The organism is Streptomyces sp. NPDC001770 (assembly GCF_053596135.1).
Window position 1 is genome coordinate 55,041 of the sequence record NZ_JBSFFN010000020.1, and the last position, 53,674, is coordinate 108,714.

The 53,674-nt window shown below is 72.4% G+C and carries 59 protein-coding genes (1 of these 59 running past the window's edge); 31 read left to right on the forward strand and 28 right to left on the reverse strand.

The genetic code is table 11. From position 1 onward, the window contains the following. Together ACWCSV_RS19250 and mqnP are read left to right on the forward strand one after the other, a co-directional pair. A protein-coding gene (locus ACWCSV_RS19250) for a menaquinone biosynthesis decarboxylase (protein ID WP_451143683.1) crosses the window boundary here: on the forward strand, positions 1-255 show its end. Its footprint begins 1,203 nt before the window's first position; only the last 255 of its 1,458 coding nucleotides appear in the window; its start codon lies off the left edge, out of view; its stop codon occupies positions 253-255. Continuing rightward, complete coding sequence (gene mqnP, locus ACWCSV_RS19255; protein WP_451143685.1) at positions 252-1,169, forward strand: menaquinone biosynthesis prenyltransferase MqnP; 918 nt, start codon at positions 252-254, stop codon at positions 1,167-1,169. The genes ACWCSV_RS19250 and mqnP overlap by 4 nt, the downstream gene beginning before the upstream one ends. Here the strand turns inward: mqnP and ACWCSV_RS19260 are convergent. After that, the gene (locus ACWCSV_RS19260; protein ID WP_451143687.1) at positions 1,159-1,776 is read right to left on the reverse strand and encodes a rhomboid family intramembrane serine protease; all 618 of its coding nucleotides are present in this window, start codon (positions 1,774-1,776) and stop codon (positions 1,159-1,161) included. The genes mqnP and ACWCSV_RS19260 overlap by 11 nt on opposite strands. A 150-nt stretch (positions 1,777-1,926) precedes the next feature. Between ACWCSV_RS19260 and ACWCSV_RS19265 the strand changes: the two genes are divergently transcribed. Further along, positions 1,927-2,595, forward strand: a complete 669-nt coding sequence (locus ACWCSV_RS19265; RefSeq protein ID WP_451143840.1) for a UbiX family flavin prenyltransferase — start codon at positions 1,927-1,929, stop codon at positions 2,593-2,595. Between the two features lie 46 nt (positions 2,596-2,641). Here the strand turns inward: ACWCSV_RS19265 and ACWCSV_RS19270 are convergent, their stop codons facing one another. Then, the gene (locus tag ACWCSV_RS19270) at positions 2,642-2,782 is read right to left on the reverse strand and encodes a hypothetical protein (RefSeq protein WP_451143846.1); all 141 of its coding nucleotides are present in this window, start codon (positions 2,780-2,782) and stop codon (positions 2,642-2,644) included. A 146-nt stretch (positions 2,783-2,928) separates the two neighbouring features. On the opposite strand from ACWCSV_RS19270, the gene ACWCSV_RS19275 reads away from it, so the two are divergent. The 6 genes from ACWCSV_RS19275 (at position 2,929) to ACWCSV_RS19300 (ending at position 8,358) form a co-directional block, all read left to right on the forward strand. After that, positions 2,929-3,384 (forward strand): Lrp/AsnC family transcriptional regulator, encoded by a 456-nt coding sequence (locus tag ACWCSV_RS19275; protein WP_266707593.1) that lies wholly within the window; start codon positions 2,929-2,931, stop codon positions 3,382-3,384. Positions 3,385-3,432: 48 nt separating this feature from the next. Beyond that, positions 3,433-4,596: an aminofutalosine synthase MqnE gene (gene mqnE / locus ACWCSV_RS19280; RefSeq protein WP_451143688.1), complete on the forward strand. Its 1,164-nt coding sequence runs from the start codon at positions 3,433-3,435 to the stop codon at positions 4,594-4,596. A gap of 192 nt (positions 4,597-4,788) precedes the next feature. Then, a complete protein-coding gene (locus ACWCSV_RS19285) occupies positions 4,789-5,313 on the forward strand; it encodes an N-acetyltransferase family protein (protein ID WP_451143690.1) in 525 nt (174 codons plus the stop codon). A gap of 149 nt (positions 5,314-5,462) precedes the next feature. Further along, positions 5,463-5,756 (forward strand): DUF4229 domain-containing protein, encoded by a 294-nt coding sequence (locus ACWCSV_RS19290; protein ID WP_451143692.1) that lies wholly within the window; start codon positions 5,463-5,465, stop codon positions 5,754-5,756. Positions 5,757-6,191: 435 nt separating this feature from the next. Beyond that, positions 6,192-7,541 (forward strand): dicarboxylate/amino acid:cation symporter, encoded by a 1,350-nt coding sequence (locus tag ACWCSV_RS19295; RefSeq protein WP_451143694.1) that lies wholly within the window; start codon positions 6,192-6,194, stop codon positions 7,539-7,541. A gap of 175 nt (positions 7,542-7,716) precedes the next feature. Continuing rightward, positions 7,717-8,358: a TetR/AcrR family transcriptional regulator gene (locus ACWCSV_RS19300; protein ID WP_451143696.1), complete on the forward strand. Its 642-nt coding sequence runs from the start codon at positions 7,717-7,719 to the stop codon at positions 8,356-8,358. A gap of 42 nt (positions 8,359-8,400) precedes the next feature. On the opposite strand, the gene ACWCSV_RS19305 is transcribed toward ACWCSV_RS19300, so the two are convergent. The 3 genes from ACWCSV_RS19305 to ACWCSV_RS19315 form a co-directional block, all read right to left on the reverse strand. Further along, positions 8,401-8,826 carry a nuclear transport factor 2 family protein gene (locus tag ACWCSV_RS19305; protein ID WP_451143698.1) on the reverse strand — a complete coding sequence of 142 codons (426 nt, stop codon included), beginning with the start codon at positions 8,824-8,826 and terminating at the stop codon, positions 8,401-8,403. 63 nt (positions 8,827-8,889) lie between these two features. Next, the gene (locus ACWCSV_RS19310; RefSeq protein ID WP_451143700.1) at positions 8,890-9,756 is read right to left on the reverse strand and encodes a MaoC family dehydratase; all 867 of its coding nucleotides are present in this window, start codon (positions 9,754-9,756) and stop codon (positions 8,890-8,892) included. Between the two features lie 4 nt (positions 9,757-9,760). Next, positions 9,761-11,080 (reverse strand): 3-oxoacyl-ACP reductase, encoded by a 1,320-nt coding sequence (locus ACWCSV_RS19315; RefSeq protein ID WP_451143702.1) that lies wholly within the window; start codon positions 11,078-11,080, stop codon positions 9,761-9,763. 175 nt (positions 11,081-11,255) lie between these two features. Here ACWCSV_RS19315 and ACWCSV_RS19320 point away from each other — a divergent pair, with 175 nt between their 5' ends. Both ACWCSV_RS19320 and ACWCSV_RS19325 read left to right on the forward strand, forming a co-directional pair. Beyond that, entirely contained in the window at positions 11,256-12,518 is a 1,263-nt protein-coding gene (locus ACWCSV_RS19320) for an acetyl-CoA C-acetyltransferase (RefSeq protein ID WP_451143704.1), read from the forward strand. Between the two features lie 59 nt (positions 12,519-12,577). Continuing rightward, positions 12,578-14,515 (forward strand): AMP-dependent synthetase/ligase, encoded by a 1,938-nt coding sequence (locus ACWCSV_RS19325; RefSeq protein ID WP_451143706.1) that lies wholly within the window; start codon positions 12,578-12,580, stop codon positions 14,513-14,515. Positions 14,516-14,545: 30 nt separating this feature from the next. On the opposite strand, the gene ACWCSV_RS19330 is transcribed toward ACWCSV_RS19325, so the two are convergent. From ACWCSV_RS19330 to ACWCSV_RS19340, 3 genes are all read right to left on the reverse strand, one after another. After that, positions 14,546-14,998, reverse strand: coding sequence for a hypothetical protein (locus ACWCSV_RS19330; RefSeq protein ID WP_451143708.1), 453 nt, complete (start codon positions 14,996-14,998; stop codon positions 14,546-14,548). A 34-nt stretch (positions 14,999-15,032) separates the two neighbouring features. Beyond that, the gene (locus ACWCSV_RS19335; RefSeq protein ID WP_451143710.1) at positions 15,033-15,479 is read right to left on the reverse strand and encodes a sel1 repeat family protein; all 447 of its coding nucleotides are present in this window, start codon (positions 15,477-15,479) and stop codon (positions 15,033-15,035) included. A gap of 101 nt (positions 15,480-15,580) precedes the next feature. After that, entirely contained in the window at positions 15,581-16,747 is a 1,167-nt protein-coding gene (locus ACWCSV_RS19340) for an Lrp/AsnC family transcriptional regulator (RefSeq protein ID WP_451143712.1), read from the reverse strand. A 59-nt stretch (positions 16,748-16,806) separates the two neighbouring features. Between ACWCSV_RS19340 and ACWCSV_RS19345 the strand changes: the two genes are divergently transcribed. The 3 genes from ACWCSV_RS19345 to ACWCSV_RS19355 all read left to right on the forward strand — a co-directional run bounded on the left by ACWCSV_RS19345 (position 16,807) and on the right by ACWCSV_RS19355 (position 20,466). Further along, positions 16,807-18,003, forward strand: a complete 1,197-nt coding sequence (locus ACWCSV_RS19345; protein WP_451143714.1) for a M20 metallopeptidase family protein — start codon at positions 16,807-16,809, stop codon at positions 18,001-18,003. A 64-nt stretch (positions 18,004-18,067) separates the two neighbouring features. Beyond that, positions 18,068-19,507 carry an MFS transporter gene (locus tag ACWCSV_RS19350; protein WP_451143716.1) on the forward strand — a complete coding sequence of 480 codons (1,440 nt, stop codon included), beginning with the start codon at positions 18,068-18,070 and terminating at the stop codon, positions 19,505-19,507. Between the two features lie 155 nt (positions 19,508-19,662). Continuing rightward, positions 19,663-20,466: an ALF repeat-containing protein gene (locus tag ACWCSV_RS19355; protein WP_451143718.1), complete on the forward strand. Its 804-nt coding sequence runs from the start codon at positions 19,663-19,665 to the stop codon at positions 20,464-20,466. Positions 20,467-20,563: 97 nt separating this feature from the next. Here the strand turns inward: ACWCSV_RS19355 and ACWCSV_RS19360 are convergent, their stop codons facing one another. After that, the gene (locus ACWCSV_RS19360; protein ID WP_451143720.1) at positions 20,564-21,343 is read right to left on the reverse strand and encodes an HAD family hydrolase; all 780 of its coding nucleotides are present in this window, start codon (positions 21,341-21,343) and stop codon (positions 20,564-20,566) included. 162 nt (positions 21,344-21,505) lie between these two features. Between ACWCSV_RS19360 and ACWCSV_RS19365 the strand changes: the two genes are divergently transcribed. Next, positions 21,506-24,100, forward strand: coding sequence for a bifunctional FO biosynthesis protein CofGH (locus ACWCSV_RS19365; protein WP_451143722.1), 2,595 nt, complete (start codon positions 21,506-21,508; stop codon positions 24,098-24,100). Positions 24,101-24,140: 40 nt separating this feature from the next. On the opposite strand, the gene ACWCSV_RS19370 is transcribed toward ACWCSV_RS19365, so the two are convergent. Beyond that, positions 24,141-24,746 (reverse strand): TetR/AcrR family transcriptional regulator, encoded by a 606-nt coding sequence (locus ACWCSV_RS19370; RefSeq protein WP_451143724.1) that lies wholly within the window; start codon positions 24,744-24,746, stop codon positions 24,141-24,143. A gap of 116 nt (positions 24,747-24,862) precedes the next feature. Here ACWCSV_RS19370 and ACWCSV_RS19375 point away from each other — a divergent pair, with 116 nt between their 5' ends. Continuing rightward, on the forward strand, positions 24,863-25,555 hold the full coding sequence (locus ACWCSV_RS19375; RefSeq protein ID WP_451143726.1) for an SDR family oxidoreductase: 693 nt from the start codon (positions 24,863-24,865) through the stop codon (positions 25,553-25,555). Between the two features lie 87 nt (positions 25,556-25,642). On the opposite strand, the gene ACWCSV_RS19380 is transcribed toward ACWCSV_RS19375, so the two are convergent. Then, on the reverse strand, positions 25,643-26,887 hold the full coding sequence (locus ACWCSV_RS19380) for an aminotransferase-like domain-containing protein (RefSeq protein ID WP_451143728.1): 1,245 nt from the start codon (positions 26,885-26,887) through the stop codon (positions 25,643-25,645). 191 nt (positions 26,888-27,078) lie between these two features. Here ACWCSV_RS19380 and ACWCSV_RS19385 point away from each other — a divergent pair, with 191 nt between their 5' ends. Next, a complete protein-coding gene (locus ACWCSV_RS19385) occupies positions 27,079-27,774 on the forward strand; it encodes a class I SAM-dependent methyltransferase (protein WP_451143730.1) in 696 nt (231 codons plus the stop codon). Positions 27,775-27,867: 93 nt separating this feature from the next. Beyond that, positions 27,868-28,752, forward strand: a complete 885-nt coding sequence (locus ACWCSV_RS19390; protein WP_451143732.1) for a carbon-nitrogen hydrolase family protein — start codon at positions 27,868-27,870, stop codon at positions 28,750-28,752. Positions 28,753-28,795: 43 nt separating this feature from the next. On the opposite strand, the gene ACWCSV_RS19395 is transcribed toward ACWCSV_RS19390, so the two are convergent. Continuing rightward, positions 28,796-30,349 carry an MFS transporter gene (locus ACWCSV_RS19395; RefSeq protein ID WP_451143734.1) on the reverse strand — a complete coding sequence of 518 codons (1,554 nt, stop codon included), beginning with the start codon at positions 30,347-30,349 and terminating at the stop codon, positions 28,796-28,798. 101 nt (positions 30,350-30,450) lie between these two features. Between ACWCSV_RS19395 and ACWCSV_RS19400 the strand changes: the two genes are divergently transcribed. Together ACWCSV_RS19400 and ACWCSV_RS19405 are read left to right on the forward strand one after the other, a co-directional pair. Beyond that, positions 30,451-31,347 (forward strand): helix-turn-helix transcriptional regulator, encoded by an 897-nt coding sequence (locus ACWCSV_RS19400; protein ID WP_451143736.1) that lies wholly within the window; start codon positions 30,451-30,453, stop codon positions 31,345-31,347. Positions 31,348-31,527: 180 nt separating this feature from the next. Further along, a complete protein-coding gene (locus ACWCSV_RS19405) occupies positions 31,528-32,163 on the forward strand; it encodes a LysE family transporter (protein WP_451143738.1) in 636 nt (211 codons plus the stop codon). A 49-nt stretch (positions 32,164-32,212) separates the two neighbouring features. On the opposite strand, the gene ACWCSV_RS19410 is transcribed toward ACWCSV_RS19405, so the two are convergent. Next, complete coding sequence (locus ACWCSV_RS19410) at positions 32,213-32,605, reverse strand: MerR family transcriptional regulator (protein WP_451143741.1); 393 nt, start codon at positions 32,603-32,605, stop codon at positions 32,213-32,215. Positions 32,606-32,665: 60 nt separating this feature from the next. On the opposite strand from ACWCSV_RS19410, the gene ACWCSV_RS19415 reads away from it, so the two are divergent. Then, positions 32,666-33,826 carry an alkene reductase gene (locus ACWCSV_RS19415; RefSeq protein WP_451143743.1) on the forward strand — a complete coding sequence of 387 codons (1,161 nt, stop codon included), beginning with the start codon at positions 32,666-32,668 and terminating at the stop codon, positions 33,824-33,826. A 101-nt stretch (positions 33,827-33,927) separates the two neighbouring features. On the opposite strand, the gene ACWCSV_RS19420 is transcribed toward ACWCSV_RS19415, so the two are convergent. After that, positions 33,928-34,524 carry a nuclear transport factor 2 family protein gene (locus ACWCSV_RS19420; protein WP_451143745.1) on the reverse strand — a complete coding sequence of 199 codons (597 nt, stop codon included), beginning with the start codon at positions 34,522-34,524 and terminating at the stop codon, positions 33,928-33,930. Positions 34,525-34,610: 86 nt separating this feature from the next. Here ACWCSV_RS19420 and ACWCSV_RS19425 point away from each other — a divergent pair, with 86 nt between their 5' ends. Beyond that, complete coding sequence (locus ACWCSV_RS19425) at positions 34,611-35,492, forward strand: LysR substrate-binding domain-containing protein (RefSeq protein ID WP_451143747.1); 882 nt, start codon at positions 34,611-34,613, stop codon at positions 35,490-35,492. A 101-nt stretch (positions 35,493-35,593) separates the two neighbouring features. Continuing rightward, on the forward strand, positions 35,594-36,343 hold the full coding sequence (locus ACWCSV_RS19430) for a hypothetical protein (RefSeq protein ID WP_451143842.1): 750 nt from the start codon (positions 35,594-35,596) through the stop codon (positions 36,341-36,343). Here ACWCSV_RS19430 and ACWCSV_RS19435 read toward each other — a convergent pair. The 4 genes from ACWCSV_RS19435 to ACWCSV_RS19450 form a co-directional block, all read right to left on the reverse strand. After that, positions 36,337-36,852, reverse strand: coding sequence for a DinB family protein (locus ACWCSV_RS19435; RefSeq protein WP_451143749.1), 516 nt, complete (start codon positions 36,850-36,852; stop codon positions 36,337-36,339). The two genes, ACWCSV_RS19430 and ACWCSV_RS19435, sit on opposite strands and share 7 nt — an antisense overlap. A 213-nt stretch (positions 36,853-37,065) precedes the next feature. Next, positions 37,066-37,263, reverse strand: a complete 198-nt coding sequence (locus ACWCSV_RS19440) for a DUF397 domain-containing protein (RefSeq protein ID WP_451143751.1) — start codon at positions 37,261-37,263, stop codon at positions 37,066-37,068. Beyond that, the gene (locus tag ACWCSV_RS19445; RefSeq protein WP_451143753.1) at positions 37,260-37,466 is read right to left on the reverse strand and encodes a DUF397 domain-containing protein; all 207 of its coding nucleotides are present in this window, start codon (positions 37,464-37,466) and stop codon (positions 37,260-37,262) included. Before ACWCSV_RS19445 ends, ACWCSV_RS19440 begins: the two co-directional genes overlap by 4 nt. Next, positions 37,463-38,287: a helix-turn-helix domain-containing protein gene (locus tag ACWCSV_RS19450; protein WP_451143755.1), complete on the reverse strand. Its 825-nt coding sequence runs from the start codon at positions 38,285-38,287 to the stop codon at positions 37,463-37,465. Before ACWCSV_RS19450 ends, ACWCSV_RS19445 begins: the two co-directional genes overlap by 4 nt. Before the next feature lie 151 nt (positions 38,288-38,438). Here ACWCSV_RS19450 and ACWCSV_RS19455 point away from each other — a divergent pair, with 151 nt between their 5' ends. The 3 genes from ACWCSV_RS19455 (at position 38,439) to ACWCSV_RS19465 (ending at position 40,579) form a co-directional block, all read left to right on the forward strand. Then, positions 38,439-38,870, forward strand: a complete 432-nt coding sequence (locus ACWCSV_RS19455; protein WP_451143757.1) for a hypothetical protein — start codon at positions 38,439-38,441, stop codon at positions 38,868-38,870. Between the two features lie 146 nt (positions 38,871-39,016). Continuing rightward, positions 39,017-40,132, forward strand: coding sequence for an ADP-ribosylglycohydrolase family protein (locus ACWCSV_RS19460; RefSeq protein WP_451143759.1), 1,116 nt, complete (start codon positions 39,017-39,019; stop codon positions 40,130-40,132). 156 nt (positions 40,133-40,288) lie between these two features. Beyond that, positions 40,289-40,579 (forward strand): DUF1330 domain-containing protein, encoded by a 291-nt coding sequence (locus ACWCSV_RS19465; RefSeq protein WP_451143761.1) that lies wholly within the window; start codon positions 40,289-40,291, stop codon positions 40,577-40,579. Between the two features lie 33 nt (positions 40,580-40,612). Here the strand turns inward: ACWCSV_RS19465 and ACWCSV_RS19470 are convergent, their stop codons facing one another. From ACWCSV_RS19470 to ACWCSV_RS19480, 3 genes are all read right to left on the reverse strand, one after another. Further along, positions 40,613-41,746, reverse strand: coding sequence for an adenylate/guanylate cyclase domain-containing protein (locus tag ACWCSV_RS19470; RefSeq protein ID WP_451143763.1), 1,134 nt, complete (start codon positions 41,744-41,746; stop codon positions 40,613-40,615). Beyond that, entirely contained in the window at positions 41,743-42,192 is a 450-nt protein-coding gene (locus ACWCSV_RS19475) for a universal stress protein (RefSeq protein ID WP_451143765.1), read from the reverse strand. Before ACWCSV_RS19475 ends, ACWCSV_RS19470 begins: the two co-directional genes overlap by 4 nt. 174 nt (positions 42,193-42,366) lie before the next feature. Further along, complete coding sequence (locus tag ACWCSV_RS19480; protein ID WP_451143767.1) at positions 42,367-42,966, reverse strand: CGNR zinc finger domain-containing protein; 600 nt, start codon at positions 42,964-42,966, stop codon at positions 42,367-42,369. 151 nt (positions 42,967-43,117) lie between these two features. On the opposite strand from ACWCSV_RS19480, the gene ACWCSV_RS19485 reads away from it, so the two are divergent. Together ACWCSV_RS19485 and ACWCSV_RS19490 are read left to right on the forward strand one after the other, a co-directional pair. After that, positions 43,118-43,606 (forward strand): carboxymuconolactone decarboxylase family protein, encoded by a 489-nt coding sequence (locus tag ACWCSV_RS19485; RefSeq protein WP_451143769.1) that lies wholly within the window; start codon positions 43,118-43,120, stop codon positions 43,604-43,606. Between the two features lie 98 nt (positions 43,607-43,704). Beyond that, entirely contained in the window at positions 43,705-44,664 is a 960-nt protein-coding gene (locus ACWCSV_RS19490; protein WP_451143844.1) for a phosphotriesterase family protein, read from the forward strand. 10 nt (positions 44,665-44,674) lie between these two features. Here the strand turns inward: ACWCSV_RS19490 and ACWCSV_RS19495 are convergent, their stop codons facing one another. The 3 genes from ACWCSV_RS19495 to ACWCSV_RS19505 form a co-directional block, all read right to left on the reverse strand. Further along, complete coding sequence (locus ACWCSV_RS19495; protein WP_451143771.1) at positions 44,675-45,139, reverse strand: hypothetical protein; 465 nt, start codon at positions 45,137-45,139, stop codon at positions 44,675-44,677. Between the two features lie 155 nt (positions 45,140-45,294). Beyond that, a complete protein-coding gene (locus ACWCSV_RS19500) occupies positions 45,295-45,609 on the reverse strand; it encodes a DUF2316 family protein (protein WP_451143773.1) in 315 nt (104 codons plus the stop codon). A 42-nt stretch (positions 45,610-45,651) separates the two neighbouring features. Continuing rightward, positions 45,652-46,581: an aldo/keto reductase gene (locus tag ACWCSV_RS19505; protein ID WP_451143775.1), complete on the reverse strand. Its 930-nt coding sequence runs from the start codon at positions 46,579-46,581 to the stop codon at positions 45,652-45,654. An 85-nt stretch (positions 46,582-46,666) separates the two neighbouring features. On the opposite strand from ACWCSV_RS19505, the gene ACWCSV_RS19510 reads away from it, so the two are divergent. Both ACWCSV_RS19510 and ACWCSV_RS19515 read left to right on the forward strand, forming a co-directional pair. After that, positions 46,667-47,320 carry a TetR/AcrR family transcriptional regulator gene (locus ACWCSV_RS19510; protein ID WP_451143777.1) on the forward strand — a complete coding sequence of 218 codons (654 nt, stop codon included), beginning with the start codon at positions 46,667-46,669 and terminating at the stop codon, positions 47,318-47,320. Positions 47,321-47,462: 142 nt separating this feature from the next. After that, positions 47,463-47,681, forward strand: coding sequence for a hypothetical protein (locus ACWCSV_RS19515; protein ID WP_451143779.1), 219 nt, complete (start codon positions 47,463-47,465; stop codon positions 47,679-47,681). Between the two features lie 51 nt (positions 47,682-47,732). Here ACWCSV_RS19515 and ACWCSV_RS19520 read toward each other — a convergent pair whose 3' ends face one another. Further along, positions 47,733-48,440, reverse strand: coding sequence for a TetR/AcrR family transcriptional regulator (locus tag ACWCSV_RS19520; protein WP_451143781.1), 708 nt, complete (start codon positions 48,438-48,440; stop codon positions 47,733-47,735). Positions 48,441-48,649: 209 nt separating this feature from the next. Here ACWCSV_RS19520 and ACWCSV_RS19525 point away from each other — a divergent pair, with 209 nt between their 5' ends. After that, entirely contained in the window at positions 48,650-49,804 is a 1,155-nt protein-coding gene (locus ACWCSV_RS19525) for an FAD-dependent oxidoreductase (protein WP_451143783.1), read from the forward strand. A 112-nt stretch (positions 49,805-49,916) separates the two neighbouring features. Here ACWCSV_RS19525 and ACWCSV_RS19530 read toward each other — a convergent pair whose 3' ends face one another. The 3 genes from ACWCSV_RS19530 to ACWCSV_RS19540 form a co-directional block, all read right to left on the reverse strand. After that, entirely contained in the window at positions 49,917-51,482 is a 1,566-nt protein-coding gene (locus tag ACWCSV_RS19530; protein WP_451143785.1) for a sodium:solute symporter family protein, read from the reverse strand. Between the two features lie 801 nt (positions 51,483-52,283). Next, a complete protein-coding gene (locus ACWCSV_RS19535; protein ID WP_390965373.1) occupies positions 52,284-52,490 on the reverse strand; it encodes a DUF397 domain-containing protein in 207 nt (68 codons plus the stop codon). A 273-nt stretch (positions 52,491-52,763) separates the two neighbouring features. Continuing rightward, positions 52,764-53,621, reverse strand: a complete 858-nt coding sequence (locus ACWCSV_RS19540; protein WP_450772166.1) for a helix-turn-helix domain-containing protein — start codon at positions 53,619-53,621, stop codon at positions 52,764-52,766. Positions 53,622-53,674: the final 53 nt, after the last annotated feature.

The window sequence follows — 53,674 nt, forward strand, 5'->3', positions numbered from 1 at the left end:
GATCTGCACGAAGTGGCCTGGCGGGCGCTCGGCAACACCGACTACGCCCGGGACCTGACCGTCGCCGAGGGGCCGGTCGATCACCTCGACCACGCCTCCTACCAGCAGTTCTGGGGTGGCAAGGCGGGCATCGACGCGACGAGGAAGTGGCCCGAGGAGGGGTACACGCGGGACGGAGGCTGGCCGGAGATGGTCGAGTCCGACCCGGAGACGGCGGCGAAGGTCGACCGCCGCTGGAAGGAATACGGACTGTGACTGCCGCAGACGCAGCGCTGGGCCACGGCCCGGCGCAGCCCAGTAGCAAGGTGAAGGCGTTCCTGCGGCTGGTGATGATCGAGCACTCGGTGTTCGCGCTGCCCTTCGCGTACATCGCCGCGCTGATCGCGATGTTCCAGGTCAGCGAGTCGATCCACTGGGTCGAGCTGCTGCTCGTCACGGTGGCGATGGTGGGCCTGCGGACCTTCGCGATGGCCGCGAACCGGATCATCGACCGGGAGATCGACGCGCGCAATCCGCGCACCGCGACCCGTGAGATCGTCACCGGCGCGGTGTCCGTACGCTCCGCGTGGACGGGCGCCGTGGTCGCGCTGGTCTTCTTCCTCGGCGCCGCGGCGCTCCTGAACCCGCTCTGCCTCGCGCTCGCGCCGATCGCGGTCGTGCCGATGGTGGTCTACCCGTACGGCAAGCGGTTCACGAACTTCCCGCACGCCATCCTCGGCATCGCGCAGGCCATGGGCCCGATCGGTGCCTGGCTCGCGGTGACCGGCAGCTGGTCGTGGGACGCGGTCATCCTCGGGCTCGCCGTCGGCGTCTGGATCGGTGGCTTCGACCTGATCTTCGCCTGCCAGGACGTCCGCGCCGACCGCGCGCACGGCGTGCTCTCGGTTCCCGCCCGCTTCGGCATCCCGGCCGCGCTCTGGGGCGCCCGGGTCTGCCACGCGATCACGACCGGGCTGCTCGTCTGGTTCGGCCTCGCCACCGACGCGGAGCTCTTCTACTGGATCGGCATGGTGATCGTCGCCGTGGCCTTCGTGTACGAGCACCGGGTGGTCCGCCCGCACGACCTGTCCCGCCTCAACCGGGCGTTCTTCTCGGTCAACGGCTTCATCGGCATGGCGCTCTTCGCCTGCACCCTGCTCGACCTGGTGGTGCGCGGCCTCACGCCGTGACACCCGGATACGGGGGGCGGCGCGGCCGGCGGAACAGGAAGGCCGCGCCCACCCCGCCGATCAGCCCGAAGAGATGGGCCTGCCAGCTGATCCCGGAGTCGGTGGGCAGCACGCCCCAGACGATCGAGCCGTAGACGCCCGCGACGAGGACGCCGACCACGACGTCGAGCGCGCGGCGGTCCACGAAGCCCCGGACCAGCAGGTACCCGAAGAGCCCGAAGACCACCCCGGACGCCCCCAGCGTGACCGTGTCCGCCGGGGCGGTCAGCCAGACGCCGACCCCGCTCACCAGCACGGTCGTCGCCACCACGCCGAGGAACCGGCGGACCCCCGCGAGCGCCGCCGTCCAGCCGAGGACCAGCAGGGGGACGGTGTTGGACGCCAGGTGGTCCCAGCTGCCGTGCAGGAAGGCGGCGGGCACGACGTCGCGCAGCTCGGCGGGGTCGCGCGGGCTGATGCCGTACGGGTCCAGGGCGTGGCCGGTCACCACGTCGATGCCCTCCAGCAGCCAGAGCAGCGCGATCCAGCCCACCATCAGGGCCGCTGCCGTCGCGGCCCGGGAGCCGGCTCCCGGGCCCACCGCGGAGCCCGAACGGATGTCGGCCATGGGTTCCTCCTCGTACCGGACGGCCACGGGACGGCCGCTGGGCGGCCACCGGCGGCACGACGGAACAACGCCCAAAACCCCCCGGCCGGTTCCGGGTTCGGCCGGTGCGCGGGGTGCGGCTACTCTCGGCGTGTGGAATCCACGACTTCAGTGAGTCAGCAGCCGCGTCGGCCTTGGATTGTCGGGGTGTCGGGCGCCTCGGGGACCCCGTTCGCCGCTTCGGTGGTGCGCGGGCTGCTCGCCGCCGGTGAGGACGTGGACCTGGTGGTGAGCCGTGCCTCGCGGCTCACGCTGCTGGACGAGACGGGGATCGCCTTCCGCGACGCGCACTGGCGGGACGACCTCGCGAGCTGGCTGGCGCGGGGGGCGGACGGCAAGCCGGACACCTTCGACCCGGACCTCTCCGGGGTGCGCCACTGGCCCGCCGGGGACCTCGCCGCGGGCCCCTCCTCGGGGTCGTACCCGGCGAAGGGGATGCTGATCGTCCCGGCCTCGACGGCCTGCGTGGCCGGGGTCGCGCTCGGGCTGTCGAAGGACCTGCTCCAGCGGGCCGCGAGCGTCACGCTCAAGGAGCGGCGCACCCTCGTCGTCGCCGTACGGGAAACACCCCTGAGCGGCGCGACGCTGAAGCAGATGGTGGCCCTGGACGAGGCGGGGGCCGTGGTCCTTCCCGCCTCCCCGGCGTTCTACGCGGGCGCCACGCACATCCAGGACCTGGTGGACTTCGTCGCGGGGCGGGTGCTGGACGCGGCGGGGGTGCCGCACGGTCTGTACCGCCGGTGGGAGGGGGAACTCGGTGGCGGCTCACGCACCGCCTGAGGCCGGGGCCACCCGGTCGGCGCTTCCCCGGGCGCGGACCGTCGGGTCAGCGCTTCCTGTGACGCGGGGCGCGGCTCTTCGCGACGGGCCGTGCGGCCGCGGGCCGGTCGGCGCGCGAGCGGTTGGCCTGGTCCTGCAGCTCGCGCATGCGGGCGTAGGCCACCTCGAACGGAAGCACGGTGTTCACTCCTGAAGGTTCGGCGGCGTTGCTTCGAAACAGGGTTCGACAGCGCTTCTTGAATATTTCGAAAGATTCGCAGGGTGAAAGCCCTGTTCGCCTTAAATTCTATACATAGACTTGCGATACTGCTGAACAATGGAAGGTTCTGTCATATGGACGCGGTGGACAGGCAGCTCATCCAGGCCCTCCGGGAGAACGGCAGGGCGTCGTACGCCGAGCTGGGCCGGCTCGTCGGCCTCTCCGGCCCCAGCGTCACCGACCGGATCAACCGGCTGGAGTCGGCCGGTGTCATCACCGGCTACCGCGCCACCGTCAACGCGGCGGCGCTCGGCCTCGGCGTCACCGCGCTGATCGGCATCTCGCTCTCCGACGCGGCCGACCACGAGGACGTGGCGCGCCGGCTGCGCGACCTGGAGGAGATCGAGGACGCCTGGTTCATCGCGGGCGACGACTCCTACATGCTCAAGGTGCGCGTCGGCGACGTGGACGGCCTGGAGAAGACGATCCGCCGGCTGAGCGGAACCAAGGGCGTCTCCCGCACCCGGACGACGATCGTGCTCTCCACGAAGTGGGAGAACCGGGTCGGGGAGCTTCCCGAAGAGCGCTAGGCGTACGGTGGGGCGAAGTCTGTTACGGAGAGAAATGGGAGGCGTCTGGTGGACGCGGGACTCAAGCGCGAGCTGGAGGAGAAGGTCCGGGCCGGCGAGCGGCTGAGCCGCGAGGACGGGATCGCTCTCTACGAGTCCGACGACCTCGCCTGGCTCGGTGGGCTGGCCCACGAGGTGCGCACCCGTAAGAACGGTGACGTCGTGCACTTCAACGTCAACCGGCACCTCAACATGACGAACGTGTGCACCGCCTCGTGCGCGTACTGCTCGTTCCAGCGCAAGCCGGGCGAGAAGGACGCGTACACGATGCGCATCGAGGAGGCCGTCCGCCTCGCCAAGGCGATGGAGAACGACAACCTCACCGAGCTGCACATCGTCAACGGGCTCCACCCCACCCTGCCGTGGCGGTACTACCCGCGCTCGCTCAGCGCCCTCAAGGAGGCGCTGCCGAACGTGGCGCTGAAGGCGTTCACGGCGACGGAGATCCACCACTTCGAGACGATCTCCGGCCTCAGCGCCTCCGAGATCCTCGACGAGCTGATCGAAGCCGGTCTGGAGTCGCTGACCGGCGGTGGCGCGGAGATCTTCGACTGGGAGGTCCGTCAGCACATCGTCGACCACAACACCCACTGGGAGGACTGGTCGCGCATCCACCGCCTCGCGCACGAGAAGGGTCTCAAGACCCCGGCGACGATGCTGTACGGGCACATCGAGGAGCCCCGTCACCGCGTCGACCACGTGCTGCGGCTGCGCGAGATGCAGGACGAGACCGGCGGCTTCCAGGTCTTCATCCCGCTGCGCTACCAGCACGACTTCGTGGACATGAAGGACGGCAAGATCCGCAACAGGCTCCAGGCGCGGACCACGATGGCCACCGGCGCCGAGGCGCTGAAGACCTTCGCCGTCTCCCGGCTGCTGTTCGACAACGTGCCGCACGTCAAGGTGTTCTGGGTGATGCACGGTGTGCAGACCGCCCAGCTGGCGCTCCAGCACGGCGCGGACGACATGGACGGCTCGGTCGTCGAGTACAAGATCACGCACGACGCCGACAACTACGGCACGCCGAACAAGCTCGGCCGTGACGATCTGCTGGAGCTCATCCGGGACGCGGGCTTCCAGCCCGTCGAGCGCAACACCCGGTACGAGATCATCCGCGAGTACCCGGGCCCGGACGCCGACCGGCGCGAGACGCCGCAGGCGATGCGGGTCTGACACCACGTGTTCGCCGAGGGGCCCCGGTCGCAGGTACGCCACCTGCGGCCGGGGCCCCTCGGCGTTTCCGGCCCGGCGGCGCCTTCCCCGGCGCGTCCCGGCAGTCCCGGCCGGTCCCGGCCCTTTCCCGGCCTGTCCCGCATGCCGGAAAGCTGGTTGAGGCCATCGAGGTGTAATGGTTAATCTAGCCTCATGCCTCTTACCTTCACCCTGGACCCCGACTTCGGGCCCGAGCTGCGCGACGGTCTCCTCACCCTCTGGACCGACGTCTCCAACGCGGGCGGATCGGTCGGCTTCGTACCGCCGGTCACCACCGAGGACGTACGCCCCGAGCTGCTCAAGCACCTCACCGCGATCGCCGAGGGGCGCACCCGGCTGCTCGTCGGACGGGACGAGGACGGCACGGTCGCGGCGACCGTCTTCCTCACCCTCAACACCCACCGGCTGATGCGCCACTGGCTCTGGCTCTACACGGTGATGGTCCACCCCTCCCACCAGGGCAAGGGGTACGGGCGCGACCTCATGGCGGCGGCGGCCGACGCGGCGCGCACCCTCGACGGCATGGAGTACATCCGGCTCACCTGCCGGGGCGGCACCGGCGTGGACCGCTTCTACGAAAGCTGCGGCTACAAGGAAGTGGGCCGGGTGCCGGGGGCGATCCGGGTCGCCGACGGGGACGACCGGGACGACATCACCATGCTGCTCCCGCTCGCCTGACCGGTCCTGGGTGAGCGTTCCCGCAGTTCAGGCGGGGGCGATCGGGGTGCGCGGGGAGCCGCGGCAACCCCGTGAACCGAACGATTTCGGGGCATGCTTCACTGGTCGGGCAGGATCGCATCACCGTCGTACGTAGAGAGAGGTCAGCCGTGTCCGCTGCCAAGCCGAGCGCAATGATCCGGTACTCCGCGCTGCGACTGTTGATTTTCGTCGCCTGCTTCTTCGTCGCGGGGGTGGCGGTCCACTTCGGTGTGATCCCCTCCGGCGTCGGTGGCTCCAACGTCGTCTGGGTCGTCCTGCTCGGGCTGGTGCTGTCCGCCCCGCTGAGCTACGTCCTGCTGCGCAAGCAGCGCGACGAGATGTCCGTCCAGGTCGTCGAGAAGGTGGACCGCGCCAAGGCCCGCCTGGAGGCGAACCGCGCGCGCGAGGACGCCGTCCAGTAGGACCCGGTTCTCGCCGCCGTGAGACCCGGCACGTAACCTTCGTCACATCCGCGCCCCTCGGGGTGCGTCGCACCTCGGACCCCGGCCCGGAGCAAGTCGCTCCGGAACCGGGGTCTTTGACGTCTTTATCCGCTGCTTACCGGCCATGCTCCGTCGGATGCGCACCCATAGAAAAGCTTTGAGGGCCTCAAAGTCGCGGTGTTAACGTGAACGACATGAAGACAGCAGTGCGAATCCGCTACGCCCCGGGCGTCCCGCTCGTGGCGCGCCTGCACGTCGATCTCTGCCGCTGTACGACCGCGGCCTGTTGTCGTCTCTGATCCGACAGCATGCAGCGGCGCCGCCTCCCGGCGAGGACGCCGCCTCCGTCCCCTTCCCCTTCTCGCGTACGCGTGCCTTCCCATGCGTACGCCGCGTCCTGTCTGGAGTGTGTCCGTGTCCGCGAACTCCGCGTCCACCACGGAGACCACCGAGCCCAAGAGCTCCGGTTTCCGCATACCGAAGGTGCCCTTCTGGGCCCAGATCGTCGCCGGTCTGGTCCTCGGTGTCGTCCTCGGCTGGATCACCCGCTCGTACGACGTCGCGTGGCTCTACACCACGCTCGACAAGGTCGGCCACATCTTCGTCCAGCTGCTGAAGCTGGCCGTCGCGCCGCTCGTCTTCTTCGCGATCCTGGTGTCGATCACCAACCTCCGCAAGGTCAACAACGCGGCCCGGCTCGCCACCCGCACCCTGCTCTGGTTCATGATCACCTCGCTGATCGCGGTGGCCATCGGCCTCGCCATCGGTCTGATCACCAACCCGGGCTCCGGCACCGGCCTCACGCCGAAGGACGGCCTCAAGCCCGAGCACGCCGGCTCCTGGCTGGACTTCCTCACCGGCATCGTCCCGACCGACGTGATCACGCCGTTCACCGAGCTGAACGTCCTCCAGATCGTCTTCATGGCCGCCGTCGCCGGCATCGCCGCGCTGAAGCTCGGCGAGAAGGCCCAGCCGATCCTCACCCTCAGCGAGTCGATCCTGGAGCTGCTCCAGAAGGCCCTGTGGTGGGTCATCCGCCTCGCCCCGCTCGGCACCGTCGGCCTCATCGGCTACGCCATCGCCGACTACGGCTGGGACCTCATCGGCAAGTACGCCACCTTCACCGCCGACGTCTACGTCGGCTGCGCCCTGGTGCTGTTCGGCGTCTACCCGCTGCTCCTCGCCACCGTCGCCAAGGTCAGCCCGATCCAGTTCTTCAAGGGCGCCTGGCCCGCGATCCAGCTGGCGTTCGTCTCCCGCTCCTCGGTGGGCACCATGCCCGTCACCCAGAAGGTCACCGAGCGCCTCGGCGTCCCGAAGGAGTACGCCTCCTTCGCCGTACCGTTCGGCGCCACGACCAAGATGGACGGCTGCGCCGCGATCTACCCGTCGCTGGCCGCGATCTTCATCGCGCAGATCTTCGACGTGCAGCTCGGCGTCGGTGACTACATCCTGATCGCGTTCGTCTCGGTCATCGGCTCGGCCGCGACCGCCGGTCTCACCGGCGCGACGGTCATGCTGACGCTGACCCTCTCGACTCTGGGCCTCCCGCTGGAGGGCGTCGGCCTGCTCATGGCCATCGACCCGATCCTGGACATGATGCGCACCGCCACCAACGTGGCCGGCCAGGCGCTGGTCCCGGTGATCGTCTCGGCCCGCGAGAAGATCCTCGACCTGGGCAAGTACAACTCCGCCTCGGCCTCGCCGGTGGACGAGATCGAGGTCGCCGAGGAGGAGCCCGTCCGGGTTCCCGTCGCCGCCTGATCGCACCGCGTACCGCGCGCCCCGGGGGCGCCCGGGTCCTTCGGGACCTGGGCGCCCCCGCGGCGTTTCCGGTGACGTTTCCGGAGGCTGGGTGCGCCTCCGCGCACCGGGGGCCTTCCGCGCTCCCCGTACCCTTACTCGGGAGTAAGGCAGCGGGGGCGGAAGGAAGTCCGACATGGATGCGGTGAAGAGCAAGCGGATGCCACGCGCCGTGCGTGAGCAGCAGATGATGGACGCGGCGGTACAGATCTTCGGGCAGCGCGGCTACCGCGCGGCCTTGATGGACGAGATCGCGGAGCTCGCCGGCGTGTCGAAGCCGCTGGTCTACCTGTACCTGAACTCCAAGGAGGAGCTCTTCACCGCGTGCATCCGCCGTGAGGCGAAGGCTCTGGTGGACGCCGTCCAGGCGGGGGTGGAGCCGGGGCTGCCCGCCGACCGGCAGCTCTGGGAAGGGCTGCGCGCGTTCTTCCTGCACACCGCGGAGAACCCGGACGGCTGGGCGGTGCTGCACCGCCAGGCGCGGACGCACGGGGAGCCGTTCGCCTCGGAGATCACCACCATGCGGGACGAGATCGTCGCGTTCGTGACCGGGCTCATCGGCGCCGCCGCCCGGGAGGCCCACCACGACCCCGCGCTGCCCGACCGGGACGTGGCCGGGCTCGCGCAGGCGCTGGTGGGGGCCGCCGAGGCGCTGGCAGGCTGGGCCAACGAGACCCCGGGCGTCTCGGCCCGGGAGGCGGCGGCGACGCTGATGAACTTCTCCTGGGCGGGCCTGGAGAACCTCATGAACGGGCGGCCCTGGCAGCCGCCCGTCTGATCCGGCGGCTCCGGCCGGAGCGGGGCCGGTGGGCGGCGGCCCTCAGGGGGTCTCGGGCGCCAGTCCGGCGGCGACCAGGGCCGCGTAGACCGCCTGGCCCAGTGCCTGTACGGCGGACTGGGGGCGCACCATCACGGTGAACTCCTTGATCAGCCCGGCCTCGTCGAAGTGCAGCAGGTCGATGCCGTGGATCTGGGCGCCGTTCACGGTGGCGCGGAAGACCAGGATCTCCGAGGGGGCCTCCTCGCCGTCGGCGCTGGTCTCGGCGGTGCCCTCGTACTGGCCGACGTAGCGGAAGTCCTCGAAGACCTGGAGCAGCACCCCGAGGAGCCCCAGCACCTGGGGCTTCCCGTCGAAGGGGGTGAACTTCACCGGGCTGTAGAGGCGGACGTCGTCGGTGAACAGGGCGTCCAGGCCCGTGAGGTCACCCTTCTCCACGGCGGCGCGGAAGCGTTCGGCGGTCTCCATGGTGCATTCCTCCTGGTGTGCGTGCGGTGCGAGGCGGTGCCGTGCGGGTCGTACCGTACGGGCTCACAGGTCGCGGGTCACCGTGCCGGTGAGGTGGATGCGCGCGCCGTCCGGGCCGCCGCGCAGCTGGAACGTCGTGCCCGAGCCGTCCGCCGCGTACGTCACCGTGCCCGGGAGCAGTACGGGGGCCCGGAACTCCGCCCGCAGGGTACGGATGTGGTCGGCGCCCTCCGCCTCGGCGAGGCAGCGGGCGACGGTCCACATGCCGTGGGCGATGGCCCGCGGGAAGCCGAACAGGCGGGCGGTCAGCGGGTGGAGGTGGATCGGGTTGCGGTCGCCCGAGGCGGCTCCGTACCGCCGGCCCAGGTCGCCGGTGAGACGCCACTCGGCGACGGCGGGCAGGACGGGGGCCTCATGCGTGGCGGCGCCCGCGGACGGCGTGGCGGCGGCTTCGGCCGGCGTGGCGGGGGCGGTCCGTACGGAGTGGCGGGCGAGGTACCCGCTGCGGGACTCCCACACCAGCTCGTCCGCCACTCGGGCCTCCGTCACCACGGTGGCCTCGGTCCCCCGGTGATGCGGCGTCAACGCCTCCGCGTAGACGGTGAGTTGGAGTGGTTCCGCCGGCTGTACGGACCGGTGGGAGGTGATCTCGATCCAGGTGTGGACGAGCCCCAGCACCGGCAGCGGGAACGCGCGTGCCGTCATCAGCCGCATCGCCGGCGGGAAGCCCAGCACGTGCGGATAGGTGAGCGGGAGCGGGCCGCCCGCGGGGAAGTGGCAGATCCGGCGGTAGCGGGCGAGGAGTTCGGCCGGTGCGGGGATCGCGGGGCCGGTGACGCGGGTGGCCGGGAGTGCGGCGCCGGGGCGCCCGGGCCGTTTCAGCGGTGAGGTCAACGCGCCGCGCAGAAGCGAGAGTTCGAGGCCTGGCATCGGCTCACGCTCCCAGCAGGCTCTGGCCGCAGACGCGTACCACCTGGCCGTTGACGGCGGTGGAGGCGGGCTGGGCGAACCATGCGGTGGTCTCGGCCACGTCCACCGGAAGTCCGCCCTGGGAGAGGGAGTTCATGCGGCGGCCGGCCTCGCGGATGAAGAGCGGCACGGCGGCGGTCATCTTCGTCTCGATGAAGCCGGGGGCGACCGCGTTGACCGTGACTCCGTGGTCGGTGGCGGCGCGCGGGGCGAGCGAGCGGACCAGGCCGATGATGCCGGCCTTGCTCGCCGCGTAGTTGGTCTGCCCGTTGTTCCCGGCGATGCCCGCGATGGAGGCGGTGGCGACGATCCGGCCGCCCCGGTTGAGGGTGCCCGACTTGAGGAGCGCGTCCGTGGTCCGCAGCACCGAGTCGAGGTTGACGTCGATCACGGAGGCCCAGCGGTCGGCCGCCATGTTGGCGAGCCGGCGGTCGCGGGTGATGCCCGCGTTGTGGACGAGGACGTCGAGCCCCTCCGGCACCGCTGCCGCTATCCGCTCGGCGGCGTCCGGTGCGGTGATGTCCAGCGGCAGCGCGGTGGCGCCGAGCCGGTCCGCCGTACGCACCAGGTCGCCCTCGGCCTGGGGCACGTCGAGGCAGATCACCCGGGCACCGTCGCGCGCCAGCACCGAGGCCACCGCCTCGCCGATGCCCCGGGCGGAACCGGTGACCAGCGCGGTACGGCCGGCCAGCGGGGCGAACCAGTCGGCGACCGGGTCGGGCGTCGCGCCGGAGACCTCGACGACCTGGCCGCTGACGTACGCGGACCGGGGTGAGAGGAGGAAGCGCAGGGTGGACTCGGCGGACGCGGCGGCGCCCGGCACGACCCGTACCAGCTGCACGGTGGCGCCCCGGCCGATCTCCTTGCCCAGGGAGCGGACGAACCCCTCCAACGCCTGCTGCGCGGCGGCCTGGTGGTGGTCCTCGGAGGACGGGACCGTACCGAGGACGACGATCCGGCCGCTGCGGGCGACCGAGCGGACGACGGGGTGCAGGGCCGCGTGGAGGGCGGCGAGCCCCGCCGCGGAGGTGATGCCCGTCGCATCCACGACGATCCCGGCGGGCCGGTCGGCCCGCTCCACCACCGGCAGCCCGAGGCGGGCGAGCACCTCGCCGACCTCGCCGGGTACGGCCGGGTCGCCCGCCGCGAGGTGCAGCAACGGCCCGTCGAGGGTGGGCGTCTCCAGGGACCAGCGGCGCAGCGGCGCGGGCTGGGGGAGGCCCAGGCGCCGGGTGAGGAAGCGGCCGGGGGCTGTGCCGGTCAGGTGCAGATAGCGGTCGGCCATTGTCCAGACTCCCTGCTCGGTCGTAGATTTACTCCGGAGTAAGGTTACTCAAGAGTCAGGAGCTGGTCGAGATGAACCGCACGCGGACACGGCCCGGGGCGACGGCATTGCTCGGGGCGACGGCGCTGCCCGGGGTGATCGCAGGGACCACGGCGGCCGGGACGGGAGGGGCGCGATGATCCCGCTCCCGCAGCCGCGCCGGGTCGCCGTCCTCGGCGGCAGCCGCATCCCCTTCGCCCGCTCCGACGGCCCCTACGCCGAGGCGTCCAACCAGCGGATGCTGACCGCCGCGCTCGACGGGCTCGTCGAGCGGTTCGGCCTGGCCGGGCAGCAGGTGGGGGAGTTCGCCGCCGGTGCCGTGCTCAAGCACAGCCGCGACTTCAACCTCGCCCGCGAGACCGTGCTCGGCTCCCGGCTGGACCCCCGCACCCCCGCGTACGACGTCCAACAGGCGTGCGGCACCGGGCTCCAGGCCGTCATCGGCGTGGCCAACAAGATCACCCTCGGAGCGATCGACTCGGGCATCGCGGGCGGCGCGGACACCGCGAGCGACGCACCGCTCGGCGTCAACGACGAGCTCCGCCGCATCCTGCTGAGCGCCCGCCGCGCCAAGGGCAACGCCGCCCGGATCAGGGCACTCGCGGCCGTCCGCCCCCGCCACCTCGTCCCCGACATCCCGCGCAACGCCGAGCCGCGCACCGGGCTTTCGATGGGCGAGCAGGCGGCGATCACCGCCCGCCGCTGGGGCGTCACGCGCGAGGACCAGGACCTGCTGGCCGCGGCCAGCCACCAGCGGCTGGCCGCCGCCTACGACCGGGGGTTCCTGGACGACCTCGTCGTCCCGTACCTCGGCCTGGAGCGGGACCAGAACCTGCGGCCCGGCTCCACGGTCGGGAAACTCGCCACGCTCAAGCCGGTGTTCGGCGCCGGCCACCCCGACGCGACGATGACGGCGGGGAACTCGACCCCGCTCACCGACGGCGCCGCCACCGTGCTGCTGGCGAGCGAGGAGTGGGCCGAGGAGCGCGGCCTCACGCCGCTCGCGTACCTCACGCTGTACGAGACCGCCGCCGTGGACTACGTGAACGGCGAGGACGGCCTGCTGATGGCCCCGGCGTACGCGGTGCCCCGGCTGCTGGAACGGGCGGGGCTCACCTTCGCGGACTTCGACCTGTTCGAGGTGCACGAGGCGTTCGCCTCACAGGTGCTCGCGACGCTCGCCGCCTGGCGGAAGCAGGGCCTCGGCACCCTCGACCGGGAGAAGCTCAACGTGGCCGGCTCCTCGCTCGCCACCGGCCACCCGTTCGCGGCGACCGGCGCCCGGATCGTCGCCACCCTCGCCAAGCTGCTGGCGGAGCGCGAGGGGCCGGGGCGCGGGCTGATCTCGATCTGCGCGGCCGGGGGGCTGGGGGTGACCGCGATCCTCGAACGGCCTTGAGACGAGACCTGTCCGCCGCCGGACCCGACCTGCCACCGCCCCCCTCCGAGGAGCCGCACGTGTCCACGCCCCCTGCCCCGCCCGCATCCCCGGCCGACGGCACCGCTCCCGCCGCCGCGCCGCCCGTCCTGGTCCCCCCGGTTCTTCTGCGCGGCACGGACGGCCGCGTGCGGGAGGTCTCCGTACCCGCGTTCGCACCGCCCGTACGGCACGGCTCGCTCGCCGAGATCCCCTTCGACAACGCGCGCGAGGCGCCCTCGGACGCCGTCCTCAGCCGCAAGCAGGAGGACGGCAGCTGGCGGGACGTGACCGCCCTCGCGTTCGCCGACGAGGTACGCGCCGTCGCCAAGGGCCTGATCGCGGAGGGGTTCCGGCCCGGCGCCCGGATCGCGATCATGGCCCGTACGACGTACGAGTGGACGCTGCTCGACTTCGCCGCCTGGGCCGCCGGACTCGTCACCGTCCCGATCTACCCGACGTCCTCGGCGTACCAGGTGCGGTGGATCCTCCAGGACTCCGGCGCGCAGGCCTGCGCGGTCGAGACGAAGGAGCAGGCGCGGATCGTCAGCCAGGAGCGCCGGGAACTCGCCGGCCTGGCCCACCTGTGGCAGCTCGACACCGGCGCGCTCGGCCGGCTCAGGACGGCCGGCCAGCACGTGCCCGACGCGGCGGTGGACGAACGCCGCGCCCTGCTGAGCCCGGACCACGCCGCCACCCTCATCTACACCTCCGGCACCACCGGCCGCCCCAAGGGGTGCGTCCTCACCCACGGCAACTTCTTCGCCGAGGTCGACAACGCCATCGAACTGCTGCACCCGGTCTTCAAGTCGGTCTCCAAGTACCCCGCCTCCACCCTGCTTTTCCTGCCGCTCAGCCATGTCTTCGGCCGGATGGTCGCGATCGGCTGCCTGCGCGCCCGGGTCCGCCTCGGCCACGCCCCCTCCATCCGCACCGAGGACCTGCTGGAGGACCTGGCCGGGTTCCAGCCGTCGTTCCTGCTGGCGATCCCGTACGTCCTGGAGAAGGTCTTCAACACCGGGCGCGCCACCGCCGAGAAGATGGGCCGCGCCTCCTCCTTCGACCGGGCGGCCCGCATCGCCCAGCGGTACGGCCAGGCCGTCGAGGCCGCCGAACACGGCACGGGCCCCGGTCCCGGTACCGCCCTGAAGATGGCCCGCAAGCTCTACGACCCGCTGGTGTACCGCCGTATCCGGGCGGCCCTCGGCGGCCACGTCCGGTACGTCATCTGCGGTGGCTCCCCGCTGGGCGGCCGGCTCGCCTCCTTCTACGCGGGCGCCGGCATCGAGATCTTCGAGGGGTACGGCCTCACCGAGACCACCGCCGCCCACACCGTGACCCCGCCGCTCAAACCCCGTCTGGGCACGGTGGGCTGGCCGCTGCCCGGGACCTCGGTGCGGATCGCGGACGACGGCGAGGTGCTGCTCCGGGGCGGCCAGGTCTTCCACGGCTACTGGGACGCGCGGACCGGCACCTCCGTACCGGTGCTGCAGGACGGCTGGTTCGCCACCGGCGACCTCGGCGCCCTCGACGACGACGGCTACCTCACCATCACCGGCCGCAAGAAGGACATCATCATCACCTCGGGCGGGAAGAACGTGATCCCGGCTCCGCTGGAGGACTGGCTGCGCGCCCACCCGCTGGTCGGCCAGTGCATGGTCGTCGGCGACAACCGCTCCTTCATCACCGCGCTGATCACCCTGGAGGAGGACGGGCTCGCGCACTGGAGGCAGATGAAGAAGAAGCAGGGCGTACCGCTCCGCGAACTGGTCGACGACCCGGAACTCCGCGCGACGATCCAGCACGCGGTGGACGAGGCCAACGGGCTCGTCTCGCGCGCCGAGTCGATCCGCAAGTTCACCGTGCTGCCCGTCGACTTCACCGAGGCGAGCGGCCACCTCACGCCCTCGCTGAAGCTCAAACGGGACGCGGTGGCACGGGACTTCGCCGCCGAGATCGAGGAGCTGTACCGGAAGTAGGCACGGCCGGCGGCGCCTGCTTCCGGCCCGTCAGCCGAGCCGGACCCGCGCCAGGAGTCCGGCGGCCGACCGCCTGCGGGCCCGGCGGACGCTCCGGAGCGTGGCGAGTCCGCAGGCCACGGCCGCGAGGAGCGGGATCAGCGGAGCCGCGAACGCGGCGGACCGGGCCAGGGGGCTCGTGTGCGGGGTGATGTAGCCACCCCAGGGGGCGGGTACCGCCTCGACGGTACGGCCGGAGTGCTGCCGGCCCGGCAGCACGACCGGGGTGCCGTCGGGCAGGGTGCCCTGGCAGCGGACGTAGCTGTTCTTGCCGGTGTCCCGGGTCGCGCAGGCGGTGACGGCCACCCGCACCACCGGGCCGCCCGGCGCCACGTACGCCAGGCCGACCAGCACGGCGAGGACCGTCGCTCCCGCACAGAGCGCCGTCAGCAGCCCCCACAGGACCGGCGTCGGCCACGTTTCGGTGACGCCCCTGCTCCTCATGGCGCCGAACCTACTCCCTGCGCAGGTCAGGGCCCTACAGCGGGTTGTCGCCCTTCATGTTGAGGGCGTGGCCGGGGCGGAAGAAGCGCTTCGCGGCGAAGTGGCCGTGCCCGGCGGCCATCCGGAACCAGGGCTCCGACGCCGCCAGCCCGTCGCGCTCCTCGACCAGGCGGCCCATCTCCCACATCGACTCGGGGTCCTTCCGCTCCACCCCCAGCCGGAACACGCGCTCCGCCTCGTCCAGGTCTCCCCGGATCTTCGCGAGCAGCGCGATCGACCGCAGGGCCCCCAGGTCGCCGCCCTCGGCCGCGGCTGCCAGCTTCTGCGGAGTGCCGTACTTCCGGTGCAGGTGCCAGGCGCGGAGCGCGAGGAGGAGGCCCAGCAGCCAGGCCGCCCAGCTGACGTCGAAGAGCGTGTCGTTGTCGGTCGCCATCCCGATCACACTCAGGACCGCCGCCACGACGAACAGCAGGAATGCCATGCGTACCCCCCCGGGTCACGTACTGCCCATCGGCACTCTTCCCGGCGGGCGCATCCGCTACCCCTGGGAGGCCACCCGGCTCGCTCACGCCCCCGGCTCGCTCATGCCTCCCGGCCGCCGCCCCGCAGCCGTGCCAGCAGGGCGTCCTCGGCGCGGTGGGCGCCCGGGTCCTCCCAGAAGGTGACGGGGACGCCCCGGATGTGGCGGCCGTACGGGTCCAGGACATGACCGGCCAGCTTCAGCGGCCAGAGGGTCACCGCCCGGTCGGCGACGACGAGTTCGGGAAAGCGAGTGGCCAACCGGGCCTCGAAGGAGCCGATTTCCTCGGCCGAGCGGAGCCACACCGCGAGCATCAGGTTGTACGGCCCCGACAGCGAGGCGCAGAGGCGGGTTTCACGCATCCCGATGAGCTGGGAGGCGATCCTGGCGGTTTCGGCGGCCGGGGCGATGCCCCACAGGGTCACCGAGATCGGCCAGCCGGAGAGGTAACGCGCCACCTCGCAGCGGTAGATGAGGGCGTCCTCGCGGTGCATCCGGTCGAGCCGGCGGCGTACGGTGCTGGGGCTCACGCCCAGGCGCTCCGCGAGCCGGGCGGCGGGCCGGCGGAAGTCCTCGCTCAGCAGGAGGTAGAGCCGGTTGTCCAGGTCGTCCGGGGTGGTCAGGCCCCGGCGCGGGTGGGAGGGGCCCCGGTCCCTGGTCAGGGCGTCCCGGCTGTCCGGGTCGAGCCGGTCCAGCCGCCAGCGGCTGCCCTCGGTATGGACGGCTGTGGCGATCTGCGAGCGGGTGGCAGCGACTCCGGGCAGCGCGCCGAGGCGGAAGCCGACGTACCGGGCCAGCATCGCCTGGTCGGGGAAGGCGGCGGTGAGGACGAGGTCGCGGGAGCCGGTGACGTGCTCGATGGTGATCAGATGCGGGTCGTCCGCGATCTCCGCCGCCACTGTGTGCAGGGCGCCCGCCGCGCAGTCCACCTCGATGAACGCGATGATCGGCAGCGTCACGCCGGACGCCACCGTGTAGCAGCTCAGCCAGGCGTGTCCGGCTTCGGTGAGCCGGTGCCAGCGGCGCGCGGCCGTCGAACCGTCCACCCCGAGCGCCTTGCCGATCTGCGCCCACTCCGCCCGGGGCGAGGTCTGCAACGCGGTGATCAGGAGATAGTCCAGCTCGTCCAGCGGCGCTTCGTCGGGGGCGGTGGTCCCGGGGCCGGTAATCGGGTCCGGCCTGCGGGCGGGCGCCGGGACCGTGGCGGATTTCTGCGTGGAGGACCTCATCGGCGCCGCTTTCCTGCGGATGATCATCAGTGGAGTGCTCGGGTCCGCACCATACGCCCATGTCTCTGCTCCAGGATGCCCACGCCCTCGCCCCCGCGCTGACCGAACTCCGCCACGCCCTCCACCGGGAACCCGAACTCGGCCTCGACCTCCCGCTCACTCAGCGCAGGATCGTGGACGCCCTGGCGGGCCTCGGGCTGGAGATCACCCTGGGGGAGAAGCTCAGCTCCGTCACCGCGGTGCTGCGCGGCGGGCTGCCCGGTCCGGCGGTGCTGCTCCGGGGAGACATGGACGGGCTGCCCGTCCAGGAGGACACCGGTCTCTCCTACGCCTCCGTGCTCGACGGCCGGATGCACGCCTGCGGCCACGACCTGCACGTCACCGGGCTCGTCGGCGCGGCCCGGCTGCTGGCGGACCGGCGCGCGGAGCTGGCCGGGGACGTGGTGTTCATGTTCCAGCCCGGCGAGGAGGGCCAGGGCGGCGCGAAGATCATGATCGAGGAGGGGGTGCTCGACGCCGCGGGGGAGCGGGTCGTCGCCGCGTACGCCCTGCACGTGGTCTCCACCGGGGCGCCGACCGGCTTCGCCGCCACCCGGCCCGGCCCGATGCTGGCCGCCTCGGACGCCGTCCACGTCACTGTGCACGGCCGGGGCGGGCACGGCTCCTCCCCGCACCTGGCGGCCGACCCGGTGCCCGCGATGTGCGCGATGGTCACCGCGCTCCAGACCCTGGTCACCCGTGAGAGGGACATCTTCGATCCGGCGGTCGTCACCGTGGGCCGGATCGCGGCCGGTACGGCGGCCAATGTCATCCCGGAGCAGGCGCGTTTCTCGGCCACCGTACGGACCTTCTCCGATGCCGCCCGCGCCGGTGTCCGCGCAGGTTTCGAGCGGACCGTGCACGGGGTGGCCGCCGCCCACGGGGTCACCGCGACCGTCGACTACGTCGACCAGTACCCCCCGACCGTCAACCACGCCGAGGAGGCGGCCTTCGCGCTGGAGACCGCGCGGCGGATCCTCGGCCGGGACCACGCCTTCGAGGCGCCCAAGCCGATGGCCGGGGCGGAGGACTTCTCCTTCGTGCTGCGCGAGGTGCCCGGCGCGTTCGTCGGGCTCGGCGCCTGCCCGCCCGGCGTGGACCCCGCCACCGCCCCGATGAATCACTCCGCCCAGGCGGTGTACGACGACGGCGCCCTGCCGCACGCCGCCGCGCTGCTCGCCGGGCTGGCCCTGCGCCGCCTCGGCCACGACGTGTAGCGGTCCCTCCCCGCTTTCGGCCCTCTCGGTGTCACCGCCGTCCCGCACCCGCTGGAGCCCGCCCATGACCTCCACCGCCCCGCCCACCCCGCCGTCGGCCACCCCGCCCCCGGCCGTACCGCCGCCCGCCACCGCGTCCGTGACGGCGGTCGTGGGGCTCCTCGTGTTCTTCGAGGCGACCAGCGGCTTCCTTCAGGTCGGGCTGGCCCCGCTGCTGCCCGACCTCGCCGACCACCTCTCCATCGGTTCGGCCTCCCTCAACTGGGTGGTCTCCGTCCAGCTGTTGGCGGCGGCGGTGTGCGTCCCGCTGTTCGGGCGGCTCGGCGATCTGTACGGCCACCGCCGGATGCTCCGGATCGCACTCGCGCTGATCGCCGCCGGAACGCTGACCGTCGCCCTCGCGCCCGACTACCCGGTGCTGCTGGCCGGCCGGGCGCTCCAGGGGCCGATCGCGGCGCTGCTGCCGCTGGAGATCGCCCTCGTACGGGACCGGCTGCCGGTCGCCGAAGCGCGCCGGGCCATCGCCCGGCTCGTCGGGGCCCTGACGCTCGGCGCGATGGCGGGCGGGGTGGTGATGGGGCTGGTGGACTCCGCGTTCGGCTCGCTGCGGCTGACCCTGCTGGTCCCTGCCGTCCTCGCGGCGGCCTGCGTACCGGTCTCCTTCGTCGCCGTACCCGAGTCGCGGAACAGGGCGGGCGGGCGCGTCGACCGGGCCGGGGTGGTGCTCCTCGGCGCCGCCATGATCGCCCTGCTCGCCGGGGTGTCCGGCGCGGAGGACGGCTCCTGGGGCTCGGTACGCGTACTCGGCCCGGTGCTCCTGGGGCTCGCGCTGCTCGCCCTCTGGGTGCGGGTCGAGCTGCGCAGCGGCGAACCACTGGTGGACGTACGGGCGTTGGCGGCGCGGACCACCGCGCCCTTCTACGGAGCGGCCTTCCTCTTCGGAGTCTTCTACTTCGGCAGCCAGACCCCCAACTCCACCTTCTACGCGGCCGATCCGGCGGTCAACGGTTACGGGTTCGGGCTCGGCGCCCTCGCCATCTCGCTGGTGTCGCTGCCCGGCGCGGTCGGCAGCGTCATCGGCTCCCTCTCCACGGCCGCGCTGGCGAAGCGGATCGGCTACCGTCCGACGCTGATGGCAGCCTTCGGCCTGGTCGCGCTCACCTTCACCCAATTCGCCTTCTTCCACGAGGAGATGTGGCAGATGGCGACCGGATCCGCCTTCCTCGGACTCGGCATCGGGCTGGCGCTGGGAGCCATGCCCACCGTCATCGTGGAGGCGACCGAGCCCGCCCGTACGGGGATCGCCGCAGCCCTCTACAACAACGTGAAGACGCTCGGCGGGGCCGTGGCGGGCGGGGTGTTCGCCTCCCTGCTCGGCGCGTTCCGCTCGGACCTGACCGGCGAGCCGGGCGAGGGCGGTTACACGGCGGTGTGGCTGGTCGGCGCGGCGGCGGCCCTCGCGGCGGTCGCGATGAGCGCGCTGTCGCGGCGCCGGGAGGGGTGAGGCGCGCCCCGCGAAGAGGCAGTCCGCCTCGGGTAATACAAGCCGGCGGAATGTAAGGCAGCTGTTCATCACGGGTACTGGCGCGCCGCGTTGATGCGTGTACCAGGCACCTGGATGCTTCGTGCCGACGGACCCACCGAGCATGGAGGCACACCATGAGAATGACCCGAGCCGCGCTGCTGGTCGCCGCGACCGCTCTGACGCCCGCGCTCCTCCTCGCCGCACCGGCCTTCGCCGCCGGCACGTCCGCGTCGTCCGCACCCGCCGCGCCCTACACGCCCTTCTCGCCCCCGCCGGTGGCCTGCCCGGACGCCCCGTCCGGCACGGACACTCCGGTCGACCAGCTGACGGAGGACGGACTCCGGGCGGAGATCCAGGGCATCATCGCGGACCCGAACGCCGGGCGGTCGGTCCTGAGCGCGGCGAACGCGGCCCTGGCCGGCACGGTGGACGACCTGCGCGCCTTCCTCGAGACGGGTTGCACCACGGCCCAGAACGGCGACGACCTCTTCACGGTCGCCCGCGTCATCGCCGTGGCCCAGCAGAACGGTGACACGTACGTGCAGCGGGCGGGCAGCGACGCCATGACCGCCTCCGAGACCGACCCCGGAGCGGCGCGCGCCTTCCTGGATACGGGATACCCCGAGGCCCAGCTCAAGGACGACTACCTCGCCGTCGCCCGCATCAGCGCGGCGGCCCAGCAGAACGGCGACAAGTACGTGCAGCGGGCGGCCAGTGCCGCCTTCGACGCCAACACCCCCGAAGCCGTCAGCTACTTCCGGTGGACCGGATACAAGGCGGCCCAGTTCCAGGACGACGCGCTGTACGTCGTCCGTATGCTCAACGACCCGAACCTCAGCGACGCCATGAACGCCGCGATCCAGGATCTCCTCAGCAACGGCACCGCGGAGGACTACCGGTACTTCCGGACGGTCGGCCAGTACGAGATCGGCGGCTGACCCCGGCCGCTCCCGGTGGTGTTCCCCCGACGGGCTTCCGCCGGAGCACCGCGAGAACGCCACCGGGCGGTGGGGGCCGGTGCGTCCGCCGGCCCGGTCACCGCACCGAACGCAGCGCCCGGAGCGTGGGCGTCCCGCCCCGCTCCGGCCGCCGCGCCGGATCGTCCCGTACGGACCCCTCGCCGCCGCCGTCCGTACCGGTACTGCCCGTACCGCCGCTCCCGTTTCCCCGCTCCCGTACCAGCCCCGGCAGTGCGGTCAGCTCGGTGAGCGCGTCCACCCGCCAGTCCGCCGACTCCACCACGTCCGGGTGATCCGCCCACCAGTGCCCGTAAGGGCCCCGCCGCAGGTGTGCGGTGCGCAGACCGGCGGCCTGCGCCGGGAAGAGGTCCTCGGCCGGGTGGTCGCCGACGTACACCGTGGTGCGCGGGTCGGAGTCCGACGCCTTGAGCACCCGTGTGAAGAACTCCGGGTCCGGCTTGGCCACGCCCCACTCCGCCGAGGTGACGACGAGGTCCGCCGGGAGGTCCAGGGCCCGCAGCTGCTCGGTGGCGCGCATCGACCGGTGCCCCGCCACCACCACCCGGAACCCGAGCGAGCGGAGTCCGGCGAGCGCCGGGCGTACGTCCGGGTAGAGGTCCCGTTCGCCGAGGTGCTCGCCGCGCCCCGCCGCCTCACGGGCCAGTTCCGCCTCCGCCACGTCCATGCCGGGGCGGAGCAGCGCCAGCGCGTCCGCGGCGTTTCCGCCCCCGACGACGGCGGCACCGACCAGAGCGCTCACCGTGTGCGCGGGCACACCCAGCCAGTCGGCCCAGGACGCCCAGTGGCGGTCGTCGCGTACGAGGGTCTCACCGATGTCGAACACGATCGTTTCCATCACCGTGCCGACCCTACGGGGCGGACCCCGCCGCACCGCCGACATCCGCGCCCGGGCGCGCGGCGCGGGTCGTGCCGGGCGCGGTGAGGGGTGCGCGATTGTGCGATCAGGTGTGCGCGAACGTGTAAGTGACCGGCGGACTCCGGCCCGGGCCCCGCTCGTATGCTCGATCCCATGACCGATCCTCAGAGCGGACGCCCCACGACCAACGCCATGCGGCGCGCACTCAAACGGGCACGTGACGGTGTTGCCCTCGACGCGACCGAGGCCGCCGTACTCCTCCAGGCGCGCGGCGACGATCTGACGGACCTCGCCGCGTCCGCCGCCCGGGTACGCGACGCGGGCCTGGCAGCGGCGGGCCGGCCGGGCGTCATCACTTACTCCCGCAAGGTGTTCATCCCGCTCACCCGCCTCTGCCGCGACATCTGTCACTACTGCACCTTCGTCACCGTCCCCGGCAAGCTCCGCCGCGAGGGCCACGGGATGTTCCTCTCCCCCGACGAGGTCCTCGACATCGCCCGCAAGGGCGCGGCGCTCGGCTGCAAGGAAGCGCTCTTCACCCTCGGCGACCGCCCCGAGGACCGCTGGCCCGAGGCGCGGGAGTGGCTGGAGGCCGAGGGGTACGACGACACCCTGGCGTACGTACGCGCCATGGCGATCCGGGTCCTGGAGGAGACGGGCCTGCTCCCGCACCTCAACCCCGGCGTGCTCGGCTGGACCGACCTCCAGCGGCTCAAGCCGGTCGCCCCGTCGATGGGGATGATGCTGGAGACCACCGCGACCCGCCTGTGGTCCGAGAAGGGCGGCCCGCACCACGGCTCCCCGGACAAGGAGCCGGCGGTCCGGCTGCGCGTCCTGGAGGACGCCGGCCGCTCCAACGTCCCCTTCACCACCGGCATCCTGATCGGCATCGGCGAGAACTACGAGGAGCGTGCCGACTCCCTCTTCGAGATCCGGCGCACCGCCCGTGCCTACCACGGCATCCAGGAAGTCATCATCCAGAACTTCCGCGCCAAGCCGGACACCGCGATGCGCGCGATGCCCGACGCGGAGCTGGAGGAGCTGGCCGCGACGATCGCGGTCGCCCGGCACATCCTCGGCCCCGCGGCCCGCATCCAGGCCCCGCCGAACCTGGTGGACTCCGAGTACGCGCTGATCGTCGGCGCGGGCATCGACGACTGGGGCGGGGTCTCGCCCCTCACCCCCGACCACGTCAACCCCGAACGCCCCTGGCCGCACATCGACGAACTCGCCGCCCGCACCGCCGAATCCGGCTTCGCGTTGCGCGAACGCCTCACCATCTACCCGGAGTTCATCCAGCGCGGCGAACCGTGGCTCGACCCCCGGCTGCTCCCGCACGTGCGCGCGCTCGCCGACCCGGAGACCGGCATGGCGAAGGAGGGCGCGATCCCCGTCGGCCTGCCCTGGCAGGAACCGGACGAGGAGTTCGGCGCGAGCGGACGCACCGACCTGCACCGCACCATCGACACCGAGGGCCGCACCGGCGACCGCCGCGAGGACTTCGACGAGGTGTACGGGGACTGGGAGGCGCTCCGCGAGGCCGCCGCCCCCGGCATGGTCCCGTCCCGCATCGACGCGGACGTCCGCGAGGCGCTGAGCCAGGCCGCCGCCGACCCGACGAAGCTCACCGACGCCCAGGCCCTCGCCCTGCTCCACGCGGAGGGCCCGGCGCTCGACGAGCTCTGCCGGATCGCGGACACGCTGCGCCGCGACACGGTCGGCGACGAGGTCACCTACATCGTCACCCGGAACATCAACTTCACCAACGTCTGCTACACCGGCTGCCGTTTCTGCGCCTTCGCGCAGCGCCGCACCGACGCCGACGCGTACACCCTCTCCCTCGACCAGGTCGCCGACCGGGCCGCCCAGGCCTGGGACGTCGGCGCGGTGGAGGTCTGCATGCAGGGCGGCATCCACCCGGACCTCCCCGGCACCGCCTACTTCGACATCGCGCGGGCCGTGAAGGAACGCGTCCCCGGCATGCACGTGCACGCCTTCTCCCCGATGGAGGTCGTCAACGGGGCCACCCGCACCGGGCTTTCGATCCGCGACTGGCTGACCGCCGCGAAGGAGGCCGGACTCGACTCCATCCCCGGCACGGCGGCGGAGATCCTGGACGACGAGGTCCGCTGGGTCCTCACCAAGGGCAAACTCCCCACCGCCACCTGGCTGGAGGTCGTGAGGACCGCCCACGAGGTCGGCCTGCGCTCCTCGTCCACCATGATGTACGGACACGTCGACCAGCCCCGCCACTGGCTGGGCCACCTCCGTACCCTCGCCCGGCTCCAGCAGGAGACCGGCGGGTTCACCGAGTTCGTGACCCTGCCCTTCATCCACACCAACGCCCCGGTCTACCTCGCCGGCATCGCCCGCCCGGGCCCCACCGACCGCGACAACCGCGCCGTCACCGCCATGGCCCGGCTGCTGCTCCACCCGCACATCACCAACATCCAGACCAGCTGGGTGAAGCTCGGTACCGAGGGCGCCGCCGAGATGCTCCGCTCGGGCGCCAACGACCTCGGCGGAACCCTGATGGAGGAGACCATCTCCCGTATGGCCGGATCGAGTTACGGCTCGTACCGCTCCATCCAGGACCTGGTCGCCATCGCCGAACTCGCGGGCCGCCCGGCGAAGCCGCGTACCACCCTGTACGGAGAGGTCCCCGAGGAACGCGTCGCCGCCGCGACCGTCTCGGACGGCCATCTGCCGGAGCTGCTGCCGGTCCTGCCGGGCTGACCGGGTGTGCGCCCGCCGCCCCGCAATCCCCGGGTGGGGGTCACGGGGCGGCGGGCTCAGGGTGCGTGACGGGTCCCGCCTCCGGTCGGCCGCGCTCCGTCAGGGCCGCGTGCGCGGCGGCGAGGATCTCCTCGGAGAGCGGGGAGCCCTTGGTGGCCCGTGACAGGACGAGCGCGCCGAACAGCGTGCAGAGGCGGGCGATGCCGTCCTCGTCGTCGGTGGCGAGGAAGCCGGCGAAGCCGGCCACCCCCTCGGTGTAGACGCGCCGGGCCTCGCGCCCGCCTCCGTCCCGTGCGACATCGGTGGCGAGCCCGGCGACCGGACAGCCGCCCGCCGGGTCGTCGCGGTGTCCGACGGAGAGGTAGGTGTCGATCAGCGCCCGCTGAGTGGCGTCGCGCTGCCCCCCGTGCTGCCTGAGCCCGGCGGCGTGGTGCCCGGCGAGCCGGGTGAAGGCGTGGGCGGTCGCCTCGTCGACGAGCGCCTCCTTGGAGGCGAACTGCTTGTAGAACGCCCCGTGGGTCAGACCGGCCGCCTTCATCAGGTCGGCGACGCTGACGTGCGTGCCCTGCTCCCGGAAGAGCCGGGAGGCGGTGTCCACCACCCGGCTGCGGTTCTCCTCCGCCTGCGCCTGCGACACGCGGCCCATGACTGCCTCCCTTTTTGGATGTCGACTGGCATCTATCGTAGAACGGTGTTTAGATTACGTGCATCATCTAATGGGTGTGGGTGGCCGGAGGGCGCCCGCCAGGGCCGGGAGCAGACATGGAACTCAAGAACGCGGTCGCAGTCGTCACCGGCGCCAACCGGGGCCTCGGACGGCACCTGGCCGCCCAGCTCGTGGAGCGCGGCGCGAAGGTGTACGCGGCGGCCCGGCGCCCCGAGCTGATCGACCTGCCCGGCGTCACCCCCTTGCGGCTGGACGTCACGGACCACGCGTCGATCGAGGAGGCCGCCCGTACCGCGTCCGACGCGACGCTGCTCATCAACAACGCGGGCGTCCTCACCGGCGCGGCGTTGGTCGGCGGAGACCTGGACGAGGTGCGCCGGGAGATGGAGACCAACTTCTTCGGCCCGCTCGCCGCGACCCGCGCTTTCGCCCCGGTCATCGAGGGCAACGGCGGCGGCGCCGTGCTCAACGTCCTGTCGGTCCTGTCCTGGATGCACCCGGGCGCCGTCGGCTCCTACGCCGCCTCCAAGGCCGCCGCCTGGGCGCTGACCGGTGCGACCCGCGACGAGCTGGCGCCGCGCGGCATCGCCGTCTCGGCGCTGCACGTCGGCTACATGGACACCGACATGGCCGCCGCGGTCCCCGCCGACCGGAAGACCGACGCCGCAGACGTCGCGGCCCAGGCCCTGCACGGCATCGAGGCGGGCCTGCCCGAGATCATCGCCGACGCGGTGACCCGGCAGGTCAAGCAGAGCCTGGCCGCCGCGCCGCAGCCGAGCGCCGTCTGATCCGCGCGCTCACCCCGTGACGCCGCACGCGCCGCCGTCCCGTACCTCCCTGTACCTCCACGTCGGCGAACGGGGAAGGCGGCCCGCTCAGGCGTGCGCGACAGGCTGCGCTGCGGTCGCCCTTGCCGATGCCGGTGCCCCCGTGGAGTCCAGCGCCTTGCCCAGCCGCAGCAGCCCCTCGGCGATCTCCTCGGGGGTGTGGGTGGTGAAGGACATCCGCAGGGCCGCCGGGTCGGGGGTCCCGGAGTAGAAGGGGGCGCCGGGCACGTACGCCACCTCGTGGGCGATCGCCTTCGGCAGCAGGGCGGTCGCGTCGTGGCCGTCGGGCAGCCGGACCCAGACGAACATCCCGCCGTCCGGCCGGTTCCAGGTGCTGCCCGGCGGGAGGGCGGCGGGCAGGCCGTCGAGCAGGGCGTTCCGGCGGTCGCCGTACGCGGAGCGGACCCGGCCCACATGGGCGTCGAGGTCGGAGACCTCCAGATAGCGGGCGGCGGCCGCCTGGTCCACGGCGGAGCAGTGCAGGTCGGCGGCCTGCTTGACGATCACGCAGGCCCGGCGCAGCGCGGCGGGCGCACGGAGATGACCGAGGCGCATGCCGGGGGACATCACCTTGGAGAAGGTGCCGAGCAGGACCGTGCGGTCGGCGGCGGCATCCAGCGACGCGATCCACGGCACGCGCTCGCCCTCGTAGCGCAGCTCGCCGTACGGGTCGTCCTCGACGATCCACAGCCCGAGCCGCTGCGCGACGTCGGCGACGGCCTGCCGGCGCGCGAGCGGGAGGGTGCGCCCGGTCGGGTTCTGGAAGGTGGGAATCGTATAGAGCAGCTTGGGCCGTTCCCGCTCGACGAGCTCCGCGAGCGCCACCGGGTCGATGCCCTCGTCGTCGCACGGCACCGGCAGGACCCGCGCCCCCGCGAAGCCGAAGCACTGCAACGCCGCGAGATACGTGGGGTCTTCGACGAGGACGGTGTCGCCGGGCTCCAGCAGCGCCGTGGTGAGCAGGGTCAGCGCCTGCTGCGATCCGGTGGTCACCAGCAGGTCCTCCGCCCGGGTCGGCAGCCCCCGCGCGGAGTACCGGGCGGCGACGGCCGCCCGCAGCCCCGGATCGCCCTCGGTCACCGAGTACTGGAGCGCCCGTGCCGCGTCCTCGGCCAGCACGTGGTCGTAGGCGGCCCGGATCCCCTCGGTGTCGAACAGCTCCGGCGCCGGGAGTCCGCCCGCGAACGAGATTATTTCGGGCCGCGCGGTCAGCGCGAGGATCTCGCGTACGGGCGAGGCGTCGACCGTGGAAGCGCGTGCGGCGAGGGCGGGGGTGGCGGCTCGGGTCGTCATGGGGGCAGTTTATGGACAACCCGGCCTCGGTCGGCAGACGTTGTCCGTGCCGAATTTCACGCGGCCCGCTCCTCGCGTCCGTTCGCCCGGCGCGGCGGATTCCGCGCGGGGTGCGGGTTCCGCCCCGACTCCGTTGGCCCTGCGAGCGGTTCGCGCGAGACCTGGAGCAACGGCCGTCGCATGCTGAGGACATGACCGCACGAGACTTCACACCGGCCCTCGGCCGATTCGCACCCACACGTCTCTACGATCCGGTGGTCGCCGCAGTGACCCGCGAGCCCGTCTGGCGCGGGCTGGTCGTCGCACTGGTCGCGCCGGCCCCCGGGGGCCTCGTCGTCGACGTGGGCTGCGGGACGGGCACACTCGCCCTTCTGCTGCACGCGGCGCAGCCGGAGGCCCGGATCATCGGAGTGGACCCCGACCCCGAGGTGCTGTCCCTCGCGCGCCGCAAGGCCGGGCGGGTGGGCGCGGGCGACGGGGAAGCGGGCGGGAGCCCGGGACCGGGCCCGGAGTGGCGGGAAGGGATGGGCGACGCGCTCCGGGAGGTGCTGGGTCCCGTCGCCGGGTCCGTGGACGCCGTTGTCAGCAGCCTGGTGCTGCATCAGTGCCCGTTGGCGATGAAGAGGGCGGTGCTGGCATCGATGCGTGCGGCGCTGCGCCCCGGCGGGAGGGTGGTGATCGCCGACTACGGTCTCCAGCGCACCCGCGCGATGCGCCTCGCCTTCCGTACGGTCCAGTTCGCCGACGGCAAGCGGGACACGCAGCCCAACGCGGACGGCGTACTGCCCGAGCTGATGACCGGGGCAGGGTTCGAGGAGGTGCGCGAAGCGCACGTGGTGCCGACCGCCACCGGGTCGATCTCCGTCTACACCGCCCGGCGGGCCTGAGCGCGGAGCGCCGGCAGCACGGCCGCCGGTGTGACGCCCGGCATCCCGCGCATCCGACGGGTGGCCCGGAGCCCGCCGGTATCCTGGGCCCCCGTGACCGCACGCACCTCACCCACCGCCCCGCCCCGCACGTACCCCGTCCCGTCGGGCCCGCTCCGGGTGGCCGCCGCGCAGGCGCAGGCCGTGGCCGGGGACGTGGAGGCCAACACGGCCACCGCCGCCGTCCTGGTCCGGGAGGCCGCCGGGGCCGGGGCCCGGGTGGTCGTACTCCCGGAGAAGTTCCTCAGCGGGTACGAGCCCGGCCTCGTCCGCGCCGAACCGCTGCGCTGTGCCGTGCAGCCCGGCGACCCGCGCCTCGCCCCGCTCGCCGACGCCTGCCGGGAGACCGGCACGGTCGCCGTGGTGGGCGCCGCGTTCCACGAGGCGGGGGACCTGTACGTGTCCGCGCTGGTCATCGGGGCGGACGGGGAGCTGGTCACCCGTTACGACAAGCAGTACCTCTTCAGGACCGAGCGCGAGGTCTACCGGCCGGGCACGGCCGGGTGCACTCTCGACGTCGACGGCTGGCGGCTCGGTCTCGGGATCTGCTACGACTCCGGCTTCCCCGAGCACGCCCGCGCCGCCGCCCTGGACGGCTGCCACGCGTACCTCGTCGGCGCCCTGTTCAGTGTCGGCAACGGCTACCACGAGTCGCGTACGTGGTTCCCCGCCCGCGCTCTCGACAACACCGTCTACACGGTCCTGGCCAACCACATCGGCACCACCGGCGGCTGGAACACCTGCGGCGGCAGTGGGGTGTGGGGCCCGGACGGGCGGCTGCTGACCGAGGCCGGACCGGACGGGCGCGAGGTGGTCACCGCCGACCTCGACCCGGCCGCCCTGACCGCCGCCCGCGACGCGGAGGCGATGCTGAGCGACCTGGACCGGGTGGTGGCGGGGGAGCGGGCGCGGTACGTGCTGGGCGGCCGTCGGCCGTAGCACCGCTCCGCCACCGTTTCCGGCCGGGCGGCCCCAGCGCTGCTCAGACCGTCGTTCCGGGCGCCCCGCCCCGGGCGATACGGGTGGCGAAGAAGGCGAAGGCCAGGGACAGGGCGGCCTGTACGGCCACGGCGACGGCGAATCCGCGGGGCAGCCCGGCGGCGGCGGAACCGTCCGCCGTCGCGTCGGCCACGGCGTGGAAGAGGCCGCCCAGGAGCGCGACGCCCAGGCCGAGCCCGAGCTGCTGCAAGGTGGTGAAGAGCCCGCCGGCGACACCCGCCGCCCAGGTCGGGGTGCGGGAGAGGACCGTACGCAGGACCGGCCCGTACATCAGGGCCTGGGTGACACCGAGCGCGATCAGCAGCGGCTGCAGGGCCCACGGGGTGTGGCCGTGCGTGCCGTTCACGGCGAGGGCGAGGCCCACGAGCGCCGCGGCCTGCCCGATGGCCGCACCCGTCATCGTCCAGCGCCCGGTGCGGCGTTCCACGGCCGGCAGGGCGAGGGCGGTGACGATGAACCCACCGCCGAACCCGAGCATCAGGACGACGGCGTCCCAGGCGTCCACGCCGAACGCGCCCTGGGCGAGCGCCGAGAACTCGTACAGGAACGCGCCGTAGCCGGTGAAGAACAGCAGCGACATGATCAGGCCGTGTCGCACGGCCGGGGTGCGCAGCACGCTCGGCGGGACGACGGGCAGTGCGCCGCGGCGTTCGGCGGCGCGCTGCGAACGGGCGAAGGCGGCGAGCACCGCACCGCCCGCGGCCAGCATCGCGAGCACCGGGGCCGGACCGCCCGCAGAGGTGCCCAGGGTCAGGGGCACCACGACCAGGAGCAGGCCCGTGCCGAGGAGTGCTGCTCCGCGCAGGTCCAGCGTGAGCGGTGCCGTCGAGCGCGACTCGGGCACGGAGCGCAGGGCGAGCAGTGCGGCCGCGCCGATCGCCCCGGTGAGTATCTGCACGAGCCGCCAGCCCCAGTGGTCACCGGCGGCCTGGGACACGGCGCCCGCGAGGAGCTGCCCGGCGACGGTCGCGATGCCGCCGACGGCGGCGAACAGCGTGACGCCCCGCGCCCGCAGCTTCTCGGGCGCCGTGGACTGGATGGTGGAGAGGACCTGCGGGGTGAACAGGCCGGCGGCCACGCCCAGCACGGCGCGCAGCACGACGAGGGTCACCAGGTTCGGCGCGAGGGCGGCGAGCACGGAGGCCACACCGAACGCGCCGACCCCCGTCGCGAGCAGCCGGCGCCGCCCGAACCGGTCGCCCAGACGCCCGGCGACGACGAGGGTCGCGGCGAACGCCGTGGTGTACGCGGACAGCACGAGCTGTCCGCCCGACGCGGTCACACCGAGATCCCCGGTGATCGCGGGTTCGAGCAGGTTGACCGAGCCGAACGTCATGTTCACGGGCAGGAAGGCGACGAGCAGCGCGGCGAGCCCCGCGCCGGTGAGGGCACGCGCCGGGGGCGGCGCCACGGTGTGCGGGACGGGGGCGGTGCCGGGGACGGCTCGTGTAGTGCGCGGGGCAGGGGCGGTGCCGGGGACGGCTCGTGTGGTGCGCGGGGCAGGGGCCGGTGCGGACGGTGCGGTCGTGAGGGTCATGGCCAGACTGTGCGCCTCGCGCCATCCTGGTACCAGGAGCCTGTTTATCGGGGTACCAGTACTACCTGGATCTCCCGGCCCCGAGGCCCGACACTGGGGTGGTGACCTCTTCGACGCCCGACCGCAACGCCCTCGGCGCCTTCCTGCGCGCCCGCCGAGCCCGCGTCAGCCCCGGTGACGTGGGGCTGCCCCCGGGCGGACGGCGCCGCACGCCCGGACTGCGGCGCGAGGAGGTCGCGCAGCTCGCCGGGGTCGGGGTCACCTGGTACACGTGGCTCGAACAGGGCAGGGCCCGGAACGCCTCCGACCAGGTACTGGACGCGGTGGCGCGCGTCCTGCGCCTGGACGCCGCCGAGCACCAGCACCTGATGGTGCTCGCGGGCCGGGGCACGGCCGTCGAGCCGGGACCGCCCATGGACCTGCGCCCCGAACACACCACCGTCCTCGCCAAGTTGCTGCCGTACCCGGCCGCCGTGCAGACCGACTGCTACGACCTGGTCGCGGCCAACCGCACCTACCGGTACCTCTTCGCCGACCTCGACGCGTACCCGGTCGAGGAACGCAACTGCGCGTGGCTGATGTTCACCGAACCGGGCTGGCGCAACAGCCTGGTCGACGAGGACACCGTCCTCCGCGACATGACCGCGAGGCTCCGCGCCCGCCAGCCGGAACACCGCGACGACCCCCGCTGGAACGCGCTGATCACCCGGCTGCGCCAGGAGTCGCCGGACTTCGTACGGTACTGGGAGACGTACGAAGTCGGCGCCGACCGGACCCAGTTGCGCCACTACCGCTCCCCGCGCGTCGGCGGACTCGACGTCCAGTTCCAGAGCCTGTGGCTGGACCGGGGGCGGGGCGAACGGATCATCGTCATGACGCCCGACGACCCCGCCACCGCCCAGCGCCTGGAGCGCCTCGACTCGCTGGTCGGGGCCGCGCCGGCGTGGACGTCTCTCGGGGACAGTGCCGCCGCGGGTGGTTCGGCCGCGGGGGCCTGAGCGCGGGCCGCCGCATTCCTCGGACAGCGGGCCGCGCCGAAAACGGGTTGCCCGGGTGGCGGCCCCCTCCGAGAATCCGCCCATGACTCCCTCGGTGCTGCCGCTGTCGTTCCTCGCCGCCATGACCCGGGGCCTCCAGCAGCGGACCGGCGGTCCGGGGAGGCCGACTCCGCACCCCGCGTGAGCGCGGCGCTGGTCGCGGGGCTGCTGGCCGGCTACGGCATCGCCGTACCGGTCGGGGCGGTCGCGACCTGCCTGGTGGCGCTCACCGCGCGGACCTCGCCGCGGGTCGGCGTCGGAGCGGCGCTCGGCGTCGCGACCGCCGACGGCCTGTACGCGCTGCTCGCCACGGCCGGGGGCTCGGCCCTCGCCCCGTTCGTCGAACCCGTCGCGCCGCTGCTGCGGTGGGCCTCGGCCGCGGTCCTCGCCGCACTGGCGTGCCGGGGCGCGGTGACGGCCGTACGCCGGCACCGCGCGGGGGAGACCCCGGGCGGCGGGACCGGCCGGAGGCCGGCGGGCCCGCTGCGGGCGTACCTCGCGCTGCTGGGCCTCACGCTGATGAACCCGGTCACGGTCCTGTACTTCTCCGCCCTGGTGCTCGCGGACCGGGGCGCCACGGCGCCGGGCCCCGGGGAACGGGCCGTGTTCGTCCTGGCGGCCTTCGCGGCCTCCGCCTCCTGGCAGTTGCTTCTGGTCGGCGGCGGGGCGCTGCTGGGGCGCGTACTGACGGGCCCGCGCGGCCGGTTGCTCACCTCGCTGGTCTCCAGCGCCGTGATCGTCGGACTCGCGGCCCGGCTGGTACTCGCCCCGCCCTGACGGGAGCCCTGTGCGACGGCGTCACCGGCGGCCGGCGGTGACGGGAGCCCTACGCGACGGCGTCACCGGCGGCCGACGGCGGCGACTGCTCCTTCGCCGTGGCGATCACCTCGTCCAACACCTCGCGGGAGCGCAGCAGTTCGGCGATCTTCCGGTCGATCCGGTCGCGCTCCACGCCGAGGTCGCTGACCAGCCGCGGCGTGGCGACGGCGGACGGCCCGCCGTCCGAGTCCCTCACGCAGGGCAGGAGTTCGTAGATCTTCGAGCTGCACAGTCCGGCCGCGTAGAACTCCTGGATGCGGATGACCCGGTCGACAGCGCCTTCGGGGTACTCGCGGTGCCCGCCGGGTGTACGGTCCGAGGCCAGCAGGCCCTGCTGCTCGTAGTAGCGCAGGGAGCGTTCGCTCACGCCCGTACGCCGGGCCAGTTCACCGATGCGCATGACGCTCCAGCTCCTTTGCGACTTGAACCTGACACCGGTGTCAATTCTTACCCTCCCGGCATGACGAACGCACCCGCCTCCGCCCAGCCGTCCGTACCCGCTGTTTCCCGGCCTGCCGGCCTCGCCCCCCGTACGGTCTTCGACCCCGCCGACCTCGGCCCGCTCCGTCTCCCGAACCGTCTGGTGATGGCCCCGCTGACCCGCAACCGCGCCACCCCCGACGGTGTCCCCACCCCGCTCATGGCCACCTACTACGCCCAGCGCGCCACGGCCGGCCTGATCATCGCCGAGGCGTCCACCCCGAACGCGGTCGGGCAGACGTACCCCAACATCACCGCCATCCACCGCCCCGACCACGTCGCCGGATGGCGCCTGGTCACCGACGCGGTACGCGCGGCGGGCGGGCGGATGTTCCTCCAGCTCCAGCACGGCGGACGCGTCGGCCACCCCGACACCAGCGGCCTGACCCCGGTCGCCCCCTCGCCGGTGGCGCTCCCCGAAACGCTCCACACGCCCACCGGGAAGCAACAGGCGCCCGTGCCCCGCGAGATGAGCCTCCAGGACATCGCGGACCACGTCGCCGACTTCGCCTCCGCCGCGCGCCGCGCGATCGAGGCGGGCTTCGAAGGGGTCGAAGTGCACAGCGCCAACGGCCACTTGCTGCACCAGTTCCTGTCGCAGAACACCAACCGCCGCACCGACGCCTACGGCGGCCCGGTCGGCAACCGCGTCCGGTTCGTCGCCGAGGTGGTCCGGGCCGTCGCCGAGGAGATCGGCGCCGAGCGGGTGGGGCTGCGGGTCTCTCCCGGCAACACGGTCAACAGCATCCAGGAGGGGGACACCGAGGAGATCTACCCCGCCCTCGTCGCCGCCCTGGCCGACAGCCGGATCGCCTACCTGCACATCGGGTACGCCGACCCGGACCAGCCCGTCTTCCAGCGGATCCGCAAGGACTGGCCCGGCACCCTGATCGCCAACCCGGTGCTCCCGAAGGACCGCATCCCCGAGGACGGCGGCCTCGCCGCGAGCGAACGCCTTCTCACCGCCGGAGCCGACCTCGTCGCTCTCGGCCGCCCCTTCCTCGCCAACCCGGACCTGGTCCACCGGCTGCGTACCGGAGCGCCGGTCAACCAGGTGCGGGACGCGTACATGATGTACGTCGGCGGGGCGACGGGCTACACGGACTACCCGGCCCTTGCGGAGCAGCCGGGCGTCGAGTGAGCCGGAGGCGGCGGTGGTCCTGCCTCCGCCCTGCCCCCTCCGCGCGCCGCCCCGCCCGGAGGCAGAGGTGGCCGCCGCCCATGGGACGCGTGGGCGCGTCGTCACCCTCGCTGCGGAGCACCGCCCAGCCAGGCGAAGGCGGACTCCTTGATGTCCCGCTCCAGGTCGCTGCCCTTGGTCGCGAAGACCCGGCCGACCGGGTAGCCGCTGGCCTCCAGCAGATAGGCGAGGGCCGCGTACTCCCTCGGGTACCGGGCGACCGCCTGCGCGTCGATGTCGACGATCCCGGCGGGGAAGGTGAAGGTGCCGAAGTCGTAGACGCTCTTGCGGTCGCTGATGCGCCATACCCCGTCCCGCTTCTCCAGACGGTCGATGAACCGGTTGTGGCCGTTGCAGCCGAGCCGGAGGTCGACGTTCTCGCCGATGATGACGGCGTTGGTCTCGCTGACGGCGCGGGTGCCGTCGGCCGAGAAGGTCACCACGGGTGCGGTGATCAGGTGCTTGGTGCGGAAGGCGGAGGTCCCCATGCGGGCGGAGGCGTCCACGAACTCGTACGCGGGCCCCTCGAACCAGGTGATCTCGATGCGGCCGTCGGGGTGGAACAGGCCCTTGAGGCGTTCCCACTCGCCCAGGTCGCGGTGGATCCACCCGGTCATGAGGTCGGCGATGTCCTGTCGGTCCTGAGATGTCACGTTCATGCGTCCAGTTTTCGCCGCGAAGGGCGATAGGTCCAACCCAAAGATACGATCGATCGATCGGTGCGAGCGATGGACGGTGGTGGGCGGTGGAGCTGCGGCACCTGCGCTACTTCGTCGCCGTCGCCGACGAGCGCCACTTCGGCCGGGCCGCCGACCTGCTGCACGTCACCCAGTCCACCCTCAGCGCCCAGGTGCAGGCCCTGGAGCGCGAGGTGGGCGGACGCCTGTTCAGCCGGACGAGCCGCCGTGTCGAGCTGACGGAGGCCGGCGAGCAACTGCTGCCCGAAGCCCGCCGCGCCCTCGCACAGGCGGACCGGGCCCTCCAGACCGCCCGGTGGTCGGTGCGGGGTGAGACGGGGGCGGTGCGGATCGGCTTCTCCGGCGTCGCAGCGCTGCGGGGCGTCCTCTCCGAGGACGTGCGCGGCTTCCGCCGGGCGCGCCCCCGCGTCGGACTCACCCTGACCGAGCTTCCGCCCGCCGCCCAGGTCCAGGCAGTACGCGACGGCGCGCTCGACATCGGCTACTGCCCCGACCTCGGTCTCGCCGACACCGACGGACTGCGCGTCATCCGGCGCGCCCTCACGCCGATGTCCGTCGCCGTGCGCTCCGACCACGAACTGGCGCGCCTCGCCTCGGTGACCACCGCCGACGTGAGGGCCCACGACCTCATCGTCTTCGCGAGCCGAGAAGAGGACGAGACCGTCCTCTCCCGGCTCTGGCCCGCCCCCGTGGAGGACCGCTCCGGCGTCCGCCTGGTCGCCAGCACCCTCGGCGTCCTCGCCCTCGCGGCAGCGGGTGAGGGCGTGGCCCTCGTCCCCACGGCCACGGAGCGCATCACCCTGCCCGGTCTCACCTACCGCCCCCTGAGGGGAGCGCCACCGGGGCCGGACCTGCTGGTACTCGGCCGGCACGACGAGACGTCCGGAGCGGTCCGCGCCTACCTCGACACCGTGCCCTCCACGCTGTGACCCTGGACAGCCTGGCGCTGTCGCGCGCGAGGTACGCCGACGACCGAGGAGCGGGCGGTGCCCGCCGACATTCTGAGCGAGGAACGGTGCGGGACATGGGCATGGGCACGAATGTGGACGTGGATGCGGACGTACCGGCGTTCGAACTCCCTCTCGTCAAGGCGGTGTTCAGGGACGTCACCCCGCTGAACGTCTCCCGGCCGGCGGCTCGGGCCGCCGCGTCGGTGACGCGGACCGTGCTGACGGGTCTCATCGACGGGGCGCTGCGAGCGGCGGCGGAGGAGTCCCGGAGGAAGCTGCTTCCCCAGGACCTCGTGACCGCCGTCGACCGGGACGTCGAGCTGGAGGTGGGGGCGGGCTGGTACCAGCACAGTCCTGCGTTCAAAGGGCTGACCGGAGTCGTGTACGACGCCGAGGGCGCCGTCGTGGAGGCTCCTGGGCGCGGCGGCTCGCCCAAGCCGAGTTCTGTGGCGGGGGCCCACAGGTTCGAGGCCGGAATCAGGAAACTGCTGCGTGAGCGGGGTGCGGTGGCCGTCCCGGCGATGGTCCGCGAGCTGGACGGGATCGCGAGCGTGTTTCTGACGGACCTCGCCCGGGACGCGGCCATGGTCGTCCGGGAGGGCGGGATCAAACGGTTCGGCACGGTCACTTCGGTGACGCCGGGCGAACTGTCCGACCCGCTCCCGGCGCCCGAGTCCGCCCCGGTCGCCTCGGCCCTTTCCCCTCGCACGGGAGACGGCCGGACCATCGGCAGGGACGACGTCCTGGCCGCCACCATGATCCAGTTGTTCGGTGAGGTCAGGCAGCGCGCCGTCGCTGCGGCACGGGAAGCGACGGAGACGGCTCAGTAGTAGCCCGTGGTGCCGTCGAGCAGCTCCCGGACGATGTCCGCGTGCCCCGCGTGCCGTCCCGTCTCCTCGACGAGGTGGATCAGCATCCAGCGGAGGTTGGCGCCGGCGGAGTGGAAGCCGGAGTGCCGGCCGATGTCGTCCAAGGAGGCCGCGGCGACGATCTCGTTGCCGCGCGCGCACTGGGCCTCGTACTCCGCGAGGAGCTCCGCCAGGGGGCGGTCGTCGGAGACCCAGTCGGCGGCCTCACTCGACTCGTCGAACGCCGGGTTCTGCTTCTCGTCCCCGCCGAGGAACAGCACCTCCAGCCACATGTGCTCGGTCCAGCGCATGTGGGAGACGAGACCGGCCATCGTCATGAGCGGTGAGGTCGGGACGACGGAACGGTGCGCGTCCTCCTCGCTGATCCCCTCGCACTTCCAGCGCAGGATCTGCCGCTGCAGGTCCAACCAGCCGATCAGCGCGGTTCGTTCGTCCGCCTGGAGTGGGGGGCGCTTCAGTTCCTGTGTCATAGCGGCGCACGCTACCGGGGCGGCTGGGAAGCACAATCGGATTTACGGCGCGCGGGGTACGCGATCGGTGACGGCCCGAGCGGGCCAGCCCTGGTCCGTGGAGCGCCCCAAAGCCCGGGGAAGCCTCGGCCCCGAGCCAGTCCGTGGCCCGGAGCCGCAGGCGGAGCGGCGGGCGCCGGGCCATTGCCACGTCGCGCGCCTGCGCTCGGTGGCTCAGCGCTGGGCAGCGAAAGCGACGAACTCGGCCCAGGCGGTGGCGGTGACGAGGAGGGCGGGTCCGGTGGGGTTCTTGCTGTCACGGACGGGGACGAGGCCGGGGAAGTCGTCGGCGACTTCTAGGCAGTTGTTCGGACCGCCGTCGCTGTGGCTCGACTTGCGCCAGGTGGTGTGGCCCAGGTCGGGTGCGTTCATCGCTTCGTCCTCCGTACGTCCTGGATGAAGGCTCTCCACGCGGGTGCGCTGATGAGAAGGGCCGGTCCGGTCGGGTTCTTGCTGTCGCGGACGGGGACGAGGCCGGGGAAGTCGTCGGCGACTTCCAAGCAGTTGGTGTCGCCGCCGTCGCTGAAAGTTGACTTGCGCCACGCGGCGATGGAGAGGTCAAGCGTGCGGTTCATGATTGATGCTCCTCCAAAACGCCCCGGATGAATACCAGCGACTCCGCTGGTGACAGGGCCAGATCGCGGACACGATCGTAGGACAGTCGGTAGCTGGTCACCTTGTCCGGCTCGTCGATCAACTCGCCGACGCCGTTGCCCTCCACATAGGCAACGGAGCTGCCATCCGGGTCCCAGAGAATGGAGAGGTGGCTGGCCATGAGCCCGTGCACACCCGCTGAGAACGGCAACACCTGGAGAACAACGTCTGGGAGACTGCAGGCCGCGATGAGATGCTGCAACTGGGACTCCCAGGACTTCGCGTTCACCGTTGGTCGGCGTAGCGCCACCTCATCCAGGATCAGCCGCACGTGGGGGGCCGGGTCGCGGCGAAGGATCTCCTGACGGCTCATGCGGGCTGCCACCTGCTCTTCGACCAGCTCGATGTTGCCGTTCGACGTCTGGGACGCAGACAACACCTCCCGGGCGTAGTCCTCCGTCTGGAAGAGCCCAGGAATCGCAAGTTGAAACTTCCACATGACGCGAGCCCGACTCTCCAGCCGCATGAACTCCTTGTACTTGTCCTTGAAGACTTCCCGCCGCGCCACCACCCACAACCCTTTGAGTAGCTCCCCGCTTCCGTAGTACCGGTCGAGGTCCTCCATCACCTCCAGTTTCGAGAGCCGTTGGCCGACCTCCAGCCGGTACAGGTAGCTCTTGTCGTAGCGGGTCTCCGAGGCGAGCTGGGACAGCGACTTGCCGGCGTTCTCGCGCAGGAAGCGCAGCGTCCGTCCGAGCGCGGCACGTCCTGATTCTTCGTCCACGTCGGCCGGTTCGGTCATCGTGGGCCTCCCGTTGTCCTGTGTGCGGGCAATCGTGTCTGCTTCCGAGCGTAGGTCGCGGCGGTGATCATCGAGTCACGAACAGTGAGCATCACCCGATGGAAGTCACTGCGAAGTCACCCGAAGTCACCGCGTCTGTGAGGCACATGTCATGACCGATTCCCAGTTCCGTCTGCTGCCCTGGAACTCGCCCGAGGGCAGGCGCTGTTACCTCAGCACCGACGACCCCGACAGCCGGATGTCGCGGCTGGCCGACGAGGTGGAGGCCGATCTCGTCGCGTGCGGGGAGGACGTGCTCGCCGGGGCGCGGGAGGTGCTGGCAGACGAGGCGGCCGGGGAGGCGGCCGTACGGTTCGCGCTCAAGGCGACCGCCGACGCGTTGCGGGACGCGCTGCTGGTGGCGGAGTGCCGGGAGGGGCGGCCGCCGTTCGCGTGGATCGTCGGCGGGGTGAGTCCGGGGCCCCGGCGGGACGGCTTCCGGCGACCGGAGGCGGAGGAGTCCTCGAAGGACTTCGAGGAGGGGGCTGCGGAGGGGCCGGAGGAGGGGGGTCTCGAAGAGTGTGGCGGGAATCCCGCCGGGTGACCCGTCCGTCCGGGAAAACCCTGATGAATGCCGTTCAAAAGTGATCTCCAGAGCTACTCCGTACATTCCGTTCCGGCACTGAATCAGTCGTTCCTGTTCTATTACAGTGCTGGCGGAGCCGTACCGACGGTAGGGGGACTGGCCGGATGACCATCGGGACCACAGCTGTCTGGGGCCGTGTGGAACAGCAGGACTTCCGCAGCCGGGTACGGGGGGCGCTGCTGGGCGCCGCGCTCGGGGACGCCCTCGGGGCCGGGGTCACTCCGCTGACGCTGGAGGAGATCCGGGAGGCGCACGGGGTGGGGGGTGTCGCCGACTTCGTGCCGGTGGACGGGCGGCGGGGCGGGGTCACGGCGGTCACCCAGCTGACCCTGTTCACCGTGGACGGGCTGATACGGGCCCAGGTGCGGCGGGACACGGGCGTCTGGCATCCGCCGACCGACGTGTACCGGGCCCATCTGCGGTGGGCGGCGACGCAGCGCGACTGGGGGCCGGACGAGCGGCGTGAGGGCGACGGCTGGCTCGCGCGCGAGGAGTGGCTGTACGCCCGGCGCGGTCCCGCGCGGGCCTGCCTGCACGGCTTCGGCGACACGACGATGGGCACCCTGGAGCGCCCCAGGAACCCGGAGGCGCGGGATTCCGCCGCGCTGACCCGGTCCGCACCGTTCGGGCTGCTCGTGGGGTGGGAGCCGCAGCTGGTGTGCCAGCTCGCCGTGGAGTGCGCGGCGCAGAGCCACGGCCACTCGACGGCCCAACTGGCCGCCGGTGCCTTCGCCGTGGTGATGCACGGGCTGGCCCGGCGGGACACCCTGGACGGTTCGGTGCAGCGGGCGCTGGCGCTGCTCGCGGAACGCCCGGGCCACGAGCCCGTCACCGAGGCGTTGCGCTCGGCCCTCGGAGCCGTACGACAAGGCATTCCGGGCCCGGCGCTGATCGAGTCGCTGGGCTCGGAGGACTCGGCGGAGGAGGTGCTCGCGGTGGGGCTGTACTGCGCTCTCGTCGGTGAGGACGTGCGCCACGGGCTCCGGCTGGCCGTGAACCACGGTGGGCCGTCCTCGCCCACCGCGGCGGTCTGCGGGGCGCTGCTCGGCGCGCTGCACGGGGAGACGGCCCTGCCGCCGTCCTGGCTCGCCGAGATCGAGGGCCGGGCCACCCTGCTCGAACTCGCCGACGACTTCGCGATGGAGATGACGCAGGGCCCGGCCCTGCACAACGCGACTGCTGCGGCGCCGGGTTGGCTCGCCCGGTATCCGAGGGCGTGACGCGAAACGGTTCGTCCCGCGGCGGACGCCGCGGGCGGCGGACCGTGCCGCCGCGCGTCGCCGCGCACTCGGTGAGTACGAGTTCTGGTCAACACGGCTGCTCGGACGGCCTATTGGAGTGGATCCAGGAATCGGCGACCGCGTAGGTTCGTCCGCATGACCGCTTACGTGATCGCAGACGTGCAGCTGACCGGCAACCCCGACGAACTGGCCGAGTACCGTTCGCAGGTGGTCGCGACCCTCGCGCCCCACGGTGGCCGCTATCTGGCCCGGGGCGGTGAGACGGATGTCGTCGAGGGCGACTGGACCCCCGGGCAGATCGTCCTCGTGGAGTTCCCGGACCTGGCCTCCGCGCGAGCCTGGAACGATTCGGCGGAGTACCGGGCGATCGCACCGCTGCGCATCCGGAACACGGACAGCAGAAGGCTGATCGTCGAGGGCATCTGACTCCGGGGTCTTCCGCGCGCCCGGCCGGTCCGGTCAGTCGCCCCCGGGCCGCCCGTGGGCCCGCCCCGGCCGCAGCAGCACCGGTCGCAGCCTGCTGTATCCGCGTACCGACACGGGCCTCAGTGAACGGAGTTCGTACGCGGGCAGGCCCGAGAGCTCTCCGGCCAGCTCGGTGTTGACGAGTACGGTGTCGGGGCGGGCGACGGCGGTGAGGCGGGCGGCGATGTTCACGGCCGCCCCGTAGACGTCGCCGAAGCGGCTGAGTACGGCTCCGTGGGCGAGCCCGGTCCGTACCTGCGGCAGCCGGGCCTCCGCCCCGGCGCGGGCGGTGAGCTCCAGAGCGATGTCGGCGGCCTCGGACGCCGACTCGCAGACGAAGAGCACCTCGTCGCCGATGGTCTTCACGACCCGGCCCCGGCCCTCGGCGACCACGTCACCGGTGAGGCCCTCGAACAGGTCGAGTACGCGCACGAGTTCGGCGTTCCCGAGGCCGCGGGTCATCCGCGTGTAGCCCACCATGTCGGTGAAGCCCACCGCCCGGTCGCGGACGTCGGCCCCCTCGTGGTCCGGCAACGGCTCGTCCTGCCCCGGCCCGGAGGGTACGGCCCGCGTCGCCTCCTGCGCCTCGGCGAGGACGCGTTCCGCGTACGCCGAGAGGTGCCGGCGCCACACATGCTGCTGCAACTGCTCCATCTCCGGCAGCAACGCGGCAGCGTGCGCCATCAACTTCCCGCCGTCCAGGGCGGAGTCCGACTCGCGGTTGATCCAGGACCAGAGGGTGTGGACCTCCCACTCCGCCAGCCGGGACAGGTGGTGGCCCAGGGCGCGGGCCATCATGATCTCGCTCTCCTCGGTGATGAGCCCGGCCGCGATGAGCCGTTCCCCCGCCCGGAGCGCCTCGACGTCGGCCTCCGTGAAGACCCTCGCGTCCTCCTCGACCATCGGGAAGCCGAGCGCGCGCCAGATCTGCGCGGTGCGCCCGGCCCCCACCCCGGACCGCTCGGCCATCTCCTGCCGCGTCCAGACGCGGCCGCCGCCGAGCAGCACCTCCTCGATGGCAGCCGCGAGGTCGGCGGTGCCGAAGAGCCCGGACACCCCGTCCGCCGGGCTGCCGGAACTTAACAGATCGGGTGCGTCGGTGCTCTCGGGCCTCCCGGCCGCACTCATGTGGTGTGCACGATCAGCACGTCGAGCGGTGCCTTGCGGGCGATGTCCGCCGGCACGGAGCCGAGGATGCGCCCGGCGAGCGAACGCAGTCCCCGGTTGCCGACGACCAGCAGGTCGGCCGAGGTCTCCCGGGCCGTACGGGTGAGCGCGGCGACCGGCTCGTCCTCCACCGCGATCGTCCGCACCTCGTCCGCGCCCTGGGCCTTGGCCCGGTCCTTCGCGATGCGCAGGGTGGCCTCGGCGGGAGCGGAGCCGACGACCTGGTATGCCTCCGCACCCAACTGGTCCTGTGCCGCGACGAGTTCATGCCCACGCATCGGGACGTACGCGCAGGCTATGACGAGTTCGGCCTTGCTGTCGGCGGCGAGCCGGGCCGCCCTCTCGACCGCCGCCAGAGACGACTCCGAGCCGTCCGTACCGACCATGACCGTGCGGTAGGCGCCCACGCCAAACCCCTTACTCCGCAGTAAACTTACTGAAAAGTAAGGTAGAGCGGCAGGGTCCGCCGGGCAAGGGGTGGGGCACGCAGGGAACGCGTGACGTGCCGCACGTGCCGCACGTACCGCACGTACCGCACGTGCTGTGCCGCGTCGGCCGCGACCGGTCCGGAGCCGCCGGCCCTACGCGCGCCCGGCGGGCGCCGGAGTGCCCGGGGTGAGCGGGGCGGAGGCCGCCCGGCGGGCCCGGTGCGCACGGACCCGGCCCCGGCTGGCGCACGCGGGGGAGGGGCACCAGCGGCGACGGCCGGCGGGGTCGGTGAACACGCCCCGGCAGTCGTCCTCGGGGCACACCTTGAGCCCGTCCCGGTCCGCTCCGGTCAGGTGGTCCGCGGCCTGCCGGGCGATACGGGCGAGGGCGTCGCCGGTGGTGGCCGGCGGGCGCCGGCGCAGCCGGTCTCCGCCGGTGAGCTCCACCCGGTCGTCGGCGGCGAGGAACTCCCCCAGCTCCGCGACCGCGTCCTCCGGAGGGGTGCTGTCCTGCGCGGTGGCGAGGGCCAGGGAGCGGAGGCATTCACGCAGGCGCCAGGCGCGTTCCAGGTCGGTCCGCGTGGGTCCCCGGTCCGGCGCCAGCTCGCTCAGCTTCAGCCATTCGCCCAGCCGCTCCGCCGAGTCGATGCGTTCGACGGGGTGGCCGCTGAAGGCGCGGCCCCGGGTGGCGAGCAGGTTGAGCCACGTCGTGCCGCAGTCGAAACGGAAGGTGCGGGGGTCTTCGGTCGCCATGGTGCGAGTGTAACGGCTGGGGCGTTACGTCTGCTAGCTTCGTAACGGCTCACCCGTTACGGCCCGCCTGATTCACCTCAGCCGATCCACCTCACCCGTCACGTCTCACCCGTCACGTCTCATCCGTCACTCCCTGATGAGGAGGCCAGTCATGGCCCCTGCACCCGCCCGCCTCGCGCCTCTGTCCGAGCGCCTGACCCCCGCCGTCCTCGACCGGGGGGAGGGGTATCGGACGCTGGATGTGCTCCAGGACCCGGCGACCCAGTCGCTCTTCCCCTGGCTGGAGGAGCTGGTGCCGGGGTTTCCCGACTGGCTGGTCACCACCCTGTTCGGCGGCACCTGCCAGCGCCCCGGACTCTCCTGGCGGGACAGGCAGTTGGTGAACCTGGGGGCGCTCACGGCGCTCGGCGGGGTCGATCCGCAACTGTCCGGGCAGGTCGTCACCTCGCTCCGCGTGGGACTGACCCCCGAGGAGGTGGCCGAGGTCTTCGTCCATCTGGCGCCCTACGTCGGCGTGCCCAAGGCGCTGGCCGGGCTACGGGTCGCTGCCGCGGCGCTGGAGGCGGCGGCCCCGCCTGCCGGAGCCGAAGGGGAGACGGAGGCCGCGCAGGCCGGAGCCGACGGGGATGCGGCCCGGTGACCGGCGGGACACGAGGCAGGGCGGGCCGGGCGGACCAGGCGCCGGGCGGTACGCAGGGCCGTACGCCGGGGGCGGCCGTCAGGACCGTACGCGGTGACATCGCCCCCGAGGAGCTGGGGGTCTGCGACGCCCACGACCACCTCTTCCTGCGCAGCCCGCGCCTCCCGGGCGAGGAGCTCGACGACGTCGGGGCCGCCCGGTCGGAACTGGAGTCCTTCGCGCGGGCCGGGGGGCGGGCCGTGGCGCAGTGGACCCCCTGGGGGATGGGGCGGCGGCGGTCCGTCCTGCCCGGCCTTTCCCGTGCGGCCGGTGTCCACCTGATCGCGGCGACCGGTCTGCATCAGGCGAAGCACTACGAGGGCGAGCGGGTGCCGGGGGACGTCGAGGCGCTGGCGGACCTCTTCATCAGGGAACTCAGCGAGGGGCCTGTGCGCGCGGGCCTGATCAAGGTGGCCGCCTCCTATCACCGCCTGGACGCGCACACCCGGCGGTCGATGGCCGCCGCGGCCGCCGCCCACCACGCCACCGGAGCCCCCATCGGCGTCCACCTCGAAGGCGGCACGGCGGCCCTGGAGACGCTCGCATTCCTCTGCTCGGACCACGGGGTTCCGGCGGACCGGGTGATCCTCGGGCACCTGCTCCGCTTCCCCGATACCGCGATCCACCACCAAGTGGCCGCCACAGGCGCGTACGTGGCGTTCGACGGTCCCTCCCGGGCTCATCACGCCGGCGACTGGCGGCTGCTGGAATGCGTGGCGGCACTCGCTGCCGCGGGGTACGCCGACCGCGTACTGCTCGGCGGCGACACCGTGGTGGCGTCGGCCCGGTCCTCGGCGGACGGACCGGGCATGCGGCACCTCCTGGAAGGGATCGGTCCGCGGATCGAACGGGAGATCGGCGGCGAGGTGGCCCACGCGGTCTTCGTCGGCAACCCCGCCCGCGCGTTCGCCGTGCGATGGCGGAATCCCGCGCTGGTTCCGCCGACGCCGCTGATGCCGACGTCGATGCCGACGCCGATGCCGACGCCGCTGAAGCCGACCCCGAGGGCGCCGGAGTGAGCGCCCCGGCTCACGCCGGGTGGGCGTAGTTCTTCCGGGCGGAGTACACCCAGGAGGCGGACTTCCAGGTCCCCAGCCGGAGTCGCAGACTGCTGTGCGGCGCGAGGGTGCCGGACAGTGCGATGTCGTGGAACCGGGACTCCGCGTTGGAGCATTCGGTCTCCGGGGAGTTCTTCCACCCCTCGCCGGTTCCGCCGTACTGGAGCCGGGCCGTGAACCGGGTGGCGGTGTAACAGCGGGCCTGCAGACGGCCCTTGAGCGTGTAGGTGCGGTTTCCGGCCCCGCTCCAGGAGAGCCGGCCGGTGAAGCTCAGAACCGCGGAGGTGTCGCCCCGCCGGACCCGGAACTCCACCGGCTGGTCGGCACGGACGGAGTGGGTGCGGGGGGCGGCGGCCATGGCGGTGGTGGCCGCCGCCCCAGGGACGAACAGTGCGGCGGCGGTCACGGTCACGACGGCGGTACGGGCAGGGCGCACGGGGAGAAGCCTTTCGAAGATCGCGAACAGGTCGGGATCTTCCTACCGGCCCACCGCGCCGCGGATCGCGATGGAACGGTTCGCCTCTCACCCGGATGGACACCACATCACCCGGGAGGGGTGGGGCCGGGCTCCGTCCGGGGCCCGGCGGGCGGTCACCCGGGGGTGAAGCCGTGGCGCGGGGCCTGCCGCAGCGTGAACCACGCGCGGGCCAGGAGGCGGGCGCGGCCCGTCAGTACGGTGAAGGGAACGGGGCGCCCGCCCGTGTCCCGTACGGCCTGGTCCAGGTAGTCGCGCAGTTGCCAGACCTCCGCGGGGCCCACCCCTTCGGTGACGTCGAGCATCCGCCGCACCTGCTCCGGCGCGACGCCCAAGTCCGCGGCGGTCTCCTCGACGCTGAGGCCCGACAAGGCCAGGTTGCTTCTCAACTCCTCGCTCGTGCGCCGGCGTTCGGCCTCGTTGAGAGACATGGTGCGACCTCGTTCCTGATGTGCGCGGGTGGGGTGGTTCCGCTACCGGACGATGTCCCCCGGGCGCGTCGGTACCGCGTCCAGGGCGGCGAGGGCCGAGGCGTCGAGGGTGATCGCGCCGGCCGCCACGTTCGCCTCCAGGTGCCCGGCGTCGGCCGTACCGGGGATGAGCAGCACGTTCGGGGCGTGGTGGAGCAGCCAGGCCAGGCCGACCTGGGCCGGGGTGCGGCCCAGCGACTCGGCGGCCGTGAGGACGGCGGGTTCGTCGGTCACCTTCGGCATGCCGGGGAAGGCGCTGCCGAGCGGGAAGTACGGCACCCAGGCGATGCCCTCCGCGACGCAGAGCCGGAGCATCTCCTCGTCGTCGCGGGCGACCAGGCTGTACGCGTTCTGCACGCAGGCCAGGCCCACCGGCAGCGCGTGGCGCAGTTCGGCCTCGCCGACGTGGCTGAGGCCGATCTCGCCGATCTTGCCCTGGTCCCGCAGCGCGGTCATGGTGGCGAGCTGGTCGTCGATGCCGACCTGCTGGTCCCCTTCGGCGACCAGTCCGGGGCCGCGTGCGGCGCGGCGCAGGTTGACCAGCGGAATCCGGTCGAGGCCGAGGCTCTTCAGGTTGTCCTCGACGGAGGCCCGCAGTTCCTCGGGCCGCTGGGCGAGGCGCAACGGATGGGGGCCGCCGGAGTGGGGTGTGGCACCGACCTTGCTGACGACGAGGACGCCGTCCTCGGGCCGGAGGGCCTCGCGGAGAATGTCGTTGGCGAAGCCGTCCCCGTAGAACTGGGCGGTGTCGATGTGGTCGACGCCGAGTTCGACCGCCCGGCGCACGAGCGCGAGGGCCGCGGCGCGGTCGTCCCGCAGGCGGGGGAGCTGCATGGCGCCGAAGCCGACGCGGGAGACGGTGCGGGTGCCGATGCGGCCCGCCCCTCCCGCTCGGAGGGCGCCGGTGGCCGTGGTGGTGTCCGTGGGCAGCATGAGGTATCCCGATTCTCGTGAGAGGATGGGTAAACGGAGGAACCTCCGTTATCTCGACCGTAGCACTACCGGAGGGTCCTCCGCTTTGACGACACCCGAAGCACCGGACGCACGGCCCCCCGCATCCGGGGGTGCTCGCCCCGCCCGCGCCGACGCGCGGCGCAACCGCGAGAAGCTGGTCGCCGCCGCCCGTACGGCGTTCGCGGCGGCCGACGACACCGTCCCTCTGGAGACCGTCGCCCGTGCGGCCGGTGTCGGCATCGGCACGCTCTACCGGCACTTCCCCACCCGCGAGGCGCTCGTGGAGGCTGTCTTCGCCGCCGAACTCGACGCCGTCGCCGACAGCGCCCCCGGCCTGCTCGCGGAGTTCCCGCCCGAGGTCGCGCTGCGCGTCTGGATGGACCGCTACGCCGCGTTCGTCGCGGCCAAGCGCGGGCTGCTGGGCACCCTCCGCGCGGGCTGGGCCTCCGGAGCGATAGCCACCCCGGCCACCCGGGAGCGGCTGACCGCCGCGATCGCGGCCCTCCTCGAGGCGGGAGTGCGCACGGGCACCCTCCGTGCGGACGTCGAGCCCGGCGACGTCACCACCATGGTCTTCGGCGTCTTCCACCCCGTGGTCGACGACGGCACCCCCGACCGGACCGGCCGGGTGCTCGACCTCGTCATGGACGCGCTCCGGACGCGCGACGGGAACACCGTTCCAGCGCGGCGAGCAGGAAGCTCCGAACGATCTTCGTGAGACGGCCTTCGCCCAGGAGGTCGCGTACTAACAGGAAGCCGGAATCGAGACGCTGCCGGCACTGACGGCGAGCGGCCTGCTGGAGCGGGAGGCGGCGCATTCCGTGCTGGACGTCGGGCGCGTGGTGCGTTGCGAGGAGGACATGGAGGAACCGGGTGACGTGCGGGTGGTCGAAGCGGCAGAAGTCCTCGAACTGTTCGGGACGGCGCAGCCCGGCCGGGAGCTCGTCGAACAGGAACTGGAGCGGGCCGGAGACGGCTGGTTCCCTCCGTTCGACCGCGGCTCCGGCTGCTGCACGATCGTCTACGGAGACGAGGGGCGCCCGGCGGAGCTGTGCTTCTGGGGCTGCACCGGCGACTGATGGCCGGCAGCAGGCATGGTGGCCGGTGGCCTGATCGCCGCCGGTCACCACCTAAGGGCCGTGGAGCGCGGTGATGCCCGCGAGCACGAGGTCGACCCCGGCGAGGAACTGCTCGCGGTCGTCGTGGCCCCGCATCTGGTCCGCGACGGCCCGGGTGAACGGGTAGGCGTCGGGATCGAGCCCCTCCCAGGCCGTGGACGCGGCGTCGAGGAACTCGGTGCGGGTCATGTCCGGACCGAGCGTGCGGGCGTTCTCGGTGTTCGTGGCGTTCTGCCCGGCGGCGCCCAGGACATAGTGCATCAGCGCCGAGGTCACCGTGAACCAGCCGGCCTCGGGCACGCCCAGGGCCTGGACCCGCCGGCCGAGGCTCTCGAAGATCCGGGGTGCCACCGTCCCCCAGTGGCCGCGGGAGAGCCGGGCGGCGAGCTGGGGCGCGAGCCAGGGGTGCGCGTCGGTGGCGTCGAACAGGCCGAGGGCGACGGCGCGGACCGCGGCCTCGGGCGAGCCCTGCGCCCCGGACGGCTCCACCGCCACGGCGGCGGCGACGACCGCCTCGATGGCGGCGCCGAGCAGCTCGTCCTTGTTCGCCACGTGGTGGTAGATCGCCCCCGGCCCGGTCGCCAGGTGCTCGGAGAGTGCCCGGAACGTCAGCCCGCCCTCGCCGGCCGTGTCGAGCAGCGCGATGGACGCCCGGACGATGCGTTCCCGGGAGAGCGCCTCCGTGCGCCGCGGTGACCGGCGCGGCCCTGTGGTCGTCATGGAGCCATTTTGACATGAGTGGAACGTTGTTCCAACATGGTGATGGAACGGCGTTCCAAAGTGTCGGCCGCGGCATGCCCGGGACGGTGCGGTCGGACCCCGAGTCCCCGACTTCGCAGTCCCCGACCCCGGAGTCCCCGACCCCGGAGTCCCTGACCCCGGAGTCCCTGACCCCGTCCCGGACGCCGCGCCCCGAAGGAGGAGTCACCATGAGCAGCACCCCCAGCACCCCCAGCACCCCCAGCACCCACGTCACGATCGTCGGCGCCGGACTCGGCGGCCTCACGCTCGCCCGCGTCCTGCACGTCCACGGCATCCCGTCCACCGTCTACGAGGCCGAGGCGTCGCCGACCGCCCGCACCCAGGGCGGCATGCTCGACATCCACGACCACAACGGCCTCCCGGCACTCCGCGAGGCGGGGCTGGAAGAGGCGTTCCGCGCCATCGTCCTGGAGGGCCACCAGGCGACCCGCGTCCTCGAAACGGACGGGGCCGTGCTCCTGGACGAGCCCGACGACGGTTCGGGCGGCCGCCCCGAGGCGCTCCGCGGCGAGCTGCGCCGGATGCTGCTCGAATCGCTGCCGGCCGGAACCGTCCGGTGGGGCCACAAGGTCAGCGGTGTACGCGCCCTCGGCGACGGCACCCACGAGGTCGCCTTCGCCGAAGGCACCATCGTCACCACCGGGCTGCTGGTCGGTGCGGACGGGGCCTGGTCGCGGGTCCGCCCGTTGCTCTCCGGCGCCGTCCCCGCGTACTCCGGCATGTCGTACGTCGAGACCTACCTCCACGACGCCGACGTCCGGCACCCCGCCGCCGCGAAGGCGGTCGGCGGCGGGGCGATGTGCGCGCTGGAGCCCGGCAAGGGCATCCAGGCCCACCGGGAGACCAACGGCACCCTGCACACCTACGTGGCGCTCAGCAGGCCGCAGGAGTGGTTCGCGGACGTCGACTTCACCGACCCCGCCAAGGCCACCGCAAGGATCGCCGCGGAGTTCGACGGCTGGGCGCCGGAGCTCACCGCGCTGATCACCGACGGGGAGACCGCACCGGTGCTGCGCCCGCTCTTCACCCTGCCCGACGAGCACCGGTGGGACCGCGTCCCCGGGGTCACCCTGCTCGGGGACGCCGCGCACCTCATGATCCCGTCCGGCGAGGGCGCCAACCTGGCCATGCTGGACGCCGCCGAACTCGGCAAGGCCCTCGCCGCGCACCCCGGCGACGTGGAGGCCGCGCTCGCCGCCTACGAGCGGGAGCTGTTCCCCCGCAGCGCGGCGGAGGCCGTCGACGCCACCGAGCTCCACGAGGCGATGTACGGCGAGAACGCGCCCCACGGCCTGCTCCGCATGTTCACCGGCCAGGCGTAGCCCCCTGCGGGCCGAGCGTCGTACGAAGGACGCCAACGGGCCGGTACCGCACCGGTGTCGAACCGAGCGGTACCGGCCCGCACGCTCGTACGCGTCCGGGGGCCGACCCGGCTCAGTCCCGGATCGGTGCGGTGTCCGCGGCCGGGCCGCCCTGGGCGGGCAGGGAGGCGGCGGCCGAGTCGTCGTCGCCGTCCTCGTTGATGCGGGCGAGCACCGCGTCGCGCTCCGGGGTGTCCTCCGGCTTCACGAAACCGATCACGACGTACAGGACCAGGGAGACCGCGAGCGGCACCGAGACCTGGTACTGGAGCGGGACGCCACCGTCCACGGCCCAGTTGATCGGGTAGTTGACCAGCCAGAACGCCACCAGGCCCAGCGCCCAGCTGACCAGCGCCGCGGTCGGCCCGGACTTCCGGAACGTACGCAGCAGGCCGAGCATGAACGGGATGGCGATCGGGCCCATCAGGCCGGCCACCCACTTGATCACGACGGTGATGATGTCCTTGAACGTCGGGGAGTTGACCTGCGTGGCAACCGCCATCGACAGGGCGAGGAAGGCGATCGTGGTCCACCGGGCCGCGATCAGGCCGACCCGCTCGTTCCAGCTCCGCGCGGACTTGGCGAAGGTCGGCACGATGTCGCGGGTGAAGACGGCGGAGATGGCGTTGGCGTCCGAGGAGCACATGGCCATGGTGTGCGAGAAGAAGCCGACGATGACAAGGCCCAACAGGCCGTGCGGCAGCAGCTGTTCGGTCATCAGCGCGTAGCTGTCCGAGGCGTCCGGCTTCTGCGCGTGGACGAGCAGCGGCGCACACCACATCGGGAAGAACAGCACCAGCGGCCAGACGAACCACAGGATGGCCGAGAGGCGCGCCGAACGGGTCGCGGAGCGCGCCGAGTCGGTGGCCATGTACCGCTGGGCCTGGTTCCACATGCCGCCGTTGTACTCGAAGGTCTTGATGAAGAGGAACGCGAGCAGGAAGGTCACCGTGTACGGCCCGGCGGTCGGGTCGGCGTGGCCGTCGGGGAGCTTGTCCCAGACCGTCCACAGGGTGGAGAACCCGTCCAGCTTGCCCATCACCGCGATCAGCATCGCGAGCCCGGCGAAGAGCTGGATGATGAACTGCCCCAGCTCCGTGAGCGCGTCGGCCCACAGTCCGCCGACCGTGCAGTAGATGGCGGTGATGACGCCGGTGATGAGGATGCCCTGGGTGATGGTCAGCCCGGTGAACACCGACAACAGGGTGGCGATCGCCGCCCACTTGGCGCCGACGTCCACCACCTTCAGCAGCAGACCGGACCAGGCGAGCGCCTGCTGGGTCTCGACGTTGTAGCGGTTCTTCAGGTACTCCAGCGGGGAAGCGACCCGCAGGCGCGAGCGCAGCCGGTTGAGCCGGGGTGCGAAGAGTTTCGCGCCGATGAAGATGCCGATGGCGATCGGGAGCGACCACGTGACGAAGGAGGTCACCCCGTACGTGTAGGCGATGCCGGCGTAGCCGGTGAACATCACCGCGCTGTACCCCGACATGTGGTGCGAGATGCCGGAGAGCCACCACGGCATCTTCCCGCCGGCCGTGAAGAAGTCGCCGACGGTGTCCACGCGCTTGTGCGACCAGAGTCCGATCGCGACCATCACACCGAAGTAGCCGATGAGTACGGTCCAGTCGAGACTGTTCATGTACCCCTCCAGGGGTCCGCCTTGTGAACGGGAACGCTCTTCGTCAGTACGGCCGTTCAGCGGTACCCCGCGCGGGTAACGGGGACTTGGGGGATTGAACCGCTTCCGCGTGCACGTGGTCAAGGCATGAGTGTCCATGAGTGTGAACGCCAATCAGCAGTCCGAACGATTTTGCCCGTTCTTGACCAAGCGGGGCGTTGTGCGGACGTGACGGCGGCCACACGATGGGCGGGCACTTCGTCAGGCTGTCCGAAACATCGAATGCGCGCGACGTGCGCGATGTGCGCGAAGCGGTGAACGGCCCGTGCGGGCAAGGGAATCGGCGGCGAACGGGCGTCAACCAACGCCCCGGGCGACCGGGTTCGCGGTCGCACCGCCGGAAAACGCCGCCGTCGCGCCCTCGTGGTTCCGACCGCGGTGCGCGGGCCCGGGAAAGGGCCTCCCGCTCCGCGTGCGGCGCGCACACGGCAAGACCGCACGGGATGCGGGTCCCGTGCGGTCGAGGAGGGGGGAACTTGGTCGGCCGACATCCGGCGATGCCGGAGCAGAGCCAGTACGGTCGCCGGTTCCCACCCCGGTGTGCCGCCGGTTCATGCCGTGCGGCGGGGTTCGTACGCCGCCTGCGTGGCGTCCGAGGCGGATGACCACCCCGGACGCCACGCGGCGTACCGGTCGATGCGCGCGTACCGCTCGGTCACCCCGTACGGAGCGGGTGGAGCCGAGCCCTCTCGGCCAGGACGGCGGGCCGGTCGAGAGGGCCGGATGGGCGGCACGGGCGCGGGCCGGTGGAATTCACCGGGCTCAGACGTCGAGCGTGCGCTCCGCGACGTCCCGGACGAACGCGTTCCAGGCACCGGGCACGAAGGTGATCGAGGGACCCTCGGTCACCTTCGAGTCGCGGACCGCGATGGAGAGCGCGACGGGGGACTTGACCTCGACGCAGGCGCCGTTGCCGCCGGAGTACGAGGACTTGGTCCACATGTCCGTAGCACCCTGGATGATAGCCATGTTCACTCCGGTTTCGATGAGTTGATCGTGAGCCTCGCACCAGACTGCTTTCAGCTGGCGTGATCGACGCTACTCGCCAACTCCCCCGGCTGAAATTGCCGTTCACTCGACCGGATGGCAATTGCCAATGAACTCTTACCCGGTGAGGCGGCGACGGTGTATCGTGCCGTCGCCCCTCACGCCACATCGCTGTATGTCGCACATGACCCGCTATGGCGGGGCGGCCGGTTCGCGCCCTTGCCGTCAGGGGTGTCGACCCGGTTCCGCCCCCGGTCAGTCGGTGTACTTCTTCGCGATCCCGCCGATGAAGTGGCGGCTCTGCTCCACGTTGAGCGCCTGGGCCCGGAGGTGCTCGTACATGACGCTGTACCGCTGCACGTCGTTCGCCTTCTCCAGGTAGAGGTCGCTGGTGACACCCTCGATGTAGACCACGCTGGAGTCGGCCGTGTCCGGGAACTCCAGGATGGCGTACTGCCCGTTGATGCCCGGGTGCGCGCCCATGTCGAACGGCAGGACCTGCACGGTCACGTGCGGCAGCTTCGAGCAGGCCACCAGGTGCTCCAGCTGCTCGATCATCACCTGCTTGCCGCCGACCGTCCGGTGCAGCGCGGATTCGTCTATGACGACCCACAGGCGCAACGGGCGTTCGGGATCGTTGATCCGGTCCTGGCGGCGCGCCCGGACGTTCACCCGCTTCTCGATGTCGGCCGGCGGCGCCTCCGGGAGGGCACCCGTGATCAACGCCTCGGAGTACGCCCGCGTCTGGAGCAGCCCCGGAATGACCTGGGGCTCGTATCCGCGCAGCGACTCCGCGTCGGTCTCCAGGCCGATGTAGACGCTGTACGGGATGTCGCCGAACGCGTGCCACCAGCCCTGCTGGCGCGAGTCCTTCGCCATCTGCATGAGGGAGTCGACGATGCGGTGGTCCTCGACCTCGTAGACCCCGCAGAGGTCGCGGACGTCACGCTGGCTGATGGAACGGCGGCCGTTCTCCAGCCGGCTGATCTTCGACTGCGAGACCAGCAGGCGGTCGGCGACCTCTTCGGCGGTCATGCCCTTGAGCTCGCGCAGGCGGCGCAATTCCTGGCCCAACCGACGTCGCCTGACGGTGGGATTGACGGTGGACGGCACGGAAACGGCACCTCCGGCTATGTAGCTGTGCGTATCTACTTCTCAGCAGATTG

Excerpts from the sequence above, each read along its gene's own strand:
- ACWCSV_RS19515 (WP_451143779.1), top strand. The coding sequence starts at position 47,463 with ATGGAGGAACCGGGTGACGTGCGGGTGGTCGAAGCGGCAGAAGTCCTC.
- ACWCSV_RS19305 (WP_451143698.1), bottom strand. The coding sequence starts at position 8,826 with ATGGAGACCGCCGAACGCTTCCGCGCCGCCGTGGAGAAGGGTGACCTC.
- ACWCSV_RS19315 (WP_451143702.1), bottom strand. The coding sequence starts at position 11,080 with ATGGCCGACCGCTATCTGCACCTGACCGGCACAGCCCCCGGCCGCTTC.
- ACWCSV_RS19430 (WP_451143842.1), top strand. The coding sequence starts at position 35,594 with ATGGGCACGAATGTGGACGTGGATGCGGACGTACCGGCGTTCGAACTC.
- ACWCSV_RS19310 (WP_451143700.1), bottom strand. The coding sequence starts at position 9,756 with ATGCCAGGCCTCGAACTCTCGCTTCTGCGCGGCGCGTTGACCTCACCG.
- ACWCSV_RS19285 (WP_451143690.1), top strand. The coding sequence starts at position 4,789 with ATGCCTCTTACCTTCACCCTGGACCCCGACTTCGGGCCCGAGCTGCGC.
- ACWCSV_RS19300 (WP_451143696.1), top strand. The coding sequence starts at position 7,717 with ATGGATGCGGTGAAGAGCAAGCGGATGCCACGCGCCGTGCGTGAGCAG.
- ACWCSV_RS19450 (WP_451143755.1), bottom strand. The coding sequence starts at position 38,287 with ATGACCGAACCGGCCGACGTGGACGAAGAATCAGGACGTGCCGCGCTC.
- ACWCSV_RS19410 (WP_451143741.1), bottom strand. The coding sequence starts at position 32,605 with ATGCGCATCGGTGAACTGGCCCGGCGTACGGGCGTGAGCGAACGCTCC.
- ACWCSV_RS19420 (WP_451143745.1), bottom strand. The coding sequence starts at position 34,524 with ATGAACGTGACATCTCAGGACCGACAGGACATCGCCGACCTCATGACC.
- ACWCSV_RS19335 (WP_451143710.1), bottom strand. The coding sequence starts at position 15,479 with ATGGCATTCCTGCTGTTCGTCGTGGCGGCGGTCCTGAGTGTGATCGGG.
- ACWCSV_RS19375 (WP_451143726.1), top strand. The coding sequence starts at position 24,863 with ATGGAACTCAAGAACGCGGTCGCAGTCGTCACCGGCGCCAACCGGGGC.
- ACWCSV_RS19370 (WP_451143724.1), bottom strand. The coding sequence starts at position 24,746 with ATGGGCCGCGTGTCGCAGGCGCAGGCGGAGGAGAACCGCAGCCGGGTG.
- ACWCSV_RS19505 (WP_451143775.1), bottom strand. The coding sequence starts at position 46,581 with ATGCTGCCCACGGACACCACCACGGCCACCGGCGCCCTCCGAGCGGGA.
- ACWCSV_RS19345 (WP_451143714.1), top strand. The coding sequence starts at position 16,807 with ATGTCTCTGCTCCAGGATGCCCACGCCCTCGCCCCCGCGCTGACCGAA.
- ACWCSV_RS19465 (WP_451143761.1), top strand. The coding sequence starts at position 40,289 with ATGACCGCTTACGTGATCGCAGACGTGCAGCTGACCGGCAACCCCGAC.
- ACWCSV_RS19380 (WP_451143728.1), bottom strand. The coding sequence starts at position 26,887 with ATGACGACCCGAGCCGCCACCCCCGCCCTCGCCGCACGCGCTTCCACG.
- ACWCSV_RS19500 (WP_451143773.1), bottom strand. The coding sequence starts at position 45,609 with ATGTCTCTCAACGAGGCCGAACGCCGGCGCACGAGCGAGGAGTTGAGA.
- ACWCSV_RS19385 (WP_451143730.1), top strand. The coding sequence starts at position 27,079 with ATGACCGCACGAGACTTCACACCGGCCCTCGGCCGATTCGCACCCACA.
- ACWCSV_RS19525 (WP_451143783.1), top strand. The coding sequence starts at position 48,650 with ATGAGCAGCACCCCCAGCACCCCCAGCACCCCCAGCACCCACGTCACG.
- ACWCSV_RS19275 (WP_266707593.1), top strand. The coding sequence starts at position 2,929 with ATGGACGCGGTGGACAGGCAGCTCATCCAGGCCCTCCGGGAGAACGGC.
- ACWCSV_RS19260 (WP_451143687.1), bottom strand. The coding sequence starts at position 1,776 with ATGGCCGACATCCGTTCGGGCTCCGCGGTGGGCCCGGGAGCCGGCTCC.
- ACWCSV_RS19320 (WP_451143704.1), top strand. The coding sequence starts at position 11,256 with ATGATCCCGCTCCCGCAGCCGCGCCGGGTCGCCGTCCTCGGCGGCAGC.
- ACWCSV_RS19520 (WP_451143781.1), bottom strand. The coding sequence starts at position 48,440 with ATGACGACCACAGGGCCGCGCCGGTCACCGCGGCGCACGGAGGCGCTC.
- ACWCSV_RS19435 (WP_451143749.1), bottom strand. The coding sequence starts at position 36,852 with ATGACACAGGAACTGAAGCGCCCCCCACTCCAGGCGGACGAACGAACC.
- ACWCSV_RS19530 (WP_451143785.1), bottom strand. The coding sequence starts at position 51,482 with ATGAACAGTCTCGACTGGACCGTACTCATCGGCTACTTCGGTGTGATG.
- ACWCSV_RS19440 (WP_451143751.1), bottom strand. The coding sequence starts at position 37,263 with ATGAACGCACCCGACCTGGGCCACACCACCTGGCGCAAGTCGAGCCAC.
- ACWCSV_RS19445 (WP_451143753.1), bottom strand. The coding sequence starts at position 37,466 with ATGAACCGCACGCTTGACCTCTCCATCGCCGCGTGGCGCAAGTCAACT.
- ACWCSV_RS19415 (WP_451143743.1), top strand. The coding sequence starts at position 32,666 with ATGACGAACGCACCCGCCTCCGCCCAGCCGTCCGTACCCGCTGTTTCC.
- ACWCSV_RS19470 (WP_451143763.1), bottom strand. The coding sequence starts at position 41,746 with ATGAGTGCGGCCGGGAGGCCCGAGAGCACCGACGCACCCGATCTGTTA.
- ACWCSV_RS19360 (WP_451143720.1), bottom strand. The coding sequence starts at position 21,343 with ATGGAAACGATCGTGTTCGACATCGGTGAGACCCTCGTACGCGACGAC.
- ACWCSV_RS19535 (WP_390965373.1), bottom strand. The coding sequence starts at position 52,490 with ATGGCTATCATCCAGGGTGCTACGGACATGTGGACCAAGTCCTCGTAC.
- ACWCSV_RS19460 (WP_451143759.1), top strand. The coding sequence starts at position 39,017 with ATGACCATCGGGACCACAGCTGTCTGGGGCCGTGTGGAACAGCAGGAC.
- ACWCSV_RS19365 (WP_451143722.1), top strand. The coding sequence starts at position 21,506 with ATGCTCGATCCCATGACCGATCCTCAGAGCGGACGCCCCACGACCAAC.
- ACWCSV_RS19330 (WP_451143708.1), bottom strand. The coding sequence starts at position 14,998 with ATGAGGAGCAGGGGCGTCACCGAAACGTGGCCGACGCCGGTCCTGTGG.
- ACWCSV_RS19480 (WP_451143767.1), bottom strand. The coding sequence starts at position 42,966 with ATGGCGACCGAAGACCCCCGCACCTTCCGTTTCGACTGCGGCACGACG.
- ACWCSV_RS19340 (WP_451143712.1), bottom strand. The coding sequence starts at position 16,747 with ATGAGGTCCTCCACGCAGAAATCCGCCACGGTCCCGGCGCCCGCCCGC.
- ACWCSV_RS19455 (WP_451143757.1), top strand. The coding sequence starts at position 38,439 with ATGACCGATTCCCAGTTCCGTCTGCTGCCCTGGAACTCGCCCGAGGGC.
- ACWCSV_RS19350 (WP_451143716.1), top strand. The coding sequence starts at position 18,068 with ATGACCTCCACCGCCCCGCCCACCCCGCCGTCGGCCACCCCGCCCCCG.
- ACWCSV_RS19355 (WP_451143718.1), top strand. The coding sequence starts at position 19,663 with ATGAGAATGACCCGAGCCGCGCTGCTGGTCGCCGCGACCGCTCTGACG.
- ACWCSV_RS19395 (WP_451143734.1), bottom strand. The coding sequence starts at position 30,349 with ATGACCCTCACGACCGCACCGTCCGCACCGGCCCCTGCCCCGCGCACC.
- ACWCSV_RS19485 (WP_451143769.1), top strand. The coding sequence starts at position 43,118 with ATGGCCCCTGCACCCGCCCGCCTCGCGCCTCTGTCCGAGCGCCTGACC.